At 66.3% G+C, this 56432-nt stretch carries 55 protein-coding genes and 1 tRNA gene (2 of these 56 running past the window's edge); 28 read left to right on the top strand and 28 right to left on the bottom strand.

All coding sequences use genetic code 11. The features are described from left to right. The 6 genes from J2751_RS00815 to tbsP all read right to left on the bottom strand — a co-directional run. On the bottom strand, nt 1-42 hold the start of the coding sequence (locus J2751_RS00815; protein WP_209482561.1) for an RAD55 family ATPase. The gene continues 795 nt to the left of window position 1, outside the view; 42 of the gene's 837 nt are visible here — the first part of the coding sequence; the start codon lies at nt 40-42; its stop codon lies beyond the left edge, outside the window. 25 nt (nt 43-67) lie between these two features. Beyond that, nucleotides 68-1171 (bottom strand): beta-ribofuranosylaminobenzene 5'-phosphate synthase family protein, encoded by a 1104-nt coding sequence (locus J2751_RS00810; RefSeq protein WP_209482560.1) that lies wholly within the window; start codon nt 1169-1171, stop codon nt 68-70. A gap of 66 nt (nt 1172-1237) precedes the next feature. After that, entirely contained in the window at nt 1238-1576 is a 339-nt protein-coding gene (locus J2751_RS00805; protein WP_209482559.1) for a cupin domain-containing protein, read from the bottom strand. Nucleotides 1577-1695: 119 nt separating this feature from the next. Next, nucleotides 1696-3282, bottom strand: coding sequence for an alpha-amylase family glycosyl hydrolase (locus tag J2751_RS00800; protein ID WP_209482558.1), 1587 nt, complete (start codon nt 3280-3282; stop codon nt 1696-1698). Nucleotides 3283-3417: 135 nt separating this feature from the next. Next, nucleotides 3418-5124, bottom strand: coding sequence for a YcaO-like family protein (locus tag J2751_RS00795; RefSeq protein WP_209482557.1), 1707 nt, complete (start codon nt 5122-5124; stop codon nt 3418-3420). Between the two features lie 97 nt (nt 5125-5221). After that, complete coding sequence (tbsP, locus tag J2751_RS00790) at nt 5222-6037, bottom strand: transcriptional regulator TbsP (protein ID WP_209482556.1); 816 nt, start codon at nt 6035-6037, stop codon at nt 5222-5224. A gap of 174 nt (nt 6038-6211) precedes the next feature. Here tbsP and glyA point away from each other — a divergent pair, with 174 nt between their 5' ends. From glyA to J2751_RS00770, 4 genes are all read left to right on the top strand, one after another. Continuing rightward, entirely contained in the window at nt 6212-7459 is a 1248-nt protein-coding gene (glyA, locus tag J2751_RS00785; RefSeq protein WP_209482555.1) for a serine hydroxymethyltransferase, read from the top strand. A gap of 88 nt (nt 7460-7547) precedes the next feature. Beyond that, entirely contained in the window at nt 7548-7958 is a 411-nt protein-coding gene (locus tag J2751_RS00780; protein ID WP_209482554.1) for a DUF3054 domain-containing protein, read from the top strand. A gap of 303 nt (nt 7959-8261) precedes the next feature. Next, a complete protein-coding gene (locus J2751_RS00775; protein WP_209482553.1) occupies nt 8262-8504 on the top strand; it encodes a hypothetical protein in 243 nt (80 codons plus the stop codon). 101 nt (nt 8505-8605) lie between these two features. Further along, complete coding sequence (locus J2751_RS00770; RefSeq protein WP_209482552.1) at nt 8606-9604, top strand: ornithine cyclodeaminase family protein; 999 nt, start codon at nt 8606-8608, stop codon at nt 9602-9604. Between the two features lie 150 nt (nt 9605-9754). Here J2751_RS00770 and J2751_RS00765 read toward each other — a convergent pair whose 3' ends face one another. Next, entirely contained in the window at nt 9755-10708 is a 954-nt protein-coding gene (locus J2751_RS00765) for a PLP-dependent cysteine synthase family protein (protein WP_209482551.1), read from the bottom strand. A 150-nt stretch (nt 10709-10858) separates the two neighbouring features. On the opposite strand from J2751_RS00765, the gene J2751_RS00760 reads away from it, so the two are divergent. The 3 genes from J2751_RS00760 to J2751_RS00750 all read left to right on the top strand — a co-directional run bounded on the left by J2751_RS00760 (nt 10859) and on the right by J2751_RS00750 (nt 14371). After that, nucleotides 10859-11242 carry a thioredoxin gene (locus J2751_RS00760; RefSeq protein WP_209482550.1) on the top strand — a complete coding sequence of 128 codons (384 nt, stop codon included), beginning with the start codon at nt 10859-10861 and terminating at the stop codon, nt 11240-11242. Nucleotides 11243-11344: 102 nt separating this feature from the next. Continuing rightward, entirely contained in the window at nt 11345-11821 is a 477-nt protein-coding gene (locus tag J2751_RS00755) for an NUDIX domain-containing protein (RefSeq protein ID WP_209482549.1), read from the top strand. Between the two features lie 129 nt (nt 11822-11950). Next, a complete protein-coding gene (locus J2751_RS00750; RefSeq protein ID WP_209482548.1) occupies nt 11951-14371 on the top strand; it encodes a DUF7527 domain-containing protein in 2421 nt (806 codons plus the stop codon). Between the two features lie 126 nt (nt 14372-14497). On the opposite strand, the gene J2751_RS00745 is transcribed toward J2751_RS00750, so the two are convergent. Further along, nucleotides 14498-14803 (bottom strand): hypothetical protein, encoded by a 306-nt coding sequence (locus tag J2751_RS00745; RefSeq protein WP_209482547.1) that lies wholly within the window; start codon nt 14801-14803, stop codon nt 14498-14500. Between the two features lie 308 nt (nt 14804-15111). On the opposite strand from J2751_RS00745, the gene J2751_RS00740 reads away from it, so the two are divergent. The 3 genes from J2751_RS00740 to gatE all read left to right on the top strand — a co-directional run bounded on the left by J2751_RS00740 (nt 15112) and on the right by gatE (nt 19666). Next, on the top strand, nt 15112-16464 hold the full coding sequence (locus J2751_RS00740) for an adenylosuccinate synthase (protein ID WP_209482546.1): 1353 nt from the start codon (nt 15112-15114) through the stop codon (nt 16462-16464). A 61-nt stretch (nt 16465-16525) separates the two neighbouring features. Further along, nucleotides 16526-17674 carry an acyl-CoA dehydrogenase family protein gene (locus tag J2751_RS00735; protein ID WP_209482545.1) on the top strand — a complete coding sequence of 383 codons (1149 nt, stop codon included), beginning with the start codon at nt 16526-16528 and terminating at the stop codon, nt 17672-17674. A 108-nt stretch (nt 17675-17782) separates the two neighbouring features. Continuing rightward, entirely contained in the window at nt 17783-19666 is a 1884-nt protein-coding gene (gene gatE / locus J2751_RS00730) for a Glu-tRNA(Gln) amidotransferase subunit GatE (protein WP_209482544.1), read from the top strand. A gap of 22 nt (nt 19667-19688) precedes the next feature. Here the strand turns inward: gatE and J2751_RS00725 are convergent, their stop codons facing one another. Next, nucleotides 19689-20171 carry an Lrp/AsnC family transcriptional regulator gene (locus tag J2751_RS00725; protein ID WP_209482543.1) on the bottom strand — a complete coding sequence of 161 codons (483 nt, stop codon included), beginning with the start codon at nt 20169-20171 and terminating at the stop codon, nt 19689-19691. 183 nt (nt 20172-20354) lie between these two features. On the opposite strand from J2751_RS00725, the gene J2751_RS00720 reads away from it, so the two are divergent. After that, nucleotides 20355-21317, top strand: a complete 963-nt coding sequence (locus J2751_RS00720; RefSeq protein WP_209482542.1) for a DMT family transporter — start codon at nt 20355-20357, stop codon at nt 21315-21317. A 34-nt stretch (nt 21318-21351) separates the two neighbouring features. On the opposite strand, the gene J2751_RS00715 is transcribed toward J2751_RS00720, so the two are convergent. Beyond that, nucleotides 21352-21921 carry a hypothetical protein gene (locus tag J2751_RS00715; RefSeq protein ID WP_209482541.1) on the bottom strand — a complete coding sequence of 190 codons (570 nt, stop codon included), beginning with the start codon at nt 21919-21921 and terminating at the stop codon, nt 21352-21354. A gap of 142 nt (nt 21922-22063) precedes the next feature. Beyond that, nucleotides 22064-22423: a 2Fe-2S iron-sulfur cluster-binding protein gene (locus J2751_RS00710; protein WP_321168524.1), complete on the bottom strand. Its 360-nt coding sequence runs from the start codon at nt 22421-22423 to the stop codon at nt 22064-22066. Between the two features lie 293 nt (nt 22424-22716). On the opposite strand from J2751_RS00710, the gene J2751_RS00705 reads away from it, so the two are divergent. Continuing rightward, nucleotides 22717-23739, top strand: coding sequence for a biotin--[acetyl-CoA-carboxylase] ligase (locus J2751_RS00705; RefSeq protein WP_209482539.1), 1023 nt, complete (start codon nt 22717-22719; stop codon nt 23737-23739). Nucleotides 23740-23853: 114 nt separating this feature from the next. Here the strand turns inward: J2751_RS00705 and J2751_RS00700 are convergent, their stop codons facing one another. Further along, nucleotides 23854-24186: an uS10/mL48 family ribosomal protein gene (locus J2751_RS00700; RefSeq protein WP_209482538.1), complete on the bottom strand. Its 333-nt coding sequence runs from the start codon at nt 24184-24186 to the stop codon at nt 23854-23856. 205 nt (nt 24187-24391) lie between these two features. On the opposite strand from J2751_RS00700, the gene J2751_RS00695 reads away from it, so the two are divergent. Beyond that, the gene (locus J2751_RS00695; RefSeq protein WP_209482537.1) at nt 24392-24838 is read left to right on the top strand and encodes a bis(5'-nucleosyl)-tetraphosphatase; all 447 of its coding nucleotides are present in this window, start codon (nt 24392-24394) and stop codon (nt 24836-24838) included. 54 nt (nt 24839-24892) lie between these two features. After that, nucleotides 24893-25948: a DUF5787 family protein gene (locus tag J2751_RS00690; RefSeq protein WP_209482536.1), complete on the top strand. Its 1056-nt coding sequence runs from the start codon at nt 24893-24895 to the stop codon at nt 25946-25948. Between the two features lie 20 nt (nt 25949-25968). Here the strand turns inward: J2751_RS00690 and J2751_RS00685 are convergent, their stop codons facing one another. Further along, the gene (locus tag J2751_RS00685; protein ID WP_209482535.1) at nt 25969-29040 is read right to left on the bottom strand and encodes an FAD-binding and (Fe-S)-binding domain-containing protein; all 3072 of its coding nucleotides are present in this window, start codon (nt 29038-29040) and stop codon (nt 25969-25971) included. Nucleotides 29041-29189: 149 nt separating this feature from the next. Between J2751_RS00685 and J2751_RS00680 the strand changes: the two genes are divergently transcribed. The 3 genes from J2751_RS00680 (at nt 29190) to J2751_RS00670 (ending at nt 32405) form a co-directional block, all read left to right on the top strand. Beyond that, nucleotides 29190-29726: an LUD domain-containing protein gene (locus tag J2751_RS00680; protein WP_209482534.1), complete on the top strand. Its 537-nt coding sequence runs from the start codon at nt 29190-29192 to the stop codon at nt 29724-29726. After that, nucleotides 29719-31965 (top strand): LUD domain-containing protein, encoded by a 2247-nt coding sequence (locus J2751_RS00675; RefSeq protein WP_209482533.1) that lies wholly within the window; start codon nt 29719-29721, stop codon nt 31963-31965. The genes J2751_RS00680 and J2751_RS00675 overlap by 8 nt, the downstream gene beginning before the upstream one ends. 128 nt (nt 31966-32093) lie before the next feature. Then, nucleotides 32094-32405 (top strand): PRC-barrel domain-containing protein, encoded by a 312-nt coding sequence (locus J2751_RS00670; RefSeq protein WP_209482532.1) that lies wholly within the window; start codon nt 32094-32096, stop codon nt 32403-32405. A 29-nt stretch (nt 32406-32434) separates the two neighbouring features. Here J2751_RS00670 and J2751_RS00665 read toward each other — a convergent pair whose 3' ends face one another. After that, the gene (locus J2751_RS00665) at nt 32435-32761 is read right to left on the bottom strand and encodes a hypothetical protein (protein ID WP_209482531.1); all 327 of its coding nucleotides are present in this window, start codon (nt 32759-32761) and stop codon (nt 32435-32437) included. Nucleotides 32762-32845: 84 nt separating this feature from the next. After that, a complete protein-coding gene (locus J2751_RS00660) occupies nt 32846-33262 on the bottom strand; it encodes an MPN domain-containing protein (protein WP_209482530.1) in 417 nt (138 codons plus the stop codon). Nucleotides 33263-33935: 673 nt separating this feature from the next. Between J2751_RS00660 and J2751_RS00655 the strand changes: the two genes are divergently transcribed. Further along, nucleotides 33936-34322 (top strand): hypothetical protein, encoded by a 387-nt coding sequence (locus tag J2751_RS00655; protein WP_209482529.1) that lies wholly within the window; start codon nt 33936-33938, stop codon nt 34320-34322. Continuing rightward, nucleotides 34319-34687, top strand: a complete 369-nt coding sequence (locus J2751_RS00650) for a hypothetical protein (RefSeq protein ID WP_209482528.1) — start codon at nt 34319-34321, stop codon at nt 34685-34687. The genes J2751_RS00655 and J2751_RS00650 overlap by 4 nt, the downstream gene beginning before the upstream one ends. A gap of 164 nt (nt 34688-34851) precedes the next feature. Here J2751_RS00650 and J2751_RS00645 read toward each other — a convergent pair whose 3' ends face one another. The 3 genes from J2751_RS00645 to J2751_RS00635 form a co-directional block, all read right to left on the bottom strand. After that, a complete protein-coding gene (locus tag J2751_RS00645; RefSeq protein ID WP_209482647.1) occupies nt 34852-35544 on the bottom strand; it encodes a hypothetical protein in 693 nt (230 codons plus the stop codon). A 52-nt stretch (nt 35545-35596) separates the two neighbouring features. Beyond that, nucleotides 35597-36157 carry a thioredoxin family protein gene (locus J2751_RS00640; protein ID WP_209482527.1) on the bottom strand — a complete coding sequence of 187 codons (561 nt, stop codon included), beginning with the start codon at nt 36155-36157 and terminating at the stop codon, nt 35597-35599. Nucleotides 36158-36236: 79 nt separating this feature from the next. Next, nucleotides 36237-36548, bottom strand: coding sequence for a hypothetical protein (locus J2751_RS00635; protein ID WP_209482526.1), 312 nt, complete (start codon nt 36546-36548; stop codon nt 36237-36239). Nucleotides 36549-36679: 131 nt separating this feature from the next. Here J2751_RS00635 and J2751_RS00630 point away from each other — a divergent pair, with 131 nt between their 5' ends. The 5 genes from J2751_RS00630 to J2751_RS00610 all read left to right on the top strand — a co-directional run bounded on the left by J2751_RS00630 (nt 36680) and on the right by J2751_RS00610 (nt 41645). Beyond that, nucleotides 36680-36877, top strand: a complete 198-nt coding sequence (locus J2751_RS00630; protein WP_209482525.1) for a hypothetical protein — start codon at nt 36680-36682, stop codon at nt 36875-36877. A 26-nt stretch (nt 36878-36903) separates the two neighbouring features. After that, nucleotides 36904-39423 (top strand): PAS domain S-box protein, encoded by a 2520-nt coding sequence (locus tag J2751_RS00625; protein WP_209482524.1) that lies wholly within the window; start codon nt 36904-36906, stop codon nt 39421-39423. 159 nt (nt 39424-39582) lie between these two features. Next, nucleotides 39583-39657, top strand: a tRNA-Met gene (locus J2751_RS00620). A gap of 115 nt (nt 39658-39772) precedes the next feature. Continuing rightward, entirely contained in the window at nt 39773-40384 is a 612-nt protein-coding gene (locus tag J2751_RS00615; protein ID WP_209482523.1) for a translation initiation factor IF-2 subunit beta, read from the top strand. 85 nt (nt 40385-40469) lie between these two features. Beyond that, a complete protein-coding gene (locus J2751_RS00610; protein ID WP_209482522.1) occupies nt 40470-41645 on the top strand; it encodes a M24 family metallopeptidase in 1176 nt (391 codons plus the stop codon). 57 nt (nt 41646-41702) lie between these two features. On the opposite strand, the gene J2751_RS00605 is transcribed toward J2751_RS00610, so the two are convergent. The 8 genes from J2751_RS00605 to J2751_RS00570 all read right to left on the bottom strand — a co-directional run bounded on the left by J2751_RS00605 (nt 41703) and on the right by J2751_RS00570 (nt 49900). Then, on the bottom strand, nt 41703-41855 hold the full coding sequence (locus J2751_RS00605; protein ID WP_209482521.1) for a hypothetical protein: 153 nt from the start codon (nt 41853-41855) through the stop codon (nt 41703-41705). An 86-nt stretch (nt 41856-41941) separates the two neighbouring features. Then, nucleotides 41942-44332 carry an ATP-dependent DNA helicase gene (locus J2751_RS00600; RefSeq protein WP_209482520.1) on the bottom strand — a complete coding sequence of 797 codons (2391 nt, stop codon included), beginning with the start codon at nt 44330-44332 and terminating at the stop codon, nt 41942-41944. A 96-nt stretch (nt 44333-44428) separates the two neighbouring features. Further along, nucleotides 44429-45088 carry an HAD family hydrolase gene (locus J2751_RS00595; protein ID WP_209482519.1) on the bottom strand — a complete coding sequence of 220 codons (660 nt, stop codon included), beginning with the start codon at nt 45086-45088 and terminating at the stop codon, nt 44429-44431. A gap of 226 nt (nt 45089-45314) precedes the next feature. Further along, nucleotides 45315-46361 (bottom strand): diphthamide biosynthesis enzyme Dph2, encoded by a 1047-nt coding sequence (gene dph2, locus J2751_RS00590; RefSeq protein WP_209482518.1) that lies wholly within the window; start codon nt 46359-46361, stop codon nt 45315-45317. Between the two features lie 252 nt (nt 46362-46613). Then, the gene (locus J2751_RS00585) at nt 46614-47540 is read right to left on the bottom strand and encodes an amino acid ABC transporter permease (protein ID WP_209482517.1); all 927 of its coding nucleotides are present in this window, start codon (nt 47538-47540) and stop codon (nt 46614-46616) included. Continuing rightward, nucleotides 47540-48286, bottom strand: a complete 747-nt coding sequence (locus tag J2751_RS00580) for an amino acid ABC transporter ATP-binding protein (protein WP_209482516.1) — start codon at nt 48284-48286, stop codon at nt 47540-47542. The genes J2751_RS00585 and J2751_RS00580 overlap by 1 nt, the downstream gene beginning before the upstream one ends. After that, nucleotides 48283-49101: an amino acid ABC transporter permease gene (locus J2751_RS00575; protein ID WP_209482515.1), complete on the bottom strand. Its 819-nt coding sequence runs from the start codon at nt 49099-49101 to the stop codon at nt 48283-48285. Before J2751_RS00575 ends, J2751_RS00580 begins: the two co-directional genes overlap by 4 nt. 1 nt (nt 49102) lies before the next feature. Then, nucleotides 49103-49900 (bottom strand): basic amino acid ABC transporter substrate-binding protein, encoded by a 798-nt coding sequence (locus tag J2751_RS00570; protein WP_209482514.1) that lies wholly within the window; start codon nt 49898-49900, stop codon nt 49103-49105. Between the two features lie 219 nt (nt 49901-50119). On the opposite strand from J2751_RS00570, the gene J2751_RS00565 reads away from it, so the two are divergent. Further along, nucleotides 50120-51025 carry a transcriptional regulator TbsP domain-containing protein gene (locus J2751_RS00565; protein ID WP_209482513.1) on the top strand — a complete coding sequence of 302 codons (906 nt, stop codon included), beginning with the start codon at nt 50120-50122 and terminating at the stop codon, nt 51023-51025. 27 nt (nt 51026-51052) lie between these two features. On the opposite strand, the gene J2751_RS00560 is transcribed toward J2751_RS00565, so the two are convergent. After that, nucleotides 51053-52573 carry an aldehyde dehydrogenase family protein gene (locus J2751_RS00560; protein ID WP_209482512.1) on the bottom strand — a complete coding sequence of 507 codons (1521 nt, stop codon included), beginning with the start codon at nt 52571-52573 and terminating at the stop codon, nt 51053-51055. Nucleotides 52574-52662: 89 nt separating this feature from the next. Between J2751_RS00560 and J2751_RS00555 the strand changes: the two genes are divergently transcribed. Next, nucleotides 52663-53400, top strand: coding sequence for a helix-turn-helix domain-containing protein (locus J2751_RS00555; protein ID WP_209482511.1), 738 nt, complete (start codon nt 52663-52665; stop codon nt 53398-53400). Nucleotides 53401-53449: 49 nt separating this feature from the next. Here the strand turns inward: J2751_RS00555 and J2751_RS00550 are convergent, their stop codons facing one another. Continuing rightward, entirely contained in the window at nt 53450-54319 is an 870-nt protein-coding gene (locus tag J2751_RS00550) for a proline dehydrogenase family protein (RefSeq protein ID WP_209482510.1), read from the bottom strand. Between the two features lie 179 nt (nt 54320-54498). Between J2751_RS00550 and J2751_RS00545 the strand changes: the two genes are divergently transcribed. Together J2751_RS00545 and J2751_RS00540 are read left to right on the top strand one after the other, a co-directional pair. Beyond that, nucleotides 54499-55734 (top strand): ABC transporter substrate-binding protein, encoded by a 1236-nt coding sequence (locus tag J2751_RS00545; protein ID WP_209482509.1) that lies wholly within the window; start codon nt 54499-54501, stop codon nt 55732-55734. Between the two features lie 12 nt (nt 55735-55746). Then, nucleotides 55747-56432: the 5' portion of a branched-chain amino acid ABC transporter permease gene (locus J2751_RS00540; protein ID WP_209482508.1), read on the top strand. It continues 241 nt past the right edge of the window; the window shows 686 of its 927 coding nt (coding positions 1-686); the start codon lies at nt 55747-55749; its stop codon lies off the right edge, out of view.

The following is a 56432-nucleotide window of genomic DNA, read 5'->3' as shown; positions in this document are numbered from 1 at the left end:
AATCGAATCCAAGCGGGCGACGCCAAACGGCAGACTCGACATGTCTCGACACGGGTCGTCGTCCCGCTTAGTGTTGTCCCTCATCCCCGTCGGCGGAACGGGAGGTTGCGTCGCCGACCCTCCGGGCCCCATCGCCGACGACCCGGGCCCCTTCGTTGGTTGCGCGGACGACTGAAACTGTTCCGCCGATATCGGCCCGATCGAGGGCTCGATCGCCCGCCTCGGCCGCCGCCGTGGCGCGGTCGGCGTCCGTGACGCCGTACACGGTCGGTCCCCACGAGGACTGGCCCGCGCCGAACACCGCGGGCGACGACGACAGCGACGCCACCACGTCGCCGACCGGAGGTCGGTACACCCCGCCCTGCTCGTCGGCGTACCACGCGCCGTTGAGTCGCCCGACCGCCGCGATCGCCGCGCCGAACGCCTCCGCGCGTCCCGTTGCGATCGCGGGGAGCACGCGCCGGGTGACGATGCCGGCGATCCGGTCTGCCAGCCCGGGATCCGCCCGCTCGACCGCGGCGCGCATCGAGGCGCCCTCGTCGGCCCCGTCTCGCCCCGGTTCGGCGTCCGGCTGAACGAGCAGGAACCGCCAGTCCTCCGGGACCGGATGACGCGCGGAGACCGGCGGAACGGTCCAGTCGCCGTCCGCGGGGCGGTCGGTGGTGAACCGCGCGGTCGGGTGGCCCGCGTCGAGGACGAACCCACCCGACTCGAACGCCGCGACGCCGATCCCGGACCGCCCGCCGCGACCGAGGGCGGGAGCGTGCTCGCGGACCCGCGGCTCCCGATCGTGTGCTCGTGCGACCGCCGCGAGCGTCGTCGCCGCCAACTGCGTGCCGCTTCCCAGTCCGGCGTGTCGCGGGAGCAACGACTCCACCGTGATCGACGCGCCCGGAACGTCAAGACGGTTCGTGGCCGCGAGCGCGTACCCACGGACGTCCTCGCGGATCGCGTCCGCCGTCCCGGTTCCGGGGGCGTTCGGGTTCCCGATCTCGCCGTCGGCGACCCCGTCGTCCGTGAGAGCAACGGTGACCGTCTCCGCGGGGGTCGCCGAGACGGCCACCCGCGGCTCCGCGAGCGCCAGTCCGAGCGCTCCGTACAGCCGCTCGTGTGAGAGACTCAGGTTACAGAAGCCGAAGTGAAGGCGGGCCCCGGCGCTCGCGCGTGCCATGCTCGGACGAGGGTTCGGTTCGGACGTATAAAAGCGACCGAGACGGGGGCGAAAACCGCCTTCGTCTCACTCCTCCCAGTCCGGGTTCGGCCGCGGCGGCGCGAACACGTCGAACCCCTCAACCGGGACGTCCCCCTCGTTGACCGCGGCGTGGGGCTCGCCGCCGGGGATCGCGAAGGTGTCGCCCGCGTGGACGGCTCGCTCCTCGCCGTCGACGACGAACGTGAGCGTTCCGCTCGTGACGGTTCCGACCTGCTCGTGGGGGTGGTCGTGTTCGGGTACCTCCGCGCCGGGTTCGATATAAAAGCGCTGAATGCTGGCCTTCTCGCCGGTCGGACCCCGCGTCAGGTAAACTCCGGGGACCGCCTCGGTCGACTCCGTCGACTCGTCCGATACGATGTCCATGTCCGTCCCGGCGACGCGTGGATACTTAAAAACGTTGGGAGGGCGCGGTGCCTCATACCCGGGTCGTCCGGGGTCCTCGCTCGGCGTTCGGCAGGGGGTTCACTGACGAGCCTGCGACTTCAGTCGTGGGTAACTGACTGCTCGGGGGCGTACATCACGTAGTCGCCGCCCGGCACGCTTACGGCGACTTCGCCGGTATCGTCGACCTCGATCGGCTCCCCTTCGCCCGCGTAGTCGACGAGGGCAGTTCCCGGCTCCCAGCCCGCCTCGACGGTGTACGTGTGGAGGTCGTCACCGACGTTGATTCCGGCGAGCAGGTTCCCCTCGCGCTCGTAGAGGTAGACTTCCCTGCCGACGTGACGATGGACCAACTCGCCGCGCGCCAGCGCGTTCTTGACGCGGATCAGGTCCCGAACGCGGTCGTCCTCGAGGTCCTCGCCGACGGCGGTGTGGAACAGGTGTGGCGTGCCGGGATACGAGAGGATCAGCGCGGTCGCAAGCCGCATCGGCTCGCCCTCCGGTGAACCGGGCCCGACACCCGGTCCGGCCGCGTCGTGGTTCTGTACGAAGGTGACGGCGGCGTCGGGGTTCTTGTGGACCACTCCGTTTCCCTCCGCGACGAGCGAGAGATCGGTCTGCTCGAACGCGTCCACCACGTCGGCGTACAGCGGAAAGTCGAACACGTCCATCCCGGTGTCGACGTACTCCAGCAGCCTGTCGGTGTGGCTCTCCTCCCACACCTCGCCGACGCGCCAGAGGCCGAGATCCGCACAGAGTGGGATGATCTCCTCCTCGAAGTACCACGGCCAGACGTGTGCGGCGGCGTCGAACCGAACGCCGTCGACCCCCATGTCGGTAATAGCGGTCAGGTAGTCGGCGTGTGCCGCCTGTACCTCCGGATGACGAACGTCGAGGTTCGGAAGGGCCAACAGCGACTCGTCGTACTGGTCGTTCTCTATCTCGCCGCGGTAGTCGTCAGCGGGGACGTGTGTGAAGTGTTCTTCCGTCTCGAACTGCGGCCAGTCGAGCCGCGTCGTCGCGGTCGGGTCGTCCGCGTCGCCCCACAGGTCCGCCGGTGCGGGGTCGGGGTTCGCCATGTGGTTGAGCACGGTGTCGACGATCACCTCGATGCCGCGGTCGTGAGCCGTCTCGACGAGCGACCGGAGTTCCCTTTCGGTGCCGAGCGCGCCGTCGAACTCGCGGAGGTCGACGGGCTGGTAGCCAAGTGGGGGATGTGGTTCGAGGTGGCCGAACTCCGGGTGTTCCGGCTCGTAGAACCCCTCCTGATCCGCCGTTGCGAGGTGTTGGAACTCGAGTTTTCCGCGAGCCGGCTGCGGAAGCCACACCGCGTCGACCGCGGCGTCCGCCAGCAGGTCGAGGTCCGCTTCCACCTCCCTCCAAGGCGTGTGAAAGTACTGGTAGATGACCCCCTCGCCGTCGCTCTCGCGAGTGACGCTCGCGGCAGGCTCCGGGAGGTCGCCGGCATCCCCCGACGGTTCCTCCCCGCCGAGACACCCCGCGACGCCGAGTCCGACTCCTGTGGTCGCGGTTGCTGCTGCCCCGTGAAGGAACCGTCGACGCTTCACGCCGGCGGCGTCCGTCCCCGGGTCCGACGATTTAACCGCGGCGTCCGCCCCCGCGTTCGCCGCTTCCGATGGTGCCGCGGATCCGTCGCTCTCGTCGGTACCGTCGGCGTCTAACGACATGTGCTGTACTATTTCATCATTGTTTTGGATATATAAACGCTCGGCCGATGCGGGGAGTAGGATGAACGAACTCGAGTAGGGTCGGTACGGTGAACGAGTGCGAGCGGAGTCGGGCGGTCGCGAACGATGGTCTCGCTACGGGAACGGATGGTACTCCCGGTCGAGCGTCGGCTCGAATCCCATCGATCGCGGGACGTCGCGGGCGCGGTCGCCGAAGAACGGGTCGCCGGTGAAGAGTGGCTGTGCCTCAGGAACGAGCACCCGAACCGCCTCGAAGCCGAGCGCGGCCACGTCCCGGGTCGTCGTCCGCGAGACGAGGGGATCGAGCCCGACCGACCGAGCCCGCTCGACGACCGCGTCGAGCGCCGCGTTCCCCGACGGCTCCGGCTCGCCAAGCCCCTCCGCCGGAACCGTCGCGTCCGGATCGAAGAACTCGCGAGTGACATCCGGGAACGACGCGTGACGTCCGATGGCGGCGCTCTCGTCGTCGGCCGCCGCCTCTCCCATCGACCTGAGCTCCGTCCAGTTCTGGAGCGCCTCCGCGAGCGCGCTCCGCGCGGCGGCGACGGGATCGAGGTCCGCGCCCGACCCGGCCGCGAACCGGGGCCACTCCCCGTCACGATGGACGCCGACCGCGACGACCGGGACGTCGATGTCGGTCGTGACTAACAACGGGGAGACCGTCAGCGACTCCGCTCGCGCGCGCTTCGTGAGCCGGTCGAACGTCGGGTCGTCCACGTCGATCCCCAGCGGCTCCGTCGTCGAGTACCACGTCGTCATCGTCGCGTCGCGCTCGATCACCTCGTAGAGCCCGGACAGCGCAGCCTCCGGCCCGGAGTTTCCGAGGCCGAGCCCCGTGGTGATCGCGGGACGGTATCGGTTCTCCGGCGGCGGAAACGCCACGAACTCCGCGGGGAGGCTCACGAGACCACCGCCGTCGTCCCCGCTCGATACCAACCGCTCGCCGGTCGTCCATGGCAGGGTGTCGTCGGCGTCGTAGGTGGCGGCGCTTTCCGGGCGAACGAACGCGCCGGGAGCCACCGGGTTCGGGACGTCGTCCGCGGTCCCGGTTATAAAAGAGGCCGACCGGTAGACGCCAGCAGCGTAGCGTTCGAGTCCTTCGCCGAGCGCCTTCATGAACGCGGCGTCCCAGCCGTCGTCGGCACCGCCGGCGAACTCCGCGGCCCGAGCGTCGGAGAAGTCGGTCGTGTCCGCGAGCCGCGAGACGTAGTAGGGGAGCGGGAACGACTCGCGCTCGCCGACCTCGGAGAGGAGGCCGATCCGGGAATCGACCGCGCGCTCCGCACGGTCGAGCGCGTCGTCAATCGAGCGTTCCTCCCCCGCTCTCGGGAGCGCGTCTCCCGGCTCCGGGCCACAGCCACAACCCGGCACCGGAACCAGCGATCGCTCCGGTCCCGGAACTTCGAGAACCGTGTCCGCGACCGGGTCGCCGGCGAGCAGTCGGATCGTTCGACGACCGGCGACCGCCCCCGCGTAGCGAACCGCCGAGCGCGTCCCGCGCGGAGCCTCCGCCGGTTCGGTATCGCCGGCAGCGACCCGGACCCGCAGGCAGTCGTAACACGCGTCGTCGAGGACGCTTACCGCAGCGTCAACGCCCTCGATCGGCACTCCCCCGAGCCCGCCGACCTCGATGGCAACCCACCGATCCAGCCGATCGTTTGCCGTCTCGAACGCCTCGGACCCGGTCGTTCCGACGACGACGCCGAGGTCGAACCCGTCCAACAGTGCCGGCTCCACCGGCATCACGTTCACGTCAACGTCGCCGAGCGCGGTCTCGACGGCGGCGACCGCGGGCCCGTCTCCGACCAGTCCGATATCCATGACGATGTAGACGGGAAGAGGGCAAAAAAAGCCCGCGGGGGCGGGCACGAGAGACCGTTCGACTCCCCCGATCGGATCCGCTATGAGACCCGATCCGCTATTCGATCAGGTCGACGGCGATCTCCGCGAACTCGGCGGCGTCGACACCGACGAGCCGGTCGTCGCCGATTTTAAGCCGGAGTCGGGGGCGGCCGACATCGATGGGGACCTTTTCGGTGTCGATGATCCCGAGGTCCTCGAGCCGCGTCTTGGTGCGCGAGAAGGTCGCCTTCGAGGCGATCCCGATGTCCTCTCCCCACTTCGAGATGTCGTACAACAGCACGTCGTTGCGGGCGGCGACGAGCAACGAGACGGTGACCTCGTCGAGTCCGTTCGCTCCGCCACGGGCGGCTTCTAGCGACTCGAGGATCGCGTCGAAGTCGTCGCGTGCTGCCTCCCCGATGTCGGACGCCAATGTCTCTCGAACCCGACTGATCGCCGGGGTTCGGAGCGTGTACTCCTCGGCGTCCTCGAACGCCTCTCGGTGCGTCTCGTACACTTCCGAGACGAAGGCATCGTCCGTCGTGGAGAGGGCGGCAACCCGATTCGCGGCGCTCACGATCGCCACCGCACGGGACGGCGACACGAACAACGCGTTGTCGACGTCGTCCGGGAGGATCCTGAGCGACAGCGAGCCGTCAGAGACGAGATCCGCCGCCTTCGAGGCGACGAGGAAGTCGTCCATGACGGTCTTCAAGACGCGCTCGGCGCCGAGCATTGATATCCGCGGAAGGTTCTCTCGTCGGATGCCGGCCTCGACGAGCGCGACGATGGTCTCCGCGGACGGGTCGACCACGAGTAGTTCCTCGTCCGTCCCCGCGAACGCCTCGTCCAGGACGTTTTCTACGTCCGCCTCAAGTAAATTCGATACCATATATCTCTCAGTATAAAAGGTGGTTCTGTATTTAATATTAACGGGTTTGGGAAGCGAACAACCGGGGTATAGCGGTTCTATCCCGTGAAAATAGTCGATCAGCGATAGTACACAGGATTGTCGAGACGGCCGTCGACGGACAGGCTTAATGTACCGTCCCGCCCCACAACGAACATGGACAACGAGAGCCTCCGGGCGGTCGACCCGGCGGTCGCGGACGCCCTGGCTGGAGAGCGCACGAGACAGGAGGAGACGCTGGCGATGATCGCGAGCGAGAACCACGTCAGCGAGGCAGTGATGGAGGCACAGGGAAGCGTCCTCACCAACAAGTACGCCGAGGGGTACCCTGGGGCACGCTACTACGCCGGCTGTGAGCACGCTGACGAGGTCGAGGAACTCGCCATCGAGCGCGCGAAGGAACTGTGGGGGGCCGAACACGTCAACGTCCAGCCACACTCGGGGACGCAGGCGAACCAGGCCGTGTACTACTCGATCCTCGATCCCGGCGACAAGATCTTGTCGCTGGAGTTGAACCACGGCGGCCACCTCTCGCACGGTCACCCGGCGAACTTCACCGGACAGATCTACGAGGTCGAACAGTACGAGGTCGATCCCGAAACCGGATACATCGACTACGACGGTCTTCACGAGACGGCCGAGGAGTTCGACCCCGACGTGATCGTCTCCGGCTACTCCGCGTACCCACGGACGGTCGACTGGGAGGCGATCCAGGCGGCCGCCGACGCGGTCGACGCCTACCATCTCGCGGACATCGCCCACATCACCGGCCTCGTCGCCGCCGGCGTCCACCCCTCGCCGGTCGGCGTCGCCGACTTCGTCACCGGTTCGACCCACAAGACGATCCGCGCCGGTCGCGGCGGGATCGTGATGTGTGACGAGGAGTTCGCCGACGACATCGACAAGGCGGTGTTCCCCGGCGGGCAGGGCGGTCCGCTGATGCACAACGTCGCGGGCAAGGCGGTCGGGTTCAAGGAGGCGTTAGAGCCCGAGTTCGAGGAGTACGCGCAGGCGGTCGTCGACAACGCCGAGGTCCTCGCCGAGACGCTACAGGGTCACGGGCTCTCGCTCGTCTCCGGCGGCACCGACAACCACCTGATCCTCGCGGACCTCCGCGACTCGCATCCCGACCTCTCGGGCGGCGACGCGGAGGACGCGCTCGCGGCCGCGAACGTCGTCCTCAACGGCAACACGGTGCCCGGCGAGACTCGATCGCCGTTCAACCCCTCGGGGATCCGCGCGGGCACTGCCGGCCTCACGACTCGCGGGTTCGACGAGGACGCCATCGAGGAAGTCGGCGACCTCATCTATCGCGTCGTCGACGACGTCGACAGCGAGGACGTCATCTACGAGGTCGGCGAGCGCGTCGTCGAACTCTGTGCGGAGTACCCGCTGTACGAGTGATCTGGAACGGGGCGTCGGGGAGTCACCGGTGATCGCTCCCCCGGAGCGGATCCGTACGTAAAAGTGGGGGCGGGTCCGACGGGGTCGTATGGACGACACGTCGTTTCTGGCCGAACGTCTGGACCGCGCGGCGGCCCCGCTCGCGGTCGGTGACGTTCTCGTGTTGCTGGCGCTGTTGACCGTCGGAACGGTCAACCACACAGGGGTCGACTTCCTGCTCGACGACCCCGTATACCTCCTCGGCGTGTGGGCTCCGTTCCTGATCGGGTGGGCCCTGTTCGCTCCGCTGGTCGGCGCGTACTCCGCGGGTGCGGTCGAGACGGCCAAATCGTCGGTGCCGCTCGCGATTCGGTCGTGGGTCCCCGCGGCCGTCGTCGGGTTCGTTCTCCGCGAGTTCGCGTTCCGCGGCAACGCGGCTCCGACGTTCATGGCGATAACGTTCGTACTCGGTGCGCTCGCGCTCGGCGGCTGGCGCGCGATCTACTTCCGGGTTCGGTAGGCGAACATCGCTCCCGTCTTCGTCGCCGCTTCCGTCGGCCTCGCCGTCTTCGTCGCCACCGCACTCGTTGGCTTCGTCCCACCCGTCTCCTTTTCACGTAGCTCCCCGGCATCGGGCCGGATCGTGTTACCACGCCGTGGTTCCGTAGGGAATTCGCTCGAAACCGATCCGACTTACTCCACGACGTGTCCCCGATCTCATCACGCCATAAGTTATGAGTTGGATTCAGGTACTCAATCAGATCGTAACGAGACCCCAACAAGAAACGATTAAGTGGATTCGTGACATAAGTACACATGAATTATGACTGGGTACTACGACTACGTCCTCGGGCTCATCCCGGCTGCCCTGTTCGGAGTCACCGTCCTCCTGAACCTGGTCGGACTGCCGTTCACGCTAGCGCTTCCCGTGGGCGCGAGCATCGCGCTGGGGATCATGGCCCACGCGATGTTCGTCCGGAATCCGCTCCCGGGAGCCGACGGGTCGACCCCGTCCATGGACTCCGGCTCGCACGGCAGCCGCACGGCGTCCGGGGGCTCCGATTAAGCTCCGGACCACCGAGGTAGCCGCGAACCGCTTCGGCACGAACCCTTTTATAATGCGCTGTTTCCTGTACCGTTTAGACGCTCCAGTTCCTCCCGTCGGGTATGACGGACGCGTTGTTCCTCACGAGCGGTGATGTCGACGACCTCGCCGAGCCGGCCGACTACGTCGCCGCCGTCCGCGACGGCTACCGGCAGGTCGGGGAGGGTGCGCCGGCGGAACCGCGGACGAAGCTTACGAATCACGACCCGCCGGGGATGCTCACGACGTACGCGGCGGTGCTCCCGGAGACCGGCGCGATGGGCGGGTACACCTACTCCGCCGGCTTCGGCGCGGAGGACGCTTGGTTCATGACGCCGCTGTTCGACGCGGAGTCGGGCGCACCGCTCGCGCTGCTCGACGGCGCGTCAATGAACCCGTTCAAAACCGGCGCGGCCGGCGCGGTCGGTGTCGACGCGCTCGCTCGCGAGGACGCGACCGAAATCGCGGTGATCGGCAGCGGTGCGCAGGCGCGCGGTCAACTGGCGACGACCGCGACCGTCCGCGACTTCGAGGTGGTGCGGGTGTTCTCGCCGACCGCCGAGAACCGCGAGGCGTTCGCCGCGGCGTTCCGCGACCGGATCGACGCCGAGGTCTCGGCCGTCGAGAGCGCGAGCGCGGCGCTGTCGGGCGCGGATGTCGCCATCACCGCAACGACGGCGAGCGATCCGGTGATCGACGACGACGTCGAACCGGGAACTCACGTCACGGCGATGGGGCAGTACCATCCTGAAAAGAACGAACTCCCTCCGGAACTGGTCGCGCGGGCCACGTACATCCCCGACCTCCGGGCGCGCGCGACGCAGGACGCCGGGTCGTTCCTCGCCGCGGTCGAGGCTGGACTGGTCGACGCGGGAGAGGGAGTTGCCGCTGAACTCGGGGAGGTCGTCGCCGGCGACCATCCGGGTCGAACGAGCGACGACGAGGTGACGGTGTTCGATTCGGGTGGAACCGGGATCGAGACGACCGCCGCCGCATACATGCTATATAAACGTGCGAGCGAAGCTGGTCGGGGGGAACCGATCGAGTTCGCGCCCGCGAGCGAGGCGCTGACGGGTCGGTGAGCTGCTGAGTGACGAGTCGGTGAACTGTCAAGCGTATCGATCTATCCAACCGGCCGCCGTTCCGATCGTTCGGTTATAATACCCCTAGCGGGGACGAACACACCTACTTATAAGATTTCAGCAAGTCTCGCGGGTCCTCCGCAAAACGTCTCACTCGCGTCCAACACGCTCGGATCCGGCTTCCGTGGGCACGTCGAACGTCCCGGCAGAGAGATATCGCTCGCCGCTGTCCCAGAAGACGGTGACGACGAGCGGTTCGTTGCCGACATGCTCGCCCGACTCACGGAGGTCGGCCGCGACCCGCTTCGCCGCGAGGTTCGACCCGGCCGAGGACTGGCCGACAAGGATACCCTCCTCGCGGGCGAGCCGCCGACACTCGGCCTCCGATTCGTCGAGTTCGACCGTGTGGACCGCGTCGAGCAGGTCGACGTCCAAGTTGTCGGCGACGAAGCCCGGGCCCATTCCCTGAAACGCGTCCGATCCCGGTTCCTCACCGGAGAGGACAGCGTTGTCCGCCGGCTCGACCGCGTGGATCCGCACGTCCGGGAACGCCTCGCGGAGCCGCCGACCGATCCCCGTGATGGTGCCGCCCGTCCCGACGCCCGCGACGAGTGCGTCGACGGTCCGCTCCTCGACCTGGTCGATGATCTCCGGGCCGGTTGTCTCGTAGTGGGCCCGCGGATTCGCGGGGTTCTCGAACTGGTGGAGCTGGACCATCCCCTCGTCGCGTTCGAGCTCGTCCGCACGAGCCCGGGCGTCGGAGATGTCTCCCTCGACGAGTTCGACGGTCGCACCGTAGGCGCGCATGATCCGCCGTCGCTCCCGTGATTTCCCCTCGGGCATCACGAGAGTGACGTCGTACCCCTTCGTCGCGCCGACCATCGCTAGACCAATCCCGGTGTTGCCCGAGGTCGGTTCGACGACGCCGTCTCCCGGTTCGAGTTCGCCGTCGCGCTCGGCGGCCTCGATCATGTAGCGGGCCGGTCGGTCCTTTGCTGACCCCCCCGGATTCCGTGACTCGACCTTGGCAGCGACCGTCGTCCCGGGCGGGGAGTCGACCCGCACCAACGGCGAGCCGAGTCCCTCCAGGATGTCCTCGTCCATTATTCGTCCGAAGGGTACGCCCACTCAAATGCCCGACGGACTGCGGCAAGCACCGCGACCGTCGGCCGTCGCGTCCGCTGTCGATCCCGGAGAGCGGTCAGCGTCGCCGCCGCCGCGGCGTTAATACCGGCTGCCCACCTATCGTGACGCATGACGCTCGAAACGCTCGCGCCCGACCCTTCGTTTGACCCCGAGACCCTCGATCCTACAGTTCTCGACGCGCTCGACGGGGAGTACCGGTTCAAAGTGTGGGGTGGGGACTGGTGTATCGACTGTAAACGACAGCTGCCCGCCTTCGGAGCCGCGCTCGCGGCCGCGGGCGTCCCCGATGACCGGGTCGAAGCGTTCCCCGTGACCAAGGGGCCGTCCGGCAAGGAGGGTCCCGGAGTCGAAGCGTACGACATCGATCTCATCCCCACCGTGGTCGTGGAGACGGACGACGGCGAGGAGGTTGCCCGTTTCGTCGAGGAAGCCGAGACCTCCATCGCGGAGTCGCTCGCGGCCGAACTCTCGGGCGCCGAGACGGTACAGTAGCGCCCCGTTCCGTCGACGCTCGTCACGGCTCCACGACGGCACCGCGGCTCCACGACGGCATCGGTTCCAAACGACCAAACCGAACCGGGCCGTATGCTGCGTATGGAAACGACGCGTCACTTCACCGCGACCACGTACGTCGTTCACGACGGCGCGACCGCGCTCCACGAACACGGACGACTCGGAATACACCTCCCGCCGGGCGGCCACATCGACCGCGACGAGCTTCCCCATGAGGCGGCCCTGCGCGAGGTGCGCGAGGAAACCGGACTCGAAGCCGAGCTCGTCGCCGACCGCGCCGACGTCGAAACGCCGAACGGTCGTCCCCTTCCGGAGCCGGCCCATCAGATGCTTCACGACATCAACGTCCATCCCGATGGATCGGTCGGCCACCAACACATCGATCACCTCTATTACGCCCGCGTCCCGTCACGGGAGATCGATCCGAACGGGGACGACGAGGCGGCCGCGGACGACTGGGACTGGTACGCTCCGAGCGACCTCCGTGACTCCGGATTCGACGACGACGTCGTCGCGTTGGGCCATGAAGCGATCGAGGTCGTGGAGAACGCGAACTGACGGAACGGGAGGGAGGTCGTGGGGCAGGTCCACGGCGCGGACGCTGAGGGGCGGTCGCGAGCCGGCGTCAGACGCCCGTCTCACGCTCCGGAAAGTATTTGGGTCGCTGATGGCGAAATACGCTAAGTAATGGACGCACAGCGAAGAGAGGACATCACCGGATGGGACGCCCGGGAGTTCTCCGGCGGGTTCGACGGGCTCCGCGAGCACGTGGGCGGCGGTTTTTCCGGCGCGGCAACGGACGGGACCGGATGGCTGTTCCTGCTCGACGGTCGTGTCATCGGCGTCGTTGACGCCGAACTCGACGCGTTCTCGGACGCCTCCGGAACCGTGTACGAGGCCCCCCATCAGGCCCTCCCGGTACTGTTCGCCATGCAAGAGCAGGGCGGAGAACAGCGCGCACAGTACTACACGAATGACACCTCGCTGGCGGAGGCCGATCGGAAGCTCTCACAGGGTGGGTTCACCGGATACGTCGAGCTCACGGAGAACGTGCTCTCGGGGGACTATTACGTCGCGTACACCGCGGGCGAGTCGATGGCAGCTGCGTACGTCGGGAACTCCAGACGGCTCGAAACGGGCGAGAAAGCGTTCGATCTCGCCGACGACGAGGTCGGAATATACACCGTTTACGAGGTAGACCTCGACGTTCGAACGCTTCCCGAGGGGGCCGGAGCGGGCGAACCGGATGGGTCGGACGAACCGACCGAGTCGAGCAGATCGAGCGATCCGGGAGTACCCGCCGAATCGGACGGACCAAACGAGTCGAACGAACCAGCAAAGTCGAACGGACCGGCCGAGCCCAGCGTGGCGAGTGAGGCGGAAAAGAGCGATCCGTCCGAGGACGGAGCTTCGGCCGCAACGAGGACGGACGACGCCACCGAGACCACACCGCACGCGAGTCGTGCCGAAGACCACGAGCCCGATCCGGCAACGGCCGTATCCGGTAATAGGGCGTCCGACTCCTCGAATGGGACCCCGCCGAGGGCGAGCGAAGGCGGCACCCGAAGGGAGTCTCCCGAGACGCCGAAACAGAGCGTCTCGGAGACGCATGATCCGGATTCAGGCGCGGCCGAGTCGAGTCCGTCCGAGTCGAGTCCGGCCGAATCGAATCCAGCCGAGCCAAGCACCCGGATGGACGACTCGAACGCTGAGCCGCCCGATGCTGACGCGGGGTCCGCGGACGCGTCCGCTGAGTCGGATCAGCGGACTGCGTCGGGTTCGAGAACTGCCGGCGACGTGCCGGACGACGAGGACGTCTTCTCCGAGGAGGCGCAGTGGCGAGAGACCAAATCCATTCCGGCGCTCGATCCGTCGGAGACGAACGTTCGGGGAGCAAAAGACGGCCAATCGGACCGTAACGGGGTTGAGGACCGCTCTCGCGGACGATCGGCCACGGGCCGCGGCCGGTCGGGTGGCGAATCGAAACGGAAGGCGGATCACGACGCGGCCGACCGCTCCCGGTCGGGTCCTTCGGGATCGAACGCCTCCGCGACCGCGGAGGAGTCGCCGGATCCGCGTCCGGCCCCATCGAACCCGGGCCAAGCCGCCGTCTCCCGATCCGAGGGGGAGGCTGCGAACGGGGTTCGCGAGCGGATCGAGCAGTTGGAAGCGGAGCTGGCGGAAGCGAAGTCCGAGCGGGAGTCGATCGCGACCGAACGCGACACGCTCCGCGAGGAGCGGGACTCGCTGACCCGCGAACGCGACGAGCTCGAATCAGAACGCGATCGCCTCGAATCGGAGGTCGAGGAGCTCCGTGCGGAGATCCAGCGTCTCAGAACGAACCTCACCGAGGCGGAGTCGAAACTCCCGGACAGCGATCACAGCCTCCCGGTCGCGGAAGCCCGTGAGGGAACCAACCTGTTCATCCGGTACGAGTCGAAGGGCGGCGCGACGCTGGAGGACGCACACGACGGAAACGTGGGACGTGACGAGCTGCGGGAGAACCTGCGTATCGAACATCATACCAGCTTCGAGACCGACGGCCTTACCGTCGATGGGAGGCCGTTCGAGGAGTTCCTCGGGGACACCATGGAGTACGGGTTCACTCGATGGCTCGTCGAGGACCTCCCGTTCGAGGTCGGCGAGACCGGAAACGGAAGCGCGCTTCGTGACCTCTACGACGCGCTTCCGGAGATCGACCGCGCCGAGATCGGCGGATCGGTATCGATCGTCGCCGCGGAGAGCGGAAACGAGGACCGCGAGCAGCAGGCCTTCGATCTGGTCCTCCGGGACCGGATGGGAAACCCGTTGTTCGTCGCCGATCTCAACGACTCGCGGGCACCTACCAAGGGTGCGAGTCTCGAATCGCTCGTCGCCAACGGCGGACGGATAGCGGAGTCGAACGACGGGTTCGCCGGAGCCTTCGCGGTGACGGCGAGCTTCTTCGATCCGGACGCGTTGGAGGTTGCGAGCGATGCCGTCGGAGGGGGACTGTTCGGCCGGTCGAAACGGAAGAGCTTCGTGAAGCTGTCGCGAAAGCGCGGATATCACCTGTGTCTCGTCGAGTCCCGAGAGGGTGGCTTCCACCTGACGGTTCCGGATCTGTAACTACCCTCGAGTCCGTAACTACCGGCTCCGCCCGTCGTGACATCCGACGAGCCGTTCACCGTCGACCATCGATCGTCCCAATACGGGTTCGGCCGGAACTCGCGAAAACGCGTCCAGTACGAACAGTTAGTTCTCGACTTCGGCGGCGTCGTCGATCCGCATCGATCCGAGCTTCTCGACCGTCTCGTCGAGCTTGTCGTCGAGTTCGTCGACGAACTCGTGGGTGCGCTCGGTCGTGATGGCACCTTGACTTGACGGCTCAATGAGGTTCTCCTCCTCGAGCACGCGAAGCGAGTACCTGACCTTGTGATGGGGGTAGCCGGTCTCGTTGGACATCTTCACGATCCCGATCGGTTCGCTATCGATCACCATTCGGAGCACCTGTAAGTGCCGTTCCAACATGTCTACCTCTTTCTCAAGTCTATCTATCATGCCATATGTTAACTCGTCATGCCCCCTTTTAAAAGTTGCTGTCGAACTCCGGGGGATCGCTGCACGTCCCAGATTTGTCGTGTTAGTAGTTAACAGTTCGGATCTGTGTATCCGGGGGACCGTGTTCCTGAGCCGTACTGACATCGGGCGTGACCGTTCGGATCCACGCACCGTCCGACTCGACCGTCTCGGCCAGCACGAACGCAGGGGTTTCGTCGAGCCGACGCCCCAACTGATCCACGTTCGTGTATCGACATCGTTGACGGACCGTAATCGGTTTTACCCCCCGGTCGGAAGGGGGTAGCGGTATGACAGTCACCATCGTCGGCTCCCAACTGGGAGACGAGGGCAAGGGCGCGCTCGTCGACCGGTGGGGAGGGGACGCGGACGTCGTAGTCCGTTATCAGGGCGGCGACAACGCCGGCCACACCGTCGTCGAAGGCGGCGAGGAGTATAAACTATCCTTGGTCCCGAGCGGGGCCGTCCGGGGAACGATCGGCGTGTTGGGCAACGGCTGCGTCGTTAATCCGCGAACCCTGTTCGAGGAGATCGACGAACTTCGCGACCGTGGGCTCGACCCGGACGTCCGCGTCGCGCGCCGGGCCCACGTCATCCTCCCGTATCACCGCGTGCTCGACGGGATCGAGGAGGCGGGGAAAGCCGAGGACGACTCGGGAGTCGAGGTCGGAACAACCGGTCGCGGAATCGGGCCCACCTACGAGGACAAAGCCGGGCGTCGGGGGATCCGGATCGGTGACCTCCTCGATCCGGACGTCCTTCGGGACCGAATCGAGTACGTCGTCGATCACCAGCGTTCGGTCGCCGAGGAGGTGTACGGCCTCGACGTGGACGACTCGGAACACGCGGCCGCCTTCGACGTCGACGCGCTTCACGAGGAGTTCACGGCCATCGGCGAACGGCTCGCCGAGGACGGGATGACCGTCAACTGTAGCGACTTCCTGTATCACCGTCGCGAGGCCGGGGATCGGATTCTCTTCGAGGGCGCACAGGGAACCTCGATCGACATCGACCACGGGAACTACCCGTTCGTCACGTCCTCAAACCCGACGGCGGGCGGGGCCGCGGTCGGGTCCGGGATGGGCGTCACTACCGTCGGCGCGGGGGAGGTCGTCGGCATCGTGAAAGCGTATCTCTCGCGGGTCGGATCGGGGCCGCTTCCGACCGAGCTCGACGGCGACGACGACGAAGAGGCGCTCGCGGACGAGATCCGCGAGAAGGGTGGCGAGTTCGGGACGGTCACCGGTCGACCGCGTCGGATCGGCTGGCTCGATCTGCCGATGCTCCGACACGCCTCGCGCGTCTCGGGGTTCACCGGCGTCGCGATCAACCACGTCGACGTGCTCGCCGACCTTCCCGAACTGCGGGTGTGTGTCGGTTATGAACTCGACGGCGAGCGGATCGACACGGTCCCGACGACGACCGAGCGCTGGGAACGATGTGAACCCGTCTACCGCGAGTTCGAGACGTGGTCCGCGGTCGACTGGGCCGCGGTCGCCGAGGAGGGATACGAGGCGCTTCCGGAAGCGACCCGCGAGTACCTCGAGTTCGTCGCCGACGAGATGGACGCGGCGGTGTACGCGGTCGGCGTTGGCCCCGACCGCGAGGAGACCGTCGAAGTCGCGAACCCGTTCGATCGATAAACTAACGCGGCGTTGTTCGTTGTTCCACGAAGGTTATTCCCGAGGGGTCCACAGTGGTCGTATGGATCTACTCGACGAGAGTATCGTTCCGGAGCACGCCCGGGACGCCAAACACGAGGCACGCGAGTTCGCCGCCGAACACATCGAACCGAACGCGGAGGCGTACTACGACTCGGGCGAGTACCCGTGGGAGGTACTCGAAGCGGGGATGGACGCCGGACTCGTCGCACAGGACATCGACGAGGAGTACGGCGGAAGGGGGTTCGACCTCGCGGAGGTACTCGCCATCGCCGAGGAGTTCTACCGCGCGGACGCGGGCATCGCACTGACGCTTCAGCTCGCGAGCTTCGGCTGTGAGATGGTCGAGCAGTACGGCACCGACGAACAGAAGGAGGAGTACCTCCGGCCGATCGCCGAGAACGACCAGATATCCGGACTCGCGGTCTCCGAGCCCGAAACCGGCTCCGATCTGGCGGGAATGACGACGAAAGCCGAAGCGGTCGACGGCGGCTACGAACTCACGGGCGAGAAGTACTGGGTCGGCAACGCGGTCGAGGCCGACTGGCTCACCGTGTACGCCAAGACCGGCGACGGCGAGGACCGCTACTCCAACTACACGCTCTTCATCGTCGAGACCGATTCCGACGGGTACGAGGCCGAACACATCCCCGAGAAGATGGGGATGCGCGCCTCCAAGCAGGGTCACATCGTCTTCGACGACTGCTTCGTCCCTGAGGAGAACGTCGTCGGCAGCGAGGGCGGCGGCTTCTACGTGCTTGCCGACTTCTTCAACCACGGCCGCGTCGTCGTCGGCGGGCACGGGCTCGGACTCGCCGCGGCCGCGATCGAGGAGGCGGAGGAGTTCGTCCACGGCCGCAACGCGTTCGGCCGCACGGTCAACGAGTTCCAGGCGGTCCAACACACGCTCTCGGACATGCGGATCGGCTTCGAGTCCGCGCGCGCGCTCAACTGGCGCGCCTGCGAGAAGGTCGCGGACAGCGACGACGCCGGCTATTGGGCCGCACTCGCGAAGACGAAATCGACTGAGGTCGCCACCGACTGTGCTGAAAAGGGCATGAAGCTCCACGGCGGACGCTCCATCCTCACCGACCGCCGGATCGCCCGCGTCTACCGTGACGTCCGCATCCCCGTGATCTATGAGGGCGCGAACGACATCCAGCGGAATCTCATCTACCGACAGTCCCGGTAGGCGGATTCGAGAGGCACGTTCCGGGACCGTCACGACCCGCTTGAACGGTCGACGGTCGCTCGCGCGAACTGCCACCCTTTTAGTCGTGGGCCGCCGGAGTGGTGCGTAATGAGTACGGACGCGACCCACGAGTACGACCACGAGGAGCTGGGCCTCGTCGCCGGACTGGAGATCCACCAGCAGCTCGACACGGAGACGAAGCTGTTCTGTGAGTCCCCCACGATCGAGCGCGACCCGGAGAAGGCACGGCGGGAGATCACGCGTCGGCTCCACCCGACCAAAAGCGAGCTTGGGGAGCTCGACCAAGCCGCCCTCGAGGAGAGTCAGGTCGACCGTGAGTTCACCTATCTCGGCTACGACACCACCTGTCTCGTCGAGGAGGACGATGAACCCCCTCGCCGAGTCGACGGCGAGGCGCTGTCGGTCGCGCTACAGATAGCCGACCTCCTCGACGTCTCCGTCGTCGATCAGGCACACGTGATGCGGAAGCTCGTGATCGACGGGTCGAACACCTCCGGGTTCCAGCGGTCGATCCTCCTCGGGCAGGCGGGCGAGATCGAGACGGACCACGGGACGATCTCCGTCGAGGACCTGATGCTCGAAGAGGAGTCCGCGAAACGCGTTCAGGAGACCGATGACGGCGTCGTCTACTCGCTCGACCGGCTCGGCGTCCCGCTCGTCGAGATAGGCACGGGGCCGGACATCCGCAGCCCCGAGGAGGCGAAGGCGGCCGCCGAGCGGATCGGAATGCTGTTGCGGTCGACCGGAGCCGTGAAACGCGGGCTCGGGACGATCCGCCAGGACGTTAACGTCTCCATCGCCGAGGGGGCACGCGTCGAGGTGAAGGGCGTTCAGGACCTCCAAGGGATCGAGGAGATTGTCCGCGGCGAGGTCGGCCGTCAGGCGGAGCTGTTGGCGATCCGGGATACCCTCCGCGAGCGCGATGCCGAGGTCGGCGAGACGCAGGATGTGACCAACGTCTTCGCCGACACCGACTCCGGGGTGATCCGTGGGGCGCTCGATTCTGGCGGAAAAGTCACCGCAGTTCCCCTCTACGGGTTCGACGGCGTGGTCGGCCGGGAGCTCCAGCCCGACCGGCGGCTCGGGACCGAGCTCTCGGACTACGCGAAACGGCACGGCGCGGGCGGGATCTTCCACACCGACGAGCTGCCAGCCTACGGCGTGACCGAGACCGAGGTCGCCGCCCTCCGCGAAGCGGTCGGCGCAGGTGAGGGGGACGCGGTCGCTATCGTGGCTGCGGATCCCGAGACCGCCGAACTCGCGATCGACGCGGCCGCAGACCGCGCCGCCGTCGCGATCGAGGGCGTGCCCGAGGAGACGCGCGGCGCGAACGACGACGGCACCACGCGATACCTCCGGCCGCTGCCGGGGGCCGCACGGATGTACCCCGAGACGGACGTACCGCCGGTCGAACCCGACCCGTCCGATGTCGACCGGCCGGAGCTCCTCGATGAGAAGACCGACCGGTACGTCGAGTCGTTCGGGCTCGACCGGGGACTGGCCGAACAGGTCGCGTTCGGGCGGCGCTTCCCCCTGTTCGAGACGGCCGTCGATCGCGGCGTCGACCCGACGTTCGCGGCATCGACGCTGGAGTCGACGACGACGGAGATACGCCGCGACGGTGCTCCCGTCGAGAGCCTCACCGATGACCACTTTCTCGACCTGTTCGATCTCGTCGAGTCGGGCGACCTCGCGAAGGAGGGCGTCCCCGAAGTGTTGACGACGCTCGCTGAGAACCCCGGTCTCTCCGCCGCCGAAGCGGTCGAGGAGGCTGGCCTGTCGGGCGTGAGCGAGGACGAAGTCCGTGAGGCAGTCGTTGCGGTTGTCGAGCGCAACGCCGACCAGATTGCCGAGGAGGGAATGGGTGCGTTCTCGGGACTGATGGGCGAGGCGATGGGTGCGTTACGCGGGAAGGCGGACGGCGAGGTCGTCTCCGAGGTCCTCCGCGAGGAGATCGGCAAGCGGTCGTAGCCGATCACCGCTCCGGGCGGAGTCAGTCGGTTAGCTCCTCTATCAGCGTTTCCAAGTCGTACGTCGCGGGCGCACGGGGCTCGTCCCGAAGGGTTGCGATGGTGAACGTGGAGTTCGTCCGTTCGACTTCCGGGATCGACTCGAAGTCACTGATGAGCCGTTCGACCGTGTCCGACGAGGAGAGCCGGGCGATGACGACGAAGTCGGTCTCGCCCATCGTGAAGTACGCCTCCGTGACGCCCTCGACGGTCAGCAGTTCGTCCGCGAACTCCTCGTAGGGACCGTCGTAGTCGGCTAACACCTCGACGATGATCGTCACGCCGAGCCCGAGCGTTTCGTGGTCGAAGTCGTATACGTCGTTCTCTATCACGCCGGCATCCCGGAGGTTGTTCAGGCGATAGTGGATCGTCGACACGGGGATCCCAGTCTCGTCATGGAGCCGTTCCGGACTCCCGGTACCGAGATCGGCGATCGCCTTCAGCAGTCGTACGTCGCGTTCGTCCATACCTGCGATTCACGTGACGGATGGGTATATATTTTGACGGACATACTGACGAATATCTCCAACTATGCCCTGATAGATTGCCGAGAGATCGGATGTAATTCAACGATATAAATTTTCACGCAAGATCGCTGAGATAGTAGAACTCATGTTTAAATATAGCCGCACATTTCGGTTCGGTATCGAATGTACCCACGAAACCTGCTTTCGTCTTCGACCGGGCTCGCCGCCGCGTTCGTTCTGCTTGCGACGCTGTGGGGTACCTCGTTCGTCGCCATCGAAGCCGGGCTCGCGTACGTTCCGCCGCTGTTGTTCGCCGGCATTCGCTACGCCATTGCCGGCGTCGTCGTGCTGGCGTACGCAGCGGTCGTCTCGGACAGGTGGCTCCCCAGTGGTCGCGATGAGTGGCTCGGTATCGCGGTCGCCGGCGCGTTCGTCATCGCGGCGTACCACGGGCTGTTGTACGTCGGAGAGCTGTATATTTCCGGTGCGGTCGCCGCCGTCATCGTCAGCCTCTCCCCGGTGTTGACCGCCGTGTTCGCCGCCGTGACCCTCTCCGAGGCGCGACTCGGTTCGGTCGAGATCGCCGGGTTCGCGCTCGGACTGCTCGGCGTCGTCATCATCGCCGATCCGGCCGGAGTCAGTACCTTCACAAGCAACGCCGACGGGACACTCTCGCCGGAGCTGATCGGAATCGGGCTCGTGTTCCTCTCCGCGATCGCGTTCTCGATCGGTGCCGTCCTCCTGCGTCCGCTCCGGACGGACCTTCCGATCGCCGCGTTACAGGGGTGGGCGATGGTCCTTGGTGCGGGACTGCTGTTCGGTGGTGCAGCCGTCCTCTCGGAGTCGCCCGCCGCGATCGTCTGGAACCGGACCGCGATCCTCTCGCTGGCGTACCTCACCGTGTTCTCGGGAGTGATCGCCTTCCTCGTTTATTTCGCCCTGCTCGATGCGGTGGGACCCACCCAACTCCACCTCGTCGGCTACGCAGAGCCGATCGTCGCCGCCGTCGGGAGTTGGGTCCTGCTTGGTCACGTGATCGAGGCGGAGGCGATCCTCGGATTCCTCGCGATACTCGCGGGGTTCGCGGCGCTCGAACGTCGAGAGATCGCCGCGTACGTCTCGGCACGAACCGGAGTCATACGATGAGAGCGTGGCGGTGGTCTCTCTGGTGATCGGCGTGTCACTCCGGTACGTCGCTCGTGACGCCCGCGCGGAGGTCGCGTCCGAAGTAGTGGCCGACGAGCGCGAGGAGGACCCCCAGTCCGCCGCCGACCGCGAGCAGCGGGAGCCCCCACTCGGAGAGATAGTCGAGCCCGATCGGGAGGAAACCGACCCCGAGAACGCTGGTCACGGCGGTTCCGGCACCCGCGGCCGCACCGGCTATCCCCGCCTCGACGTATTTCCGCGCGGAGAACACGAGGCCGACGAGGAACGCTCCGAGGAGCACGCCGAGCGCCGGGCCGATCGTTCCCCCGATCAGCGGGATGGCACCGCCGAGGACGACGCCGAGGCCGATAACGAGGACGACGAGGGCGAACGATTTCAGGGAGAACCAGCGACCGTCTACGCCGATGCGTCCGGAACCCCCGCCGGTTCCGGTCGCGGTCTCGTCTTCCTTGGAGGACCTGGTCGTCGGCTCCGGTCCCGACGTCGAGTTCTCGCCGCCGCTCGCGAGGTCGTCGTCGAGGAGGTCGTCGAGGTCATCGAGCGGATCGCCGTCGTCGGCGTCCCGCTCCTTGGAGGGTTGCATACCCGAGGATCCGCCCGTGAGGACTTGGGTCTTGTGCCGACGAAACCTCGCCGGAGCCGACGGACTTCGATCGGACGGATCTGCGGGTACGGATCCGGACCGCTTCGATGGCCGTTTCACCGGAAACTCGGTGTCTCATGGGTCATAACTCCTGTCGTCGACCACCTTCGTCGCCATCGTCATCGCGCGCGCCCTCGTCACCCCCGTCGCGCTCCCGTCCGCCCCACACGTGCTTATCGACGAGTTCCACCGTCATCGGCCCCTCGACGACGACCTGACACGAGAGGCGGGGGTACCCGAACCGCTCGGCCAGTCGGTCGTGCCAGTGGTCCGCCGCCGGCCCGTCGTGGATCCGGACGCCACAGGTCGCACAGAGGCCTCGACCGCCGCAGTTGAGCCGTTTCGTCGCGGGGGCGTACGGCGAGCGGTTGGCGTCGAGGAGCGCGTTCCGGAGGGATCGACCTCGGACGATACGGAGCGTGTGGCTCTCGTCGCCGTCGATGACGACGACGTCAACGCGGTCGGCCGTCCCGTCCGGGTCGTCGTCCGTCGTCGAGCCATCGTCCGTCGTCGAGCCATCGTCCGCCGTCGGGTCGTCGTCCGCCGTCGGGCCGTCGTCCGCCGTCGGGCCGTCGTCCGCCGTCGAGCTATCGTCCGTCGTCGGGCCGGTAGTGGACGGTGGATCCTCCGCGTGTCGCATGCGTCCCCTTATGAGAGGACCCACATAGCTGTGGCTCCACAAGGGATACGGCGGAAGCCGGAACGACTTTCGGCTCCCGCCGTATCCTTCGTGACATGGACACGCGACGCGCCCTGCTCGAAGCGCTGGGGTCGGGCCCCGTGTCGGGACCGGCGCTCGCGGACGACCTCGGTGTCTCCCGGGCGGCGGTCTGGAAGGCGGTCGAGTCGCTCCGCGAGGAGGGATTCGCCGTCGAGTCGACGTCCGACGGGTACGTCGCACCCGAGGACCCAGCGTACTGTGCGGCCGGGATCGAGTTCGGCCTCGACGCGCCGTACGCCGTGGAGTATCACGACGCCGTGGGTTCGACGAACGACCGCGCGAGGACGCTCGCCGAGGAGGGTCGCTCCGACGTCGTCGTCGTCGCCGACGAGCAGACGGGAAGTCGCGGTCGACTGGACCGCGAGTGGGTCGCCCCGAGCGGCGGCGTCTGGGTGTCGGTCCTGATCCGCCCGGATGTCGCCCCCGCACGGGCTCCGGTTTTTACCCTCGCTGCCGCGGTGGCCATGACCGACGCCTGTCGCGAGGCGGGCGTCGATGCGGGGATCAAGTGGCCCAACGACGTGCTCGTCCGCGACGCTGGAGATGCCGGGACTGATGGGAGCGTCAGTGGTCGAGGCGGCCGCAAGCTCGCCGGGATCCTCACCGAGATGGAGGGTGAAGCTGACCGCGTCTCGTGGCTGGTCCTCGGGATCGGAATCAACGCGAACATCGACGCGGACGCGCTACCCGTTGGAGCCACGTCGCTGCGGGTCGAACGCGCCGGTCCGGGTAATACTACTGAGGGCACCGCGACCGCCGACATCGATCGCCGCCGGTTCGTCGCGCGACTGCTCGAACGGTTCGCCGAGTTGGCTGCCGACCCGGACGCCATCCTTCCCGCGTGGCGCGAGCACGCGATCACGCTCGGGCGGCGGGTCCGCGTCGAGACCTCCTCCGGCGAGGTGATCGGAACCGCCGTGGACATCGAACCGCCCGGCGCGCTCGCCGTCGAAACGGACGACGGACGAGTCCGGGTACACGCCGGCGACTGTGAACACCTCCGGGACGCGGACTCGCCCGGCGCCGACTCGGACTGAGACGCGCTTAGGCATTCGCTCGCCGGATGAGTCTCGTTACAGTGCTCGACGACCGTCACGGAACATCCCGTTCGATCTGTCGCGGGATCGGCTGGGCCGCGCCGAGTGGCGGTCCTAGTCCCGACGATGCCCGAGCGGCTTCTTTCGATCGACCTCGACCTCGATGTGGATCGAGTCGGCGAAGTCGCGGCCGACCACGTCGCGAGCGATGTCGTCGGAGCCGTGGATCTCCATCGATCGTTTATAAATAGAGTAGCTCCACGGCGAGAACTCGTCGCCGGCACGGAGCCGCTTATACTGGGGAACGCGGACGGTATCGGCCGGTGAGGCGTGCGGCCCCTTACACTCTGCGCCCTTGCGTTCGAGGTCGGCCTTGAGCTCCTCGACCGTCTCGGCGAGCACGTCGCGGTCGCCCGAGGCGAAGGAAAGTTTCGTGACGAAGGTCATGGCTGGGGGTCGTGCGTGGATGATGGCCCGAGGCCTAAAAACGCATCTACCGACGGGTGCGTCCGGTGACCCGGCGGTCGTGGGAGGGCCAACGCTCGGGCCGGACGGCCGATGCGAGGCCACAGATCGGGCGAGAGGGCCGGAGACGGGCGAGGAACCGCGGAGTCCGACACCCTCTTTAGGGGTGGTTGCTTACCCGAGGGTAATGACGGTCGAAGCGATAAGCGCTGGAGCCATCCTCTTCCGCGATACCCGCGGCGAACGGGAGTACTTGCTCCTGAAGAGCCGGCCGGGGGACTGGGAGTTCCCCAAAGGCGGGATCGAGGGGGACGAGGAGCTCCAGCAGACGGCGATCAGAGAGGTATCGGAGGAGGCCGGGATCGAGGATTTCCGGCTGATCGACGGCTTCCGACGGGAGTACGACTACGTGTTCGAGGCCGGCGGAAACACGATACATAAGACGGTCCACCTGTTCATCGCGCGCTCGTTCGAGGCCAGCGCCGAGCTCTCGAAGGAACACCGCGATCTCCAGTGGCGCGACTACGACCAGGCCATCAACACGATCACGCAGGACGGCCCCCGTGACATCTTAGAGGAGGCCCACGAGTACCTCGACGAGCTACAGGAGGAGGCCGACGGCGACTACGTCTGAGCGGCGGTATCGCGGTCACCACCCGCCGCCATCGACGCCGACCCGACCACTACCGTGATCCTCGATGCCGAGTTCGGGTACGAGCTGCTTGTCTGTCGGTACGCCGAGTTAGCGTGGCACCCGGACGGCGAGCCGCGGCCCGCGATCGTCTCCAGACAGCTCGGAACGCGGGATCGACGCTGGGACACCGTCGTGATCGAGGTCGACCCCGGCGGGTTCGCGGCCCGTCGACGCTTCGGCGACCGGACGATCGACTCCGATCTCCTCCACGTCGTGCGACACGCGCCCGCCGACTGGGCGTGGTACCGCGACGCGCTTCCGGATCCGGGCTACCCGTGGCGATACGTCCGGCAGGCGGCCCATCGCGCGGCCGGCCGCGACCTGATCGAGACGCGACGACGGGGAAACCGCATCGAGATCCGCCGGATCCGACCGTATCCCGACTGGGTGAGGCGAATCGTCGCGATAGAGAACAAACCCGACCTCGACCGGTCGGCTGCGGACGCGCTCGCCGACCAACTCGCCCACGACGTCGACATCGCCCTCGCCGACGAGGTGTGGTTGGCGACGGAGTCGACCGGTGGGAGGGTCGAGCCCGCGCTCCTCCGGTCGCTGCCGGTCGAGGCCGGAATATTGACGACGCGGTTCGGTGAGACGGAGCGCGAATTCGCCGCCTGTAACGAGCGTGCGACCGTCGACGGCGACACTACGACCGTCGACGCCGACGCCGCGACCGTCGACTGGTTCCCGAGCGACCTCGCGCCGAACGGGCCAAGCGGTCGTGATCCGGAGACGGTCACACGCCGGCTGGAGATAGCCGAGCGGGCGTACGGCAAGGGCTGGCGGTCGTATCACGACACGATGCGTCCGGACTGCCGGTATTTCGAACTCCAGCGGGCGGGGCGCGGCCTGGTTCCGTACTGTAGCGCAAAGGATCGGTGTCCCACCAACAGGGAGTGTGCCGGCTCGTGTTCCTCCTTCGCGCCCGAGCCGCCAGCGTGGCGAACGAAGGGGTGGCCGATCGAGGGCGGTCCCGGAAAGGGAATACGGGCGCTCCTGAACCGTCGTCGCGAGCGCGTCCGCGACCGGTTCGAAACCGAGAACGACTGATACTGACGCCGCCGCGGAGCTCACCCGAGCGCGGCGGCGAGCTTCTCGACCGGATGGGGCGGCTCCTCGCTTGCTCCTTCGCGCTCCTTCAGCTGGCTGCTACACGACGCGCCGGGCGCGACGACGACGTCGCCGTCGCTGTCGGCGACTTGGTCGAAGAGTATCGAGCCGATCGATCGGCTCATCGAGTAGTGTTCGGCCTCGTAGCCGAACGAGCCGGCCATCCCGCAGCAGGTGGAGTCGAGGGGGTCGACGCCGTAGCCGGCACGTCGGAGGACGCCGACCGCGTGGTGGTCCTTCTTTGTCGCCTTCTGGTGACAGTGGCCGTGATAGGTCAACGTCTCGCCGGGTGCGTCGAACCCGAGCGACTCGTCCAGCCGGAAGGCGTCGACGTATTCCATGACGCCGTACGTGTTCTCCGCGAGCACCTCGACGTCCGCGTCCGGCACGTCGCTGGCGTCGCCGCCGAGCAGATCGTGGTAGTCCGACTGGAGCATGACGGCGTCGGAGGGCTCGACGACGACGACGTCCCAGCCCGTCGCGGCGTCGGGCGCGAGCGTCTCGACGGTCTCTCGGGCGGTCGCGCGCGATCGGTCCAACAGGCCCTTCGAGTGGGGTGGCCGACCGCTCCCGGTCACGTCCGGGATCCGAACGTGACAGTTCGCGGCCTCCAGCACCCGTACTGCCGCCTTCCCGGCACCCGGATTGGTGTAGGTTGTGTACACGTCCGGAAACAACATCACGTCGCGGTCGGCCGCGGCACGCGAGACCGCCGGCCCGCCGCGGGCGTCGAACCAGTCGATCAGGTTCTCGGAGCGGAACGTCGGGAGGTCGCGATCGCTCGCGATGCCGAGCGTTCTCTCTAAGAGGGCCCCCATGCCCGGAACCTTGCTTGGAACGTTCGAGAGGGGTGCGAGCTTGGATCCGAGCGGGGCGAGCCGTTCGAACTCCCCGAGCAGCCGCGTGCGGAGGTCGACGCCGTGTTCCTCGTGGTGGGCGTGTTCCACTTCTGCTTTCAGCTTCGCCATGTCGACGCCGCTGGGACAGTCCTTCGCACAGCCCTTACAGCCGACACAGAGGTCCATCACCTCGGAGACGAACTCGTCATTCGTCGGGTCGTCCGGGAGTTCGCCGGATATCGCGCCCCGCAGGGCGTTCGCCCGCCCCCTCGTCGACTGGATCTCCTCCTCCGAGGCGCGATACGTCGGACACATCACGCCGCCTGTCGTTTCCTGCGGCCCGCGACAGCCGCCACAGCCGTGACAGAGCTCGATCATTCCCTGCATTCCGTTCTCGTTCGCCCACTCCATCGCGGGGTCGAAACCGGCGTCGACCTCGTACTCGGAGTCGAACCGTAGGTTCTCGGTCATGTCGACATCGCCGCAGACGCTACCGGGATTGAGCAGCCAGTCCGGGTCGAAGGCGGTCTTGAGATCGCGAAACGCCGACCAGAGGTCGTCGCCGTAGAGCTTCCGGTTCCACTGGGTGCGGGCACGTCCGTCGCCGTGCTCTCCCGACACCGACCCGCCGAGACGGACGACAGCGTCCGTCACCCGGTCAGCGATCTCCGCCATCGTCTCGACACCCTCGACGTCTTTCGTGTTGATCAGCGGTCGGATGTGGAGCACACCCGGGCCGGCGTGTGCGTAAAAGGAAGCGAACGTGTCGTGATCGTCCAAGATCTCTTGGAACTCCCGGGTGTATTCGGGGAGGTGTTCGGGCGGGATCGCACAGTCCTCGATGAAGGCGATGTGTTTCTCGTCCGTGGTCCGTGACAGCAGGATCGGAAGGCCTGACTTCCGCATCTTCCAGAACTGCTCGCGTCGGTCCGGATCGTGCGCCTCCATGGCGTCGACTGCGCGGCGCGGTTGGTCGGTCGTCGTCGCGGCCTCGGGGTCCGGGTCCGCCGCGGTCAACGCGCCGCCAGTCGCTTCGACGACCCGATCGGCAACGAGGTCAGCCACCTTCTGTCGCCCGGCCGCGTCGCTCTCGGCGTAGAACTCGACGAGGAGGACGGAGTCGGTCCCCTCGGGCAGCGTCGCGACCACGTCGGCGAACTCCGTCGTGTCGGCGGCCAGCCCGAGGAGGACATCGTCCATCACCTCGACGGCCGCGGGGTCGTGTTCGAGTATCGGCGCGACGTCCTCCATCGCGTCGAGCAGGTCGTCGTAGGTGAGGAGGGCTACGGCCTTCGTTTCGGGGATCTCCACGAGCGAGAGCGTCGCTTCTGTGACCGTCGCGAGCGTCCCCTCGCTGCCCGCGAGCAGGCGCGCGAGGTTGACGATGCCTTCTTCGCCGTACTCCCCGCGATGGTCCGCGAGCAGGCGGTCGAGGTTGTACCCGGAGACGTTGCGTTTCATCTCCGGGAACCGATCGTCGATGGCCTCCGCCTCCTCGTCGAGGATCCGGACTACGTCGGCATGGATCCGCGGCAGCAACTCGTCGCTCTCGGGGTCGGCAGACTCCCGGAGGTCCTCGACGGCGACCTCGCCGAACGTCGTCACCGTCCCGTCCGCGAGGACGACCTCGGCTTCCTCGATGTAGTGGTCGGTTTTCCCGTACTTCAGCGAGTGTGCGCCGGTCGTATTGTTTCCGATCGCCCCGCCGACCGCCGACTTGTCTCGCCACGCCGGGTCGGGTGCGAACTTCAGTCCCGCGTCGGCGACCGCCGCGTTGAGGTCGCCGATGTACGCGCCGGCCTCCGCGCGGGCCGTCTTCCCCTCGGTGTCCGTCTCGATGACCGCGTCCATCTCCCGAGTGAGGTCGAGAACGACCGCCTCGTTGACGGTCTGACCCGCGAGTGAGGTGCCGCCGCCGCGGGGCAACACCGGGATCCCCTCCTCGAAGCAGTACTCGTGGACCGCGGCGACGTCCGCGGTTGACTCCGGGAAGACGACGCCGATTGGGGTCACCTCGTAGGCCGAGGCGTCCGTCGCGTACAGCCGTTTGGAGTAGTCGTCGAACCGTACCTCGCCCGCGACCCGCTGTTCGAGCGCGTCGACGATGTCGGGGCGCTCCGTCCCCCCGCCGGTGTAATCGAAGTCGCTCCCCTCGCGTGGATCGGGAATCGACTCCGAGGAGTGTGTCGCCATGTCACAACCTCATGGTCGAACCGGTAAAAGCACGTGGGGACGTCCTCGCGAGTCGGGGACGCGACTCCCGTCGTCGGTTCCCGGCCGGACCGATCGGGCGTACAGCGGGCCGACACAAGAACCAAATACTCGCCGTCGAAGGGTCCGATATGTCACTCTCCGACACCACGACGTTTACCCGGAGACTCGACGACCTCGGCGTACGCGTCGCTACGGGGCCAGCGGATGCGTGTGCGGAGTTAGTCGCAGCGGCTGCGGGGGAGCCGGCCGTCGGCGCCCCGCTTGACGTGCCGGAGGCGTCGCTGCCGGACCACGTCGAGACCGATCCGACGACCGCCGACCTCCGCGCGGCTCACACCGGCGTCACCGGAGCGTCGCTCGGGATCGCCGAGTACGGAAGCGTCGCGATCGAGTCCGATCGAACCGGCACCGAACCCGTGAGCCTGTTCGTCGACCGCCACGTCGTCGTGCTCCGTGAGGACGACCTCGTCCCCGATATGCCCGACGCGTTTGCGTGGCTCGGCCCGCGAGCACGGGACGAGTCGGTCGATGTCGTGTTCGCCACCGGTCCGAGCGCCACGGCGGACATGGGGGGACTGGTCCACGGCGCACACGGGCCGAAGGAGGTTCACGTGGTGTTGCTTGAGACCGAATCCTCCCGACACGTGGAGGATACCGATGAGTAGCGACGTCGACCGCGCGGCACGACTCCGCGAACTGATGACGACCGAGGGCGACGCGGTCGCGGAGAACACCCGCGGCTTCAATGCAGGCCGATACGAGTCGACCGGCCGCCTCGACGACTACGAGGCGCTGAAAGCGGAGGCCCGATCGATAAAGGAGGACGCCATCGAGCGGCTTCCGGAGCTGGTCGACCGGCTGACGGAGCAGGTGGAGGCGAACGGGGGGACCGTTTACCTCGCGGACGACGCGGCGGACGCCAACCGGTACGTTCGAGAGGTCGTCGACGAGCGGGACGCCGACCGCGTGGCCAAATCGAAGTCGATGACGAGCGAGGAGCTGGAGGTGAACGAGGCGCTCGCGAGCGACGGCGTTGACGTCGTCGAGACGGATCTCGGCGAGTGGGTGCTTCAGCTGGCGGAGGAGGCCCCCTCCCACATCGTCGCCCCCGCCATCCACAAGTCCCGGGAGGCGATCGCGGAACTGTTCGCCGAGCGGTTCGACCCCGATGACCCGCCGGAGACCGCGGAGGAACTGACGATGTTCGCCCGCGAGCGACTCGGCGAGCTGATCGAGGACGCCGACGTGGGGATGACGGGCGCGAACTTCATCGCGGCCGATTCGGGCACCATGCTCCTCGTCACCAGCGAGGGCAACGCCCGGAAGACGGTGACCGCGACGGACACCCACGTCGCGGTCGCGGGCGTCGAGAAGGTCGTTCCCACGGTCGAGGAGTTCTCGCCGTTCGTCGAGCTGATCGGTCGGTCCGGGACGGGACAGGACGTGACTTCTTACATCTCGACGCTGACACCGCCGGTCGATTCGCCGGTGCCGAAGTTCGACAGCGACGGGAATTCCCTCGCCGACGGCTCGGGCGACGATCGCGAGTTCCACCTCGTGCTCGTCGACAACGGCCGGATGGCGATGCGCGAGGACGACGAGCTCAAAGAGACGCTGTACTGTATCCGGTGTTCGGCCTGCGCGAACTCCTGTGGCAACTTCCAGAGCGTCGGCGGTCACGCGTTCGGCGGTGAGACGTACTCCGGCGGCATCGCCACCGGCTGGGAGGCGGGCGTCGAGGGGCTCGACGTCGCCGCCGAGTTCAACGACCTGTGTACCGGCTGCTCGCGATGCGTCCCGGCCTGCCCCGTCGGGATCGACATCCCGTGGATAAACACGGTCGTCCGCGACCGGATCAACCGCGGCGAGGCCGAGTCGAGCCAACTCGACTGGGCCTTCGAGGAGTTGGTGCCCGACGAGGAGCCGGGCGGCCTCGACCTCGGAACGCGGCTCGTCGGCAACTACGCGACCCTCGCGGAGTGGGGGAGTCGGACCGCGCCGATCGCGAACCGGCTCGCGAACGCCGGACCGGTTCGGGCGGTCCTCGAACGTGTTGCGGGGATCGACCGCCGCCGGGAGCTCCCCGCGTTCGCGGACGAGTCGTTCGTCGACTGGTTCGACGCCCGCGGCGGGCCGGCGGTGTCGGCGGCGGCCGCGACCCGAGAGGCTGTCGTCTACCCCGACACGGCGACGAACTACGTCGATGTCGACCGGGGGAAGGCGACGGTCCGGGCGCTGGAGTCGCTCGGGGTCCACGTGCGGGTGCCCGACCTTCCGGGAAGCGGCCGACCGCCGCTCTCTCAAGGGATGGTCTCGACGGCCGAAAGCGCTGCCGAGAACGTTTCTTCGGCCCTCTCGTCGCATCTCGACGCTGGGCGCGATGTCGTCGTCATCGAGCCAAGCGACCTCGCGATGTTCCGCCGAGAGTACGGGAGGCTCCTCGATCCTGACGCACACGAACGGCTCGCCGAGGCCAGCTACGACGTCATGGAGTACCTCTTCGGGCTCCTCGAGAACGGCGGGGATCCGGACGCGCTCCGGTTGCCCGGGACGGCCGATGGGCCCGGCTCGTCCGAGACGGCCGACACCCGATCCGGAGTCGCGTATCACCCGCACTGTCAGGCCCGGACGATCGGGGTCGGAGAGCACGCGACCGCCGTGTTGGAGCGGGTCGGGTACGACGTCCGCGTCTCGGACACCGAATGCTGCGGGATGGCCGGGTCGTTCGGCTACAAGGCCGACTACTACGAACTCAGCATGGACGTGGGCGAGCCCCTCCGGGAGGAGTTCGGCGAGAGCGACCGCGTCGTCGTCGCGTCCGGAACCTCGTGTGGCGAACAGCTCGACGCACTCTGCGGCGGGCCGACCCGCCACCCGGTCGAACTGGTCGCGCCACCGAAATGAACCCGCCCCCGTGACGTAGCCGATATCGGCCCGGAGTCGGGAGTCGCTCCCGTCCACGGTCCGGAGGTGTCAGACGTGCGTCGTTCGACAACGAACGCTTATTAGGCGCGCTCGAGAGGGTATGAGGTATGAACGCTGCCCCGGAGGAGATCACGTCGCTGGTCGGTCGAGAGGTGTACTCGAACAACGGGATGTTCGTGGGTGAGATCGAGGATGTCCGGCTGGACCTCGACGCCCGCGCAGTGACCGGGCTCGCGCTCGCGGAACTCAACCACGAGCTGTTCGCGGGCCGCGCGAGCGGTAACACCGGCGTCATCGTGCCGTACCGCTGGGTACGCGCGGTCGGTGATGTCGTGCTCGTCAACGACGTCATCGAACGACTCGATACCGGAACCGAGGAGCCGGAACGCGAGTCCGAACCCGAAAAGCAAGCGACGTGAACGGGGCGGACGAGCGGGATACGGTCGGCTCAGAAGGGTAGCGCGTCCCGAAGGTCGTCGAGAAACCCGCCGCTGTTCCGTCTCGCCTCGTCGAACACCGGATACAGCGCGTCTAGCAGCTCCGTCTCGTTCTCGAACTCCGACTGTGGAAGTCGATCGACCGCCTCCGCCAGCTGGATCGTTCGACCCTTCGCGTCGTACGGGACGGCCGGATCCCCGAGTGCCTCGACTATCTCCTCGCCCGTCGCCGGAAACGACACGTCCGCCTCCTCGATACGGGCGTCGAGCGCAGCGATGCCGAACTCGATCGCCTCCGGTTCGGAGGATCCGCCGCCGCCGGGTGGCCGTGCTGCCATTGCGCCCCCTTACCGTCTCGGCGCTCTTTAACCTCCGGTTCGCGACCCGATCGGAGAACGTCAGCCTTCGGCTCCGGGGTCGACTCACTCCGGAACGGACTCCTCGGGCGGGACCGCGTCGAGGACAACGAGTTCTATCCCGTCCCCGGCGCGGTCGAACGCGGCGACGTGGTCGTCGTCGTATGGAGGGACGGCGACGATGACGATCGCGGCGAGGTCGTCCGTCTTCGAGAGACCGAGACGCCCGTCCGGATGCGAGAGGAACCGCGCCCGGCCTCGTCCGGCCGGCGTTCCGAGGTCGACGCCGAACACCGCGTTCACCGACCCGCCGACGTCGGCCAGCGTGAAGTGTGTCAGCACCGGCGTCTCCGGGTCAAGGCCGAGTTCCTCGTCGAACTCGCGGGCACGCGTCGCCGAGAGCTGAAGACTCGCTGCCGCCGGGTCGCGGTCGGCGGCGTGTTCGAGCAACACCGTCAGCAGGTCGCGAGTGACGTGGATCACGGACGGCTCTACGGTCCCGACGCGTAAAAGCCCCGTCGCGGGGTGTAATCCCGTGGAACGTGAGTGAGGGGACGATCGGCGGACTGCCAGTGTTCGCAGTGAGACGCCATTCCCTCAGGTCCGGGTCCCGGAGCGTTACGGACGGATCGCCTAGAGATCGTAAAGCTCGGTTCGAATGCGCTTCATGCGTCGGCGTGCTTCCGCGGAATCGGTGATATGGACGACCGCTTGGCGTTCATCGTCGAGGTAGCTGATCGGGTCCCCGTCCGCGATCATCCGGGCAATCGTCCTGTGTAAGTCCTCTTCGGAGTCCTGTCGAAAATGATTTCGACAGAGATGGGAGATCGAAACGTTCGTCGGGTCTGTGTGGCCGAGGCGACAGAGTACATCAAGTAGATCAGCTCGCAAGCCGAGGTACCTCTCATCGTCTCGGCTCGCCCCTGCGTTCATATATCTGTCCCACTTAAGCCAGACTCTTTACTATTCTGCTCGGGTCGATGTGATCTCATACGTCGTTGCTCAAATGGAACTGACAGTTGCGCAGATGGAACAAAATATATGTATACGGCACATATCGGTAACCGATATGGTGACTCATAAAGACGGTCACGGCCGGTACGCGGACCTATCTCCGTTTGTCCGTCTGTTGGGTACACGAGGCCGGGTACAGATATTGGACACGCTCATCAGCAAACACTACGACGCGCTTACTGCTGGCGAGATTGCGGAGTACACCGGCATCTCAGAGAGTACGTTCACTCGGAATAAAGACGAGCTCCTCGATCTCGAAATGGTGGAGGAGATCGACGGTGAAAGCGGAGCGACACGCTACACGATCAATGAAGATAACGAGGTCGTCAAGACGCTGGTTCGGTTTCACATCGACCTCTCGGAGCATGCGGAACGTATCTTGGATACGACCTCTTCCGATCGAAGGGATCTCGTAGCGACCCTCGCACAGCAGTCACTAAAACGAACTGCGGACAGCAGTGCGGACGAGCGTGACGACGCACGTGATCTCTCTCCGGAAGTCGTTTCCCGCGTTCGTTCCTCATCATGATAACACGCGATCTCGAAGGCGAACGGAGGCCGCAATACACGGTACTGATCTTCATAGATCAGGAAACCAGCGAGGAGATCGCTCGACTACCCGAAGAGGGAACGCTATCGGTCCCCGATGTGGGTGAATCAGTACACCTCTCAACGATGGAGTTGGTCGACGAGGGAGACGGCGAAATGGCGCGGGAGAAGGAGACACAGGAGTACACCGTCGAATCGCGATCACACGACTATTCGTTGTTGGAGTACGGCGGCGACGAGGCTGAAGAGATTCCCAGTGGGGACCAACTCTACGTCTTCATCTCGTTCGAAGTGTCCGAAGTCGAGTTCGATACGGACTCCGAAGCGGAAGCGCTAACGGGATGACGATCGCGAGGAGACCGTCATATCACGTTTGTTCGCGCCCGGATCCTCCCCCTCGCTGGGGTAGGTTTAGCTGGCATCGATAGGACGACGAAGGCTATGGTTGACGCGTCCGACAACACCCTGATTCTCACACGTCATGCTGTTTCCTTCCGATCTGGAGACGCTTAGAGCCCGAGCGCGGATCGGAGCGTCTTCGCGTAGAGTCCCGGTGCGTTGCTGCGGGACGCGTCGAGCGCGTGCTCGATCGCTTCCGGCGCGTGGTCGAGGACGCCGACACCGTGACCGACGAGGACGCGGTCGGGATCGAGCCCGGTAAGCGATTTCCGGGGTGGCGTCAGTCGAAGCATCGGGTGGACGCCGAGTCGCTCGTCGTCACCACGGAAGTACGACGACGAGCCGAGCGACTCGGGGACGACGAGCGTCTCGCCGTCGAACAGTCCCACCTCCTGCCACGGGGGAAGCGAGGAGTTCCGGATGCGGATCGTCTCGAACCCGGAGTCGGCCAGCCGACCGCTGAACCGGCGCACCGGCGCGTCGATCTCGTCGGCGACGCCAGTCATCCACTCGGGAACGTACACCGGAACGTCGTGACGGGTCGCGATCGCCGCGGTGTCGCGTTTGTGCCGGTCGAGACCGACGACGACGCCGGCGACGCTCCCGAACTCCGCGAGGAGGTCGTCGAGTCCCGGCGCGTCGAGAGGATCGATCACCCACACGTCGTCCGTCTCGGTCTCGTCGTTCGGGACCGCGAGCGCGTGGCTCGCCCGCTCCATCGTCTCTTCGGGGTACGCGATCCAGCCGACGCCGCGATCGAAACGATCGATCTCATGAAGCGCCGCCTCGCCGCTCTCCTTCATTCCCATGAGTGGCTTTCGGGCGGCAGCCATTTCAACCCGTCTTCCGGTCGTCTCACTCCTCGGGCCACTTGATCGAGCAGCCTCGGGAGGGGCGGTCCGGCACGTCGACCCGCTCGCCTGCGAGCACGGAGTCGACGGCGTCGCGAACGTAGCACTCCGTGGGTTCGTCGTCGGGGTTCATCGCATCGTCCAGTCGGCCGTGGTACCGGAGCCGCCAGTCGCCGTTCTCGCGACCGAACAGGAACGGGTCGGGCGTACAGACCGCTCCGTAGGCGGCCGCGACCTCGGCGGTCTCGTCGCGGAGGTACGCGTCGTAGGCGATCGTGCCGTCCGCGACGTGCTCGCGCATCGCTTCGAGGGAGTCCTCGGGGTACTCCTCCGCGTCGTTGGGGTTGATCCCGACGACGGATAGATCGTCGTACTCCGCGGCGAGCTCGTTCAGCAGGTCGAACTTGGCTTTTGCGTACGGGCAGTGGTTACACGTGAACACGACGAGCAGCGCGTCCGTATCGAAGGAGTCGAGCGTCCGCGTCTCGCCGTCGACGCCCGGCAGTTCGAAGGCGGGGGCCGCGTCGCCACGTTCGAGCTCGGAGTCGGATTCTTTCAGGACCATGTATGCCGGTTGCGTCGCCGGGTGCAAAGTCTTTCCGTCCGGGTGGACGGAGTCGCCGGCGATACGGACGACGTGCCCGTCACGCGGACGCGGAGAGCCCGACGGCGACCCGAACGAGAAGGACGAGTGCGAGCCACCCAGCACCCGCGATCGTGAGGATCCCACCGATCACCGAGGCGTCGTGGAGAAGCGTCGGAACGACCGAGAGCGATTCGGGATCCGTACCGAACGGGGTCCGATCGAACCACGTCGACAGCTCGGCAACGACTCGCTGCCCGTACGCGCCGAGATGAACGCCGACGCTCGCGAGGAATCCGACCGTGACGACGACCGCCAGAAGCCGGATCCATCGCGTCGCCCGTCGCGCCGTGTGTGTCTCGTTCGGCGACATGTGGCCGCTGGCCGCCCGATCCGGTTTAAATTCGAGCCGACGGTCGTCCGGCTCGGCGGCGATCCGTCCGGTCCGGTGGCGACTCGGACGGTCCAGTTTGAATTTATAAGTGCCGTACTCGTAGTACGGCTATGTCCACGAGAACGCCGAGCTATCGGACGCTACGGCTGTTGTGTGGAAACGCGGTCGGGATGGTCGCCTTCCTCTCGGCGTACGTCGTCGCGAGGGATCCGATCGTCGCGCTCGCGGCGGGTCTCGTCGTCGGGGGGATCGGATACACCGCGTCGGTCGTCGTCGTCGAGTACGCCGCCGGAGAGGGGAAGGATTAATTCGCCGGACGGACGTGTCTACCTAAATGAGTGACGTGAACGACAACGGGGACGGCACACGAGTGTCGCCGGATCCGTCCATGCCGGTTCGCGTGCTCCACGTGGACGACGAACCCGACTTCGCCGACCTGGCGGCGTCCTTCCTCGAACGGTCCGACGACCGCTTCGAGGTGATTCCGGTGACCAGCGTGTCGGAGGCGTTCACGACGATCGGTTCGAAACGTATCGACTGTATCGTCAGCGACTATGACATGCCGGAAACGAACGGGATCGAGTTCCTAGAGACCGTCCGCGATCGCTACGGGGAGGTCCCGTTCGTCCTGTTCACGGGGCGGGGCTCCGAGGAGGTCGCGAGCGAAGCCATCTCCGCGGGCGTGAGCGACTATCTTCGAAAAGAGAGCGGAACCGACCAGTTCTCGGTGCTCGCGAACCGGATCGAATCCGTCGTCTCGCGAGCACGAGCCGAGAAGCAGCTCGAAGCCCATCTCGGGCAGATGACGGACGCGTTCTACGCGCTCGACGCCCAGTGGCGGTTCACCTACGCGAACGCCCGAGCCGAGGAGATGCTTGACCGGGACCAGGAGGCGATCCTCGGCGAAGTCGTCTGGGACGCGTTCCCCGAAACCGTCGGGACGAGGCTCGAAACCGCCTATCGTGAGGCGATGGATATCGGAGAGCCACGGGAGTTCGAGTTTCGGTACGATCCGCTGGACACCGACTTCGAGGTCCACGCGTACCCCTCCGACACCGGACTCTCCGTCTACTTCAGAGATGTCACCGACCGAAAACAGCGAGAACGGGAGCTCGAGGAGGTCTCAGAGCGCCTCTCGCTCGCCATCGAGGGAGCGGACGTCGGGGTATGGGACTGGGACCTGCCGGCCGACACGGTGACGTTCGACGAGGGGTGGGCCGCGATGCTCGGCTACGATCTCGACGAGATCGACGACGACCTCTCCGCGTGGGAGGAGCGCGTCCATCCCGACGACGTCGACGACGTCTGGAGCGTCTTGGAGTCCCATCTCGAGGGCGAGACGGAGTTTTATGAGTGTGACCATCGGATGCGAACGAAGTCGGGCGAGTGGAAGTGGATCCGGGACCGCGGTCGCGTCGTCCAGCGCGGCCCGGACGGCGAGCCGCTGCGGGCGGTGGGAATCCACATCGACGTGACCGAACGGAAGGAGCGCCAACGCGACCTCGAACGCTATCGTCGCATGGTGGAGGCGATGCCGGAGTCGGTCTGCCTGTACGACGAGGACGGACGCTTCGCCTTCGTAAACGACTATCTCGCGGAGGCGTACGGCGTCGAACGGGAGGCGCTGCTCGGCACGGAGAGTCGGTTGGTAGACCAGATCCGGGAGTCGAGCGAGGGGGACCCGTTCGCCGAACTCGTCGCGGGCGAGCGAGACGTCCTCGCGGACACGACCGAGATCGATCTTCCGGACGAAACCGTGGTCATCGACTACCGGTTGAGCCCGATCTGGGTCGGCGGCTCCTTCGACGCCGTGCTCGGTATCTCCCGGGACGTGACGGAGGCGCACCGCCGCGAGGAGGCGCTCGAACGCACCTCCGCACGGCTGGAGGCGCTGTTCGAGCGATCCCCGGACATGATGGACATCCACGACGTGAGCGGTAAGATCGTCGAGGTGAACCAGTCGCTGTGTCGCGAACTCGGCTACGACGAGGACGAGCTGGTGGGGATGTCCGTCCAAGAAATAGATACGGGGATGGATCCATCGGACGCCCCCGGACGGTGGAAGGGACTCGGCGTCGACGAGACGGCTCGCGTGGAGACGACGTATCGACGGGCGGACGGCTCGGAGTTCCCGGTCGAGGTTCACGTCCGTCGCATCGATGTCAACGGGGAGGACCGGTTCCTCGCGAGCAGCCGGGACATCACTGATCGACGGGCGTATCAGCGCCGGATCGAGCGGGAGAACGAGCGGCTCGACGAGTTCGCGAGCATCGTCTCACACGACCTTCGGAACCCGCTCAACGTCATTTCCGGGTTCATGCGGCTCGCGCGGGAGACCGAGGACCTCTCGTATCTCGATCGGTGTGAGCGCGCGGCCGACGACATGGAACGGCTGATAGACGACGTTCTCACCCTCGCGAGACAGGGCCGGGCGGTCGGCGAGCTGGAGCCGGTCCCTCTGATCGAACTCGCGCGGCGGTGTCGCGGCAACGTCGACGCGGAGGCGTTCGAGCTCGTCGTCGAAACGGACTCCGTGATCGAAGCCGATCCCGGACGACTCCGACAGCTGTTCGGAAACCTGTATCAGAACGCGGTCGACCACGGTGAGTCGCCGGTGACGGTGACCGTCGGCGATACCGAGGAAGGGTTTTACGTCGCGGACGACGGTCCCGGGATCCCGGCGGAGCGACGCGATCGCGTCTTCGAGAGCGGATACACGACCTCGGACTCCGGGACGGGATTCGGTCTGGCGATCGTGGACGGGATCGCCGACGCACACGGCTGGGAGGTGTCGGTACACGAAAGCGAGACGGGTGGCGTCCGGTTCGAGTTCGACGGCGTCAAACGGGAGTAGTCGTCGAAGACAGGGGACTCCGCGAGCCCCGTCGAACGCCGCCACACTCGGAGCGTTCGGATCCGGAGACGACATCGTATTTAAATACTATGCGACAGATAACCGCACACGGGCGGCGGGATCAGAACCCTTAACAGTTTACCGAGGTTTGTTCACGATAGCGGGATGGGATAGCCAGGAGATTCCGCCGGGCTCATAACCCGGAGATCGGTAGTTCAAATCTACCTCCCGCTACTTCTCTTCGACCTCTGTCGACGAACATGTGGCGTAGACGTCGATGGCCGCCAACTCTCGCGGATCGTCGATCCGACCCGGAAGCGATTTCCGTCGCCCTATCGTTCGGTCGCGTATGGAATACGAATCGAGTCTCGACCGCGCGATGGACGCGGTTCCGGATTTCGGCGGGTCCGACGAACGACTGAGCGTTCCCGATCCCGAACACCAGAAGGATGGCGCGTTCACCCGGCTGACGAACCTCTCGGCCATCGCGGACGCGCTCTCCCGCGACCCCGAGCACGTCCACTCGAAGGTCCAACAGGAGCTCGGAACGGCCGGCCAATATGAGGACGGTCGCGCACGATACAGCGGAAACTTCCGTGAACGCGACTTCCAGGCCGCGATCGACTCGTACATCGAGTCGTACGTCACCTGCTCGGAGTGCGGGCTCCCGGACACACGCTTGGAGACGGAGAACCGGACGCCGATGCTCCGCTGTGAGGCGTGTGGCGCGTTCCGTCCGGTCGCGAAACAGACGACCTCGAACACCCAGCGGCAGGAGGAGGCCATCGAGTCCGGCAAGACGTATGAGCTGGAGATCGTCGGCACCGGCCGGAAGGGCGACGGCGTCGCTGAGCGCGGCGAGTACACGGTGTTCGTCCCCGGCGCACAGGAGGGCGACACCGTCCGCGCGTACATCAAGAACGTCTCCGGAAACCTCGCGTTCGCTCGCCGCGAGAACTGACGGCCACAGCGTTCACGACGTGTTTCGTCGTTCGCTAACCCTCCGCTACCCGACCGTTTATCCGACCGTTCGCCGGATCGGTCGTATGGCGACACGTCTCCCCGACACCGAGTTCGGCGACCGTCTGGCGGCGGTTCGCGACCGGCTCTCGGACACCGATGCCGACGCAGCCGTCTGGTTCGGCGCGACCTCGATCGAGTATCTCTCCGGCTTCCATCACATCCAGACGGAGCGTCCCGTCGTCCTCGTGGTTACCCAAGAGCGGATCGAGATAACCGTTCCGCGGCTTGAGGTCGAGCGCGTCGAACCGAACCCGCGTATCGACCGCGTTCACCACTACTCCGACTATCCCGGCGGAAAGCCGATCGAGGTCGCCGTCGGGATGCTGCGGGGACTCGGCGTCGGGTCGGTCGTCGCTGACTCCGACGGAGCGCCCGGGGTGATGGGGTACGAGGGACCGGCCCTTTCGGAGTTCCTCGATGTCGAGACGCAGTCGTGGGTCGACCGCATGCGCTGGGAGAAATCCGACGCCGAGGTCGACCTCATCCGCGAGTCCGCGAAATGGGCCAACCTCGGGCACCGACATCTCGCCGACTTTTCCGAGCCGGGCGCGCATCCCGCGACGGTGTCACAGCGCGCGTCAATGGAGGCGTCCCGCGCAATGCTCGATACGCTGGGTGACACCTACAGCGTCCGGGTGCGAGGTGACGGGCCGGTCCACGCGGGCTACATCTCAGGCAGGGAGACGGCGCTCCCGCACGGTCACACTCCGAACGAGCGGCTCTCGGAGGGCGATGTCCTGATTACCGGCGCGAGCGCGAACGTCGACGGCTACCGGTCCGAGTTGGAACGAACCATGTTCGTCGGCGACTACACCGACGAGCAGGCACACTACTTCGATCTGATGTACGAAGCTCAGGAGATCGCTGTCGACGCGCTCGGTCCGGGCGTACCCCTCGCTCACGTCGACGAGGCCGTCAATGATTACTTCGAAGAGCAGGGAATCACGGAGCTCGCACGACACCACGTCGGTCACAACATCGGGCTCGGCGGCCACGAGCCGCCGTACATCGATGAGGGGTGGGGCGAAGTCGCCGACGGCGACGACGCCGTAATGGCTCCCGGACAGGTGTACACCATCGAGCCCGGGATCTACACCGACGAGTACGGCTACCGTCACTCCGACACGATCGCCATCACCGAGTCGGGGATCGAGTGGCTCACTCACTTCCCACGGGACATCGAGTCGAACGTCATCTAAACGCGGTCGCGACGGGGACGATGAAAAAAGGACGAATGAAGCCGACGAATCGGCCGCTCAGTCCACCCGTTCGACGACGATCGGATGTGCGGTCTCTCCGGCGTGTCGGTCCGCGTAGTCGTTTGCGGCGTCGACCGTATCGAACACACGTTCGGCCGTACACCGACGACAGACGACGTGATATCGCTCGCTTTGCCCTGTGGTTTCCATGGACGTCCGATCGATGCCGGACGCCATAGTTACGCGCCGGCTACCGAGCAGGTACGACCGGCCTGTCGGCATGACCGACACCAGACTCAACGGTCGGTATCGAACCGATCGAGTGCGACGGATAGCATGTCCGTGCTCACGGGCTGGAACTCCTCGCGCTCATGTTCGGGGAGATACTCCCGAACGCCGTTCCACGAGTCACGAGCGTAGCGTGCGTCGAGGAGGACCCGCACACCCCGCTCGTCGGGACCACGGATCACTCTGCCGATCGCTTGGCGGGCCTTCCGAACCGCGGGGACGGTGAGAGCCGTCTCGAACCCGGAGTCGAACCGTCGGTCGTACGCGGTGATCACCGCTCGGGTCCGGGGACGGGCGGTGTTGATGATCGGGACGCCACAGACGACCGCGGCGGCCAGCCGGTCCCCGCGGTAGTCGACCCCCTCCGTGAGGGTTCCGCGGAGGCTCGTCACGAGCACCTTCCCGTCGCCGGCGAAGAACGCGTCCTTCAGCGACTCCGTCTCGCGGTCCCCGGAGGACTCGTCGAGGAGCACGGGTTTGTCGAGGCGGTCGTCGAGCGCCTCAGCCAGCCACGCCGCTTCCGCGTAGCTCGGCGCGCCGACCAGGACGTTCCCCTCACGACGGGCGACGGTCGCCGTTGCGTCGAGATATGCCAAGCGCGTTTCGTTCCGTTCTCCGGGCGCGCCGCGGTTGTCGTGGGTGAACTTCGGCGCGTCGACTGCGAGGCTCGCGCGGTTCTGGGAGGGAAACCCCAGTCCGTAGGTTCGCTCGACGACGGGTCGTCCCCGCTCGGCGAGGTGGTCGAGCCCGGTCACCTCCCGGAACACATCCATCGGTTCGAGGGTCGCGCTCATCACCACGCCGCCGCCGAACGCTCCGAGCCGCTCGCCGATCGGCTCGCTCGGGAGGCAGTTGTACAGCGCCAGACTCCCGTTGTACGCCCGCCGCCAGGAGTCCGGCGGGGCCGTCTCGTCGTGGGTCCGTTCGAGATCGATCGCACGGAAGAAGTCCTCGTGGCCCTCGCGATACCACGCGTTGAGCGTTCTGCCGACTCCCGGGGCTGCCCGTTGCTTGTCCTCGTCCGCGAGCGTGTCGAGGACACGCTTGACGATCGCGCCGACCGCGGGTGCCCGCGACCAGACTCGGTCGTCGTATCCCTCCTTGGCCGCCCACGTCGTGATCCCGTCCTCGCCGGGCTCCTCCGGATCTCGAAGCGGGATCTCGTCGTCGTCGAGTTCGCGCATCGACGCACGCCAGTCGGGGTATTCGCGGTCGAGATGCGTGGTCACGCGCCGGTCAAGCTCCTCGCGGAGGTCCGAGTAGAACTCCCGGATACGCTCCAGCTCCTCGAGGTCCACGTCGCTGTCCGCTAGCTCTCCGCGGACGAGATCCGCGTCGTCCGACTCCGCGCCCTCCGTCTCGAAGGAGAGCGGCTGGACGACGCGAGTGATCTCCGAGACGGCGTCCCTGAGGCTGGCGTCGGCGACCGCGTCGCTGACGAGATCCCGGACCCGTGGTTCGAGCATGTGCGCCTCGTCGCAGACGACGAACGTCGAGTCATCGAGCAGCGCGCCGGTGAACGTCCCCGTCGTGACCGGGTCGAAGGCGTGATAGTAGTTCCCGACCACGACCTCGACCTCGGGGACGAGCGCACCCATGATCGAGTGTGGACAGGAGCCGTGGCTCGCCGAGAGTCGAACGAGCTCGTCGGAATCGACGTGACCCAACTCGGTGATGTCGAACGGGACCGCCTCCGCGGGGTCGCCGCCGTCCTCCGGAACGTCGTCGAGAAAGCCCGCGTAGAAGGGGCAGAACTCGGTCCCCTCGAACTCCTCGGTGTCCGGACGGTACGGGGTGGGCTCGCCGTCGACAGAGAGGTAGTCGGCCGCGGGCGCGTCGACCGGCGACGACGCGCCGTCGTCGGCCGCCCTGGTCCCGCCCCCGGAAGCAGACGATCCCGAGTCCAGCAGCCCGACCTGCTGGCTCCGTGCCTCGCTCACGAGGTTCGACGTCGTGGTCGCGCCGCCGTCGCCGACGAGGTTCCGGGTCCGCTCGCGGAGCCCCTCACACCGCTCGTACACGTTCTCGCGGTCGATCCCGCCGCGGTTCTCCCGAGCGTACGGGCAGACGTCCGCCTTCCCGACGAGGGTGAGCCCGGAGACCGGATCGTAATCGTCCGGCAGATTCGCGTTTATCGTCTCCAGGTCCGTCTCGAACTGGCGCAGTTGCTGTTTGACGCTAGTGAGCACGAACACGCGCTCGAAGTCCGAGTCGGGATCCCGGACGCGGTCGATCCCGGCAGTTAGCGCCAGCATCGTTTTGCCGGTTCCACACGCGCCTTCAAGCGCGAGGAACCCGCCGTCGCGCGCGGCCTCGATGGCGGCGTCGATGCCGTCGGCCTGTTCGGGGTACGGCTCCTCGTGGCCGAACACGTCGGCCCACGGTGGGTCGGCTGTCACTACGCCGGGGTTGTTCCCCGTCGAGTTTAACGTGTCGGGATCCGACGGCGGAGCGAGCAGGCCTTCCGAGGTTGGAATCGGGGCTGTTCGGGCGTATCAGCCGGAACAGACGTCGAAGAGATCGTCCAGCGAATCTATCTCCCACGTCGGCCAGACGTTGAGTTCCCAGTCGCGGCGATGGGGGCGACGGATGAACGCGGAGTCGACGCCCGCGTTCTCGGCGGCCTTGATGTCGGACTCGTTGTCGCCGACGAACAGCGCCGACCCGGCATCGAGGTCGCCGAGGGCCTGTTCGAGGTAATGCGGGTTCGGCTTTCGTAGCTGAAGGCTATGGATCGTCGGCTCACGACCGTAGGCCGCGCCGAACTCCTCGAACCCCTCGAAGTGATCGATCAGGAAGTCGACCGTCGCCTGCTGGTTAGAGGAGACGATCCCCATCTTCACGTCGAGGTCCTGAAGCGTGTCCAAGTCGTCGTACGGTGTTTTCCGACCCGCACGCGCCTCCTGCTGTTGGGCCTTCGAGACCACGTCGTCACGGGTCCGCCAGAACGATCCCGGATCGAGATCGTACGTCTGACAGACGGTACCGACGCTGCCGGGGGTCGCACCGATGGTCATGCGCTCTACGTCGTCCGGATCGGGCTCCTCGACGCCGCACTCCTCGAACGCGTCCCGGGTCGCATCCCGGAGCACGTCGAAGCGCGTGCGGCCTACGAGGACACCGTCGTTGTCGAACACGACGGTATCGTACGTCATACAGTCCGGAGTCGCTCAGTACTTAAAAGCGTTTCACCAAAGCCGTCCTAGTGTCACCGGATCGTTTATATATGTCCGCCTCGCGTCCCGCGGTATGCGCGTCAGCGTCATCGGCGGGAGCTCAGTCGGACCGGAGACGGCGGCAGTCGAGTACGTCGAGAAGGCGTTCGATTCAGTTTAAAAAGGCGGTCGACAGTCAGTCAGCGGTCCGTCGTCTCGACCGGCGTTACCAGGTGTCGTGGAACGTGTCGAACTCGATGGAGTCGAGCGGCTTCTCGCCGATCGCGGCCTCGTACTCGCCGGGAGTCAACATCGGCTTGTGGAACCGCGGGCCGTCGTCGGTCGTGATCCGCGGACAGCCGGTGTTGACGAACGCGTCCATGTCGAAGTTGCGGAGGCGGTCCGGCGTCACCTCGTCCATCGTGATCAGGTAGGCGTTCTCGTTGTTCTCGACTATCTCCTGAGCGGTCTCCCAGCGACCCTGTCCGATCTTGGTACAGAAGATGACTCCCCATTTTTCTGCGCCCATCGCCTTGTGAACCGAGGCGTAGCGCTGCTTGAGGAACTGGTCATGTTCGGCGACCGAGACCGCGTTGTTGACGGGGTCCGCGATGACGACGCGTTTTTCCGGGTGTTCCATCGCCAGTCCGACCGGATGGAACTTCCCGCCGCCGACGTACAGCACCTGATCGGCCGGGATATCGGCTGAGGCGTAGTTACAGCCGAGCACCTGTCCCTCCTTGGTGAGCCGGTCGTCGCCGCGGCGTGTGTGGACCTCGTAGCCGCGCTCCTCCAGCCAGTCGGTCATCTCCCCGAAGCGGTTCATGTGCTGGGCCGTCGTGACGAGCCCCACGTCGGCGTCCTCCTCCGGAGGCGCGAGCTCCTCCGCCAACGCGTCTTCCATGATCGGGAACGGGTCGACGTTCGAGAACAGCGGCACGTAGACGATGCTGTCGGACTCCTTCATCGGCGTGTGCCCGAAGTGGACGAACACGTCGGTCCGTCGCATCAGGTACGTGTCGAGATCGCACGCGCCGTAACACGGCTGACCCGACAGCATGAACGTGACCTCGTCGGGCGCGGCCGCCCGGAGGTCGTCCGCGACTTTCGGGCCGCGGCGTTTGAGCCCCTCGGGGAACTGGAGTCCGACCTTCGTCGCGTCCCGCTCCTCGATGGCCTCGACGATCCGGTCGAGTTCGTAGTCCCACTCTCGATCGTGTTTCAGGGCCATCCCCGTTTTTGTGAGATCGCCCTCCGTTGACTGACCACTCATATGAAACCGAATTACGGCCCGGAACGGTTAAACCGCGCGTTCCCGGGAGCGGGTACGTACGTGGGAACCGTCCGCATGGAGTCCGCCGTCGTCGCTGCTCGTCGAGAACCGGTTGGATCGAGAGGGGGAGTGAGTCCATCGGGATGATGTCGCGGTCGTTCATGAGGTATCGAGTGGTGTGTGTCCAAGCAAACGATCGCGGAGCGTGGTACTGGATTCGGACCGCTCGCGGTGATCAGGCTTCGGGGCGCACTACCGTCCTCGATCAGCACCGAGGCCGGGGATCGCGACGCGTGCTTCGACCGCTTCCATGAGCTTCGACGCCGTGAGCACCAACGCGAGATACGCGAGACCAGTCACCGCGAAGATGAGCGTGTAGCGAAACGTCGACGCCGCGATCTGGTCGGCTCGGTAGTACAGCTCCGGGACCGTAATGAACGCCGCCAGCGACGAGTACTTGATAAGATAGATGAACTCGTTCGTCCACGAGGGGATCGCGTAGCGCAGTCCCTGCGGCAGTACCACGTAGTATATCGTCTCCACCCTTGAGAGCCCGATCGCGCGACCGGCCGTGATCTGTCCCTCCTCGACGCTCTCCAATGCGCCCCGAATGTACTCCGCCTGATAGGCCGCCCCGTTGAGCGTGAATCCGAGTATCGCGACCCAGACGACGTTTCGGGGGAACACGCCGGAGAGCGCTCCGGGAACGTACGCGCCGAGGTTCAACCCGAAGTGGAGCACGAACAACTGTGCCAGAAGCGGCGTCCCGCGGAGTAGCTCGGTGTACCCGAGCGAGAGGTACGCGGAGTAGCGGCCGTACACTCGTGTGACTGCCAGTGGTACGGCGATGAAAAAGCCGATAAACAGACTCACCGTCGTAATAACGATCGTGAGCCACGCCCCGCGGGCGATCTCCGGCGAGATGCCGACGGCGAAGCCGATCGGCTCCGCATACGCAGCGAGGCCGGGAAGCGTGGCCAGCGCCGTCTCGACCGTCGCCGGCCGAACGAACGGCTCGCCGACCGGCACGACGACGCCGCCGAGCCACCGGTTCAGCCAGCTCGCGACGAGCCAGCCCCAGAACAGCGCCCCGGCAGTGACGAGGAGAACCCGACCGACGGAGAGGTCGGACTCGGCCGCACGTCGACGGATCGCCGCGGGTTGGGTCGCGCCCGCCATCAGTCGTGGCTCGCGATCCGGTCGAGGAAGCGGTCGGTCCGCTCCTTTTCGGGGTTCTCGAACAGCTGTTCGGGCGGCCCACGCTCGACGACCCGTCCCGCGTCGAGGAAGACGATCTCGTCGGCGACCGCGCGGGCGAAGCTCATCTCGTGGGTGACGACGAGCATCGTCATCCCGGCTTCGACGAGGTCGTGCATCACCTCCAACACCTCCCCGATCAGCTCGGGATCGAGCGCGCTCGTCGGCTCGTCGAACAGCATGAGCTTCGGCTCCATCGCGAGCGCCCGCGCGGTGCCGACCCGCTGTTGTTGGCCGCCGGAGAGCTCCGCCGGGTACGAGTCGAGCTGGTTACCGAGTCCGACGCGTTCGAGCTGGTCGGTCGCCCGGTCTCGCGCCTCAGCCTTCGATAGTCCGAGCACACGCTGTGGACCGAGCGCGACGTTGCCGACCGCGGAGAGGTGTGCGAACAGGTTGAATCCCTGAAACACCATTCCGACCTCACGCCGGAGATCGTCGACATCGGTGCTCGGAGCGAGCACGTCCTCGCCGTCGAGCCGGATCGATCCCTCCTGTGCCTCGGCGAGCCGGTTGACACACCGGAGCATCGTCGACTTCCCGGATCCGGACGGTCCGATGAGCACGGTGACGTCCCCACGATCCATCTCGAACGACACGTCGTGAAGCACCTGCTCGTCGCCGTACCACTTCGAGACGTCGGTCACCTCGAGGAACGACTCGTCAGTCACGCGGCCTCACCCTCGGGGATGGCGTAGCGGTCGCCGAGATAGTCGAGCGCGCGGTTCGTGGTGAACGTGAGGACGAAGTAGATGGCACTGATGACGAGGATGACTTCCAACACTGCGGTGGTTTGTTCGGCGAACAGGTCGTACCCGCGGGTCAGAAGCTCCGCGAGCCCGATCGCGAACACGATGCTCGTGTCCTTCAACACGATGGTGAACTCGTTTTGAAATCCCGGGATCGACCGCCGGAGCGCCTGCGGTACGACGACGTGTCTGACCGCCTCGAACTGTGACAGCCCGATCGCCCGTCCGGCCTCCAGCTGCCCGTCGTCGACGCTCGCCAGCGAGGCCCGGAATATCTGTGACTGGTAGGCCGCACTACGGAACCCAAGTCCGAGAATTCCGGCCATGACTGCCGAGGAAAGCGTATAGACGCCGAGGTTTACTTGTGGTACCCCGATGACGAAGTAGACGACGACGAGGATGACGACGATCGGCGTGCCACGGAGCACGACGCCGGCCGCCGAGACGAGTCGCTTGAGGATCCCGTCGCCGTACACTTCGATCGCGCCCGCCGGGAAGCCGACGACGAACCCGAGGAGGATCGATGCGACGGTGAGCCCGATCGTGACCAGCGTACCGCCGAGCAGGTAGTCCATGTTCCGGAACACGAACGCCCAGTCGTCGACGGCATCCCCTTGGAACGGGACGGTGGCACTGCCGACCACGCTCGTGCCGGCTTCGATCCCGCTGATCGAACCGGCGGTAACGCTATCGGCCGCGACGACTGCGACGAGCGCCAGCGCCGCACCCACGGACATCCTACTCCTGCCCGAACCAGCGGTCGGTTATCTCCGCATAGGTGCCGTCGTCGCGGACGGCCGCGATCCCGTCGTTGAGCGCGCTCTGGAACTCCGATTCGCCCTGCCGGAGGCCGAACCCGAACTCCTCGCCGGTCTCCTCGATGAACGCGATCTCGACGTTCCGCTGGGCCGCGAACGTCTCCGCGACCGGGAGGTCGATGACGACGGCGTCGATGTTGGCGTTCTCGAGGTCTTCGACCGCGAACACGTAGTTGCCGTACGAGGAGTAGTCGTCCTCGTCGATAATCCCGGGATCGATCAGGTTCTGACTCACCTGGTCCGCGCCGGTGGTTCCGGACTGTGCTCCCACCGGGCGGCCCTCGAAGTCGGCCCACTCGGTCGGCTGGAAGTCGCCGCCCTCGCGAACGAGGACCGCTTGGTCCGACTCCCAGTACGGATCCGAGAAGGCGATCGTCTCCTGCCGGTCCTCGGTGATAGTCATCGCGGCGGCGATGACGTCGATCTCCTCGTTCGCGGTGAGCGCAGGGATGAGCCCGTCGAACTCGAAGGTTTCCCATTCGCCGAGCTCGTAGTCAGTCTCGCCGACGACGGCTTCGAGCAGATCGATGTCGAAGCCGATCAACTCGCCGTCCTCGCGCATCTCGAACGGCGGAAAGCCGGGTGCCGTCCCGGGCGTGATAACGTCGCTCTCGTCGCCGAGACAGCCGGCGACGCCGGTCAGCCCGACCGCGCTTGATGCGCCGGTCAATTTCAAGTACGTCCGCCGGGTGATGTCCGTTTCCGTGCGGTATGACATACCCGTGCGAGACGCGGGAACGATTTTAACCTTTCCTCCCGGCATCGAGAGCCGATCGATCGTGTACCCGCCCGCTCGTACCGGTCACGGCCGTCAAGCGAGTCAGCGGAAACCGGCCCGTGAGACCACGGATGGATCGAGGTTGGATCGGCGTTCGTCACCCCCGAGGTGATCACCTCGGAGCGTCACGCTTAATCCCGGCGGCCCGAACTCGGACGCATGCCCACCGGCCCGTCCGTCCAGCTCGCCGACGGGTCGATACCCCTCGCCGAGCGCTCGGATCCGCTACTCGTCGATCCCGACCCACCGCTTCTGGCCGCCGTGATCGGGACCTACCGTGACGCGTACCCCGATATCGTCGATCCGGATCTCGACGCTCTCAGGGACGCCGCCGCCGAAGAGACGGGGCCTCTGACGGACACACCGGATCTGCCGACGCTCACGGTGCTCGCTGCCGAAGGCGTGGTCGACGCCGTTACGGACGGGTTCCACGCGAGTAGCCGCCTCGCAGCGCTGACCGAACCGGGCACGGTCGATCTCCTGACGCTCGCGGAGCCACAGCCGAACGTCGTCCTCGCCGGGGAAGCGACGGGCTGCGTGCTCGTCGAGGACGACGGAGACGACGTGGATGAGACCCCGATCGACGAAACGCGGTCGCGACACCGCGTCGGCGACGACCCGAGCCTCCGGGACCGGTACGTCGGCGTCGTCGACGACGCCCCCGCGAATCGGCTCCGGACGCCGAGTCGACACCGGATATATGACGCGTTCGTCGAGCGTTGTGGGCCGATGGTGGCCGACGACGTGATCCGTATCCTCGATGCCGCCCCCGACCTCTCGGGCGACGACGTCGTCGGTCCACGGATCCGCGCGTACGTCGTCGGCGCTCGTCACGGCGTCCTCGATCACGATCTCCGGCGGGGCTGTGAGGACGCCGGACTCGGGAGCCCCTCCACGTTCACGCGGGTGAAGCGACAACTGATCGACGCCGGACTCGTGGACACCGAACGCGTTCCGCAGCCGGTCGGCCGCCCCCGAGAGCGGATCGTCGCGAAGCCGGCGCTGGCGCAGCCACCGCTCTCGACGGTTGCGGAACCGATACGCGCCGCAGTTAAAAACAGGTAGCCGATATCTGTAGCGGCGTACTGGCGTTCACTCGTCTCGTGTCTTGATATCCGCCGAAAGCCCCTGTGCCATCTGGATGTCCTTCGAGTTGTTCAGGGTCCACGCGGTGCGGTCGGTTACCGCCTCGATCGCCTCACGAGCCGAGGGATAGCCGTTGCCCGACTTCTTCACGCCACCGAACGGGAGCTGAACCTCCGCGCCGATACACGGGAGGTTCCCGTACGCGAGCCCGAGTTCGGCACGATCACGGTAGTAGTTGATCTGCCGGTAGTCTTCGGAGATGATCGCGCCGGCCAGCCCGTACTCGGTGTCGTTCTGGATCTCGACGGCGCGCTCGATGTCACCGTCGTATTCGAGCAGCGCGACGTGCGGGCCGAACACCTCCTCGTGGATACATCGGAGGTCGGCGTCGGGGTCAGCCTCGTAGACGAACGGGCCGATCCAGTGGCCGTCCTCGTGGCCGTCAGGGATCTCGTCGGGATCGAGTTCGGTCCGGTCGACGAGCACGTTCACGCCCTCGTCGCGGGCAAGCTGGTTGTACTCGGCGACCTTCTCGTGGTGTTCCTGCTCGACGAGCGGTCCCATGAACGTGTCCTCCTGAAGCGGGTCGCCGACCGCGACGTCCGCGGCGATCTCGACGAACCGCTCCGTGAACTCGTCGTAGACATCGGTGTGGACGATCAGTCGCTCGGCGGAGACGCAGCGCTGGCCGGTCGTTTTAAACGAGGACATCACGGCCGAGTGGACCGCGACGTCGAGGTCCGCCTTCTCCGTAACGACGATCGCGTTCTTGCCGCCCATCTCACAGGCGGCGCGCTTGCCGGGGACGCCGCCGAGTTTGTCTTGGATGTGGTGGCCGACCTCGGCGGACCCCGTAAAGAGGACCGTCGGGACATCGTCGTTCTCGACGATGGCGTTTCCGGCGTCGCCGAAGCCCTGAACCATGTTGAACACGCCGTCCGGAAGGCCGGCGTCCGCGAACATTTCCGCGACGACCTGCGCGCACCACGGCGTCTGCTCCGCGGGTTTGAACACGACGGTGTTGCCCTCGACCAGCGCGATGGCCATGTGCCAGTACGGGATGGCGACCGGGAAGTTCCACGGCGTGATACAGCCGGTGACGCCGCGCGGCTTCCGGCGCATGTACGCGTCCTTAGCCGGGATCTCCGAGGGGACGATGTCGCCTTTCGGATGGCGGGCGTCACCCGCCGCCCACTCGACCATATGGGCGGCCTCGACTACGTCAGCTTTGCCCTCGCTTATCTCCTTGCCGCACTCCTTGGAAACGATCTCACCGAGCTCCTCGGTCCGGTCGCGTAGCTCGTGGTAGACCTCCCAGAGGTACTCGGCACGCTGGATCCGGGAGAGCTCTCGCCACTCCTCGAACGCCGCGTCCGCGGCGTCGACCGCGCGGTCGACGTCGGCGGGAGTCCCTCGCTCGAACTCCCCGAGCGAGTCCCCGGTCGCGGGGTTCTCGCTCTCGAACGTCTCGTCGCCGTCGCCGGAGACCCACTCGCCGTCGATGTAGTGTCGATAGACGTCTGCCATGGTCTATACGTGCCGACCCTACGGTCAAATATCCCACCCGACCATGGTCGGCAAAGTCTTTGTGACGGGGTGCCATAGAACTGGTCGTAATGGCTACGTCCGACGCGACTGGAATCGGCGAGTGGGAAGGGACCCGTCTCACGCTTGACCTGTGGCATCCGAACTGCTGGGCCATCGAGGCGACGGAACGAACTGGGGGTGGGGTGCTCGCACATGCGATATACAACACGCCGAAGGCACGGGGAAACACCCCGAACTCGGTGAACGGGCTGTTCACCGCGTTCGCGGACACGAACGAGGAGGTCGAGGCGCTGCTCGACGCGATACGCGAGTCGGATCGCGCGGGCGATCTCCACGAGCTACAGGAGCGGTTCGGACGCGCACGCGACGCGCCCGGCAACGTCGTCCGGGAGTTCTTTCTGGAGTACGATCCCGCGGACATGGTGTGTCCGACGCTGTTGGAACACGGCTTCGTCCACAGTGCCCCGGTTCGGATCGAGGACGGCCGCGAGGAGTGGCAGGTGTGTTTCGTCGGGGAGCGGACGGAGATCCGCGAGTCACTCGACGGGGTAATGGCCGACTCCGGGGCCGAGGTGAGCGTCGAGTCGATGTCGTCGACGGGATACGCCGGACGGACCGCGCGTGAAGCGCGGCTCGATACTCTCACGACGGCCCAGCGGGAGGTGTACGAGCACGCACGAAAGGAAGGGTACTACGAATGGCCCCGCGAAACGTCGACGCGCGAACTCGCCGCCGACCTCGACGTGTCGAAGACGACGCTGCTCGAACACCTCCGGAAGGCGGAGTCGAAGCTGCTGGATCCGTAGTCGTTGCGACACCGCTGGATCAGTCGTCGTTGCGACCCGTTTTCCCGGTTCAGTTCCCGACGATCGCCCGGAGTGCGAACAGCGCGTTCGACTTTCGCTCGCGGATCCGACGATAGAAGTACGAGAACCACTTGGATCCGTAGGGGATGTACTGGTGGACCTCGACACCGTCGGCCGCGAGTTCGAACTGCGCCGACTCCCGCACGCCGGTCAGCATCTGGACCTCGTAGTCGGTCCCGTGTTCGGCGTGTAGCTCGGCCGCGTACTCGATCATCGCAGGGTCGTGGCTCCCGACGGCGATCCCGTCGTCGAACGCGTCGAACATGTACGCGAGACACTCTCGGTACGACTCGTCGACGCGTGACTTCTCTTTATAAGCGATCGCAGCCGGCTCGTCGTACGCACCCTTGACCAGACGGACTTTCCCCGGCAGGTCGGCGAGGCGTTCGAGGTCCTCGTGGGTGCGCTTGAGGTTCGCCTGTACACAGACGCCGACGTTGCCGTCGGTCTCGATCGCGTGACGCTCGAACGCGTCCAGAGTGACGTCCGTGGTCTCGTGGTCCTCCATGTCGATCCAGACGAAGGTACCGTCGGTCGTATGGTCCGCGGCGTCCGGGTCGGCCGGGTTCGCCGCATCGACGATCCGTGCGAGGTTCTCTCGAAAGACATCGTCATCGATGTCGAGACCGATCTGACTCGACTTGACGGAAACGCAGGCGTCGACGCCGCGGTCGGCGATCGCCCTCACGAGGTCGACGTACGCGTCCGCGTCCGCGTCGGCCGGCGGGCGCTCCGTGTAGTGTTCGCCGAGCAGATTCAGGATGCCGGCCACGCCGCGGTCGTTGAGCGCCTCGACGTGTGCCAACGCTGCCTCGGGCGTTTCCCCGGCAACGAAGTTGCTCGCGATCGGCGGGATCATACCGTCGATACGAGCCCACACGACATATAGGGGCACCCGACCAATTGTTTCTGAACTGCTCTGTGGAATTAACTGTATCCGGCAATAATTTCTTCAACTGGCGACGGAATATGGCATCGCCGACCATGGACGGGTAGGGATTGAGGTACCGAAACCTCCACCCACCGTACAGCACATCTATGACACGAAATACCACGGAACGAACCGGTCGGCGAACGGTACTGAAAGCGACGAGCGGAGCGGGACTCCTCGCGCTCGCGGGGTGTATCGGCACGCCCGATGACGACAATGGGGACGACGACGTCTACGAGATCGGAATGGTCGACTCGCTGACCGGCTCGCTGGCGGACTTCGGCGAACGGAACCAGCGCGCCGTCGAGCTCGCGCTCGACGACGTCAACGAGGTCGGCGTCAACGGGCGGGAACTCGACATCATTGTCGAGGACTCCGAAAGCGAGAGTCAGGGGGGCGTCGCGGCCGCCCAGAAGCTCGTCAACCAGGACGGCGTTCCGTTCCTGATCGGGGCGGTCGGCTCCGGCGTCTCGCTGTCGATCTACGAGAGCGTGATCCAGGACACCGACGTCGTTCAGTTGAGCCAGAACTCGACCGGACTCGGCCTGACCGACTTCCCGGGACTGCTTCGGATGTCTCCGAGCGGTCGGACGCAGTCGGTCGCGCTGGCGGACATCATCGCGGAGGACGGCTACGACGAGGTGGCGGTCACCTACATCAACGACGAGTTCGGCGAGAGTCTCTATGACGCGTTCGCGGAGGCGTACGACGGCGACATCGTCTACGAGAGCTCCCACGACGGCGAGCAGGCCTCCTACGGCAGCCTCGTCTCGGAGATGAACGGCTCCGGGACGGAGGCGTGGCTCTGTATCACCTACCAACAGGAGTTCTCGACGATGGTGACGAACATGTTCGAGAGCGGCTACGAGCCGCAGCTGTACGGCGCGGACTCCAACCGCGGCGACACCGTCCTCGCCAACACGCCGGAGGGGAGCATGAACGGCATGAAGCTGGTCGAACCAGCCGCGCCGGAAGACCAAGAGAACTACCAGGCGTTCGCGGCCGACTTCGAGGCCGAGTTCGGCGAGTCGCCGACCGCGTGGTCGGCGTTCGCGTACGACTGCGTCGTCACGGCGGCGCTCTCGATCCAGGCCGCCGACGAGTTCACCGGTACCGCCCTCGGAGAGGTCGTCCGCGACGTCACCCGGCCAGAGGGCGAGGAGGCGTTCACCTACGAGGAGGCCCACGCGATCCTCGACGACGGCGGCACGCCGGATGACGTGGACTACCAGGGGGTCAGCGGGCCGATCGACTTCGACGAGAACGGCGACCCGCGCGGAAGTCTCGTCGTCTTCGAGGTCCAAGACCACGACTACGTGTCGATCGAGTTCCGGGAGTCGTAACCCCTCCCGTCCATGTCCGTCATCGAGTTAGCCGCTAACGGCGTCGTCTACAGCAGCATCATCGTCCTCGCGAGCATCGGCCTCTCACTGATATACAGCATCGCCGGCTTCGCGAACTTCGCACACGGAGACACCATGACCGTTGGAGCATACGCAACGCTCGTCGCGTTCGGGCTCATCGGCGGCGTCGGGTTCACGATCCTCGGCGTCCCGCTCGGGTTCTTTGCGGCCGTCGGTGTCGGAATCGCCGCCGCCGCGGTCGTTGCCGTCGTGACACAGCGGATGGTGTACGACGCGCTCGACGTCGGCTCGATCGGACTGCTGATCACCTCGATCGGCATCGCGTTCATCTATCGAGCGTTAATCCAGATGGGGTTCGGTGCCGACACGGTTCGGTACGATATCCCGTCGCTGCGGCCGATCGAAAGCCTCCAGCAGTACGGCGTGTTGATCACCGCTCACGACCTCGCAACCGTCCTGTCGGCGGCGCTGCTCGTAACCGGGCTTCACGTCCTCTTACAACACACCGACCTCGGACGGAAGATGCGAGCAATGGCCGACAACCCCGATCTGGCCCGGGTGAGCGGGATCCGGACCTACCGAGTCAAGCTCTGGTCGTGGGTCATCGGTGCCGGACTCGCCGGGGCCGGTGGCGCGTTCCTCGGCCTGTTCAATCAGCTCTCCCCTCGGATGGGGTT

This window comes from Halorubrum alkaliphilum (assembly GCF_017873815.1).
Classification (GTDB): Archaea; Halobacteriota; Halobacteria; order Halobacteriales; family Haloferacaceae; genus Halorubrum; species Halorubrum alkaliphilum.
The sequence above is the reverse complement of the archived record's forward strand: the minus strand, read 5'-3'. Positions and strand labels throughout refer to the sequence as shown.

Excerpts from the sequence above, each read along its gene's own strand:
- J2751_RS00810 (WP_209482560.1), bottom strand. The coding sequence starts at position 1,171 with ATGGCACGCGCGAGCGCCGGGGCCCGCCTTCACTTCGGCTTCTGTAAC.
- J2751_RS00805 (WP_209482559.1), bottom strand. The coding sequence starts at position 1,576 with ATGGACATCGTATCGGACGAGTCGACGGAGTCGACCGAGGCGGTCCCC.
- J2751_RS00800 (WP_209482558.1), bottom strand. The coding sequence starts at position 3,282 with ATGTCGTTAGACGCCGACGGTACCGACGAGAGCGACGGATCCGCGGCA.
- J2751_RS00795 (WP_209482557.1), bottom strand. The coding sequence starts at position 5,124 with ATGGATATCGGACTGGTCGGAGACGGGCCCGCGGTCGCCGCCGTCGAG.
- tbsP (WP_209482556.1), bottom strand. The coding sequence starts at position 6,037 with ATGGTATCGAATTTACTTGAGGCGGACGTAGAAAACGTCCTGGACGAG.
- glyA (WP_209482555.1), top strand. The coding sequence starts at position 6,212 with ATGGACAACGAGAGCCTCCGGGCGGTCGACCCGGCGGTCGCGGACGCC.
- J2751_RS00780 (WP_209482554.1), top strand. The coding sequence starts at position 7,548 with ATGGACGACACGTCGTTTCTGGCCGAACGTCTGGACCGCGCGGCGGCC.
- J2751_RS00775 (WP_209482553.1), top strand. The coding sequence starts at position 8,262 with ATGACTGGGTACTACGACTACGTCCTCGGGCTCATCCCGGCTGCCCTG.
- J2751_RS00770 (WP_209482552.1), top strand. The coding sequence starts at position 8,606 with ATGACGGACGCGTTGTTCCTCACGAGCGGTGATGTCGACGACCTCGCC.
- J2751_RS00765 (WP_209482551.1), bottom strand. The coding sequence starts at position 10,708 with ATGGACGAGGACATCCTGGAGGGACTCGGCTCGCCGTTGGTGCGGGTC.
- J2751_RS00760 (WP_209482550.1), top strand. The coding sequence starts at position 10,859 with ATGACGCTCGAAACGCTCGCGCCCGACCCTTCGTTTGACCCCGAGACC.
- J2751_RS00755 (WP_209482549.1), top strand. The coding sequence starts at position 11,345 with ATGGAAACGACGCGTCACTTCACCGCGACCACGTACGTCGTTCACGAC.
- J2751_RS00750 (WP_209482548.1), top strand. The coding sequence starts at position 11,951 with ATGGACGCACAGCGAAGAGAGGACATCACCGGATGGGACGCCCGGGAG.
- J2751_RS00745 (WP_209482547.1), bottom strand. The coding sequence starts at position 14,803 with ATGATAGATAGACTTGAGAAAGAGGTAGACATGTTGGAACGGCACTTA.
- J2751_RS00740 (WP_209482546.1), top strand. The coding sequence starts at position 15,112 with ATGACAGTCACCATCGTCGGCTCCCAACTGGGAGACGAGGGCAAGGGC.
- J2751_RS00735 (WP_209482545.1), top strand. The coding sequence starts at position 16,526 with ATGGATCTACTCGACGAGAGTATCGTTCCGGAGCACGCCCGGGACGCC.
- gatE (WP_209482544.1), top strand. The coding sequence starts at position 17,783 with ATGAGTACGGACGCGACCCACGAGTACGACCACGAGGAGCTGGGCCTC.
- J2751_RS00725 (WP_209482543.1), bottom strand. The coding sequence starts at position 20,171 with ATGGACGAACGCGACGTACGACTGCTGAAGGCGATCGCCGATCTCGGT.
- J2751_RS00720 (WP_209482542.1), top strand. The coding sequence starts at position 20,355 with ATGTACCCACGAAACCTGCTTTCGTCTTCGACCGGGCTCGCCGCCGCG.
- J2751_RS00715 (WP_209482541.1), bottom strand. The coding sequence starts at position 21,921 with ATGCAACCCTCCAAGGAGCGGGACGCCGACGACGGCGATCCGCTCGAT.
- J2751_RS00705 (WP_209482539.1), top strand. The coding sequence starts at position 22,717 with ATGGACACGCGACGCGCCCTGCTCGAAGCGCTGGGGTCGGGCCCCGTG.
- J2751_RS00700 (WP_209482538.1), bottom strand. The coding sequence starts at position 24,186 with ATGACCTTCGTCACGAAACTTTCCTTCGCCTCGGGCGACCGCGACGTG.
- J2751_RS00695 (WP_209482537.1), top strand. The coding sequence starts at position 24,392 with ATGACGGTCGAAGCGATAAGCGCTGGAGCCATCCTCTTCCGCGATACC.
- J2751_RS00685 (WP_209482535.1), bottom strand. The coding sequence starts at position 29,040 with ATGGCGACACACTCCTCGGAGTCGATTCCCGATCCACGCGAGGGGAGC.
- J2751_RS00680 (WP_209482534.1), top strand. The coding sequence starts at position 29,190 with ATGTCACTCTCCGACACCACGACGTTTACCCGGAGACTCGACGACCTC.
- J2751_RS00675 (WP_209482533.1), top strand. The coding sequence starts at position 29,719 with ATGAGTAGCGACGTCGACCGCGCGGCACGACTCCGCGAACTGATGACG.
- J2751_RS00670 (WP_209482532.1), top strand. The coding sequence starts at position 32,094 with ATGAACGCTGCCCCGGAGGAGATCACGTCGCTGGTCGGTCGAGAGGTG.
- J2751_RS00665 (WP_209482531.1), bottom strand. The coding sequence starts at position 32,761 with ATGGCAGCACGGCCACCCGGCGGCGGCGGATCCTCCGAACCGGAGGCG.
- J2751_RS00650 (WP_209482528.1), top strand. The coding sequence starts at position 34,319 with ATGATAACACGCGATCTCGAAGGCGAACGGAGGCCGCAATACACGGTA.
- J2751_RS00645 (WP_209482647.1), bottom strand. The coding sequence starts at position 35,544 with ATGAAGGAGAGCGGCGAGGCGGCGCTTCATGAGATCGATCGTTTCGAT.
- J2751_RS00640 (WP_209482527.1), bottom strand. The coding sequence starts at position 36,157 with ATGGTCCTGAAAGAATCCGACTCCGAGCTCGAACGTGGCGACGCGGCC.
- J2751_RS00635 (WP_209482526.1), bottom strand. The coding sequence starts at position 36,548 with ATGTCGCCGAACGAGACACACACGGCGCGACGGGCGACGCGATGGATC.
- J2751_RS00630 (WP_209482525.1), top strand. The coding sequence starts at position 36,680 with ATGTCCACGAGAACGCCGAGCTATCGGACGCTACGGCTGTTGTGTGGA.
- J2751_RS00625 (WP_209482524.1), top strand. The coding sequence starts at position 36,904 with ATGAGTGACGTGAACGACAACGGGGACGGCACACGAGTGTCGCCGGAT.
- J2751_RS00615 (WP_209482523.1), top strand. The coding sequence starts at position 39,773 with ATGGAATACGAATCGAGTCTCGACCGCGCGATGGACGCGGTTCCGGAT.
- J2751_RS00610 (WP_209482522.1), top strand. The coding sequence starts at position 40,470 with ATGGCGACACGTCTCCCCGACACCGAGTTCGGCGACCGTCTGGCGGCG.
- J2751_RS00605 (WP_209482521.1), bottom strand. The coding sequence starts at position 41,855 with ATGGAAACCACAGGGCAAAGCGAGCGATATCACGTCGTCTGTCGTCGG.
- J2751_RS00595 (WP_209482519.1), bottom strand. The coding sequence starts at position 45,088 with ATGACGTACGATACCGTCGTGTTCGACAACGACGGTGTCCTCGTAGGC.
- dph2 (WP_209482518.1), bottom strand. The coding sequence starts at position 46,361 with ATGAGTGGTCAGTCAACGGAGGGCGATCTCACAAAAACGGGGATGGCC.
- J2751_RS00585 (WP_209482517.1), bottom strand. The coding sequence starts at position 47,540 with ATGGCGGGCGCGACCCAACCCGCGGCGATCCGTCGACGTGCGGCCGAG.
- J2751_RS00575 (WP_209482515.1), bottom strand. The coding sequence starts at position 49,101 with ATGTCCGTGGGTGCGGCGCTGGCGCTCGTCGCAGTCGTCGCGGCCGAT.
- J2751_RS00570 (WP_209482514.1), bottom strand. The coding sequence starts at position 49,900 with ATGTCATACCGCACGGAAACGGACATCACCCGGCGGACGTACTTGAAA.
- J2751_RS00565 (WP_209482513.1), top strand. The coding sequence starts at position 50,120 with ATGCCCACCGGCCCGTCCGTCCAGCTCGCCGACGGGTCGATACCCCTC.
- J2751_RS00560 (WP_209482512.1), bottom strand. The coding sequence starts at position 52,573 with ATGGCAGACGTCTATCGACACTACATCGACGGCGAGTGGGTCTCCGGC.
- J2751_RS00555 (WP_209482511.1), top strand. The coding sequence starts at position 52,663 with ATGGCTACGTCCGACGCGACTGGAATCGGCGAGTGGGAAGGGACCCGT.
- J2751_RS00550 (WP_209482510.1), bottom strand. The coding sequence starts at position 54,319 with ATGATCCCGCCGATCGCGAGCAACTTCGTTGCCGGGGAAACGCCCGAG.
- J2751_RS00545 (WP_209482509.1), top strand. The coding sequence starts at position 54,499 with ATGACACGAAATACCACGGAACGAACCGGTCGGCGAACGGTACTGAAA.